Source organism: Pseudodesulfovibrio halophilus DSM 5663, assembly GCF_059568665.1.
The window spans coordinates 5001-61214 of record NZ_JCANTV010000008.1 but is presented as its reverse complement, the minus strand read 5'-3'; the positions used below and the strand labels follow the sequence as shown (position 1 = coordinate 61214).

The window sequence follows — 56214 nt, the reverse complement described above, 5'->3', positions numbered from 1 at the left end:
GCACTCCTGGAAGGTGTCGAGGATGATCTCCCTGTTTTCGGCGGAGAGGCTATCCAGGAACTTCTTGGACATCATGACAAGGTGCGGGCTGTAAAGGCTGTTGACGATGGTCAGGTTGTTGTTCACTTCAGGGAAGTTGTTGTGCCATGCGAGGTTCAGGTCGATGTCGATGCCGTCGACGGTCTTCTGCTGCAGGGCGGTGTAGACCTCTCCCCAGGAGATGGGGGTCGGGTTCATGCCAAGGGCCTTGAGAGTGGCGATGTGCGCCTTGGAGGGGGTGGAGCGGATCTTCAGCCCTTCGGCATCTTCCAGAGTCTTGACGGTGCGCTGGTTGTTCCAGAGGTTGCGGAAGCCGATCTCGATGTAGCCGAGTCCCACGATGCCGGTCTTTTCCAGAGCCTTGGCAGCGTGCATGCCGATGGGACCGTCGGTGATCTTGTCGGTGGACTTGTAATCCGGGAACAGGAAGGGGAGGTCGAAAATCAGAAATTCGTCGGAGAACGGAGCCAGATTCGGGGTGGAAGCGGAGCCCATCTGCAGCATGTTGAACTGCAGGCCCTGAACAACTGCGTCAAAGTTGCCGAACTTGGAGCTGTCGTAGATATCGACACGGAATTCGCCGTCGGTACGCTCTTCAACCAGCTCCTTGAACTTTTCAAAGGCCTGACCCATGGGGTGCTGGGGAACGTTGGGGTGTGCCAGCTTGATGACAGTGGGGCCTGCAATCGCGGAGGTGCTCATGGCAAGGAAGGCCACAAGAGCGATGAACAAGATTTTCATGCGGGACATACTCTCACTCCTCAGATTTTTCTAATCATCCCGTGTTGGAATGGTTTAACGTTGCCGTATACCGGATTCAACAGCCATTATTGATAGGCCCGCGCAATGCGCGGGCCTAAATGAATTAATCACGAAAGGTGTCAAGGTAGGCATAGAGCGCCGGGGAGCCGCCGGTGTGCAGGAACAGCACGTTGGAGCCCTCGGGGAAGTGCCCTTTGCGGACGAGGTCGATCAGTCCCGCCATGGCCTTGCCGGAGTAGACCGGGTCAAGGAGAATGCCTTCGGTGGAAGCCAGGAGCTTGACGGCCTCAACCATGCTCTCGGTCGGCAGGGAATAACCGGGGCCGACGTATGCGTCAAAGCACTCCACGGCTTCGGCCGGGATGCCGCCCTTGACGCCCACGCGCTCGGCGGTCTCTTCGGCGAGCTTGTGGACGATGCCTTCCTGAACATCCTTGGGACGGCTGACGTTGACGCCACTGACCGGGATGTTGGCGTTGCAGCCGACCATGCCGACGACCACGCCTGCGTGAGTGCCCGCGGAGCCACTGGGGACAACCATGTGGTCCATATTCAGCCCCGCCTCGAAAAGCTGCTCAAGGGTTTCCTGAGCGCAGGCGACATACCCGGTGGCACCGATGGTGTTGGACGCTCCGCCGGGAACGATGTAGGGCTTCCTGCCTTCATCGGAGAGCTTGCCTGCCAGCTTCTCCATTTCTCCCATCATGTCGGATCCGCCGGGGACCACCGTGATGCTCTTCACGCCCATCAGCTGGAACAGGAAGTTGTTGCCGGAAGCCTCGGGGGAGTAGCTTCCCGCCACGCGCTCTTCGAGGATCAGGTGGCAGTCGAGACCTTCCTTGACCGCCCAGGAGAGAGTCAGGCGGCAGTGGTTGGACTGAACCGCACCACAAGTAATGATGGTGTCGGCGCCCTTGTCGAGAGCGTCGGCAATGCAGAAGTCGAGCTTGCGGGTCTTGTTGCCGCCGGCACAACCGGGCAGCAGGTCGTCGCGCTTGATGAAAATGTTGACCTTTCCGCCGAGCGCCTCGGAAAAGGCCGGAGCCGCTTCGATCGGGGTCGGGGTGGTCACATAGCCGCGTCTTGAGAATTGGGCGAGGTTCATTGAACTCTCCTCAGTAAGTTGGGATTATTTGAGGTTAAAAATGGCTTCCACTTCCACATCTGCACCAAGAGGCAGAGCAGCGACCTGAAATGCACTTCTGGCCGGAAACGGAGCCTTGAAATATTCGCCGTACACGGCGTTGACAGCCTGAAAGTCCGCGATGTCAGCCAGGTAAACCGTCGTTTTCACGGCATTGTCCAGCGTGGTTCCCGCCTCTTCGGCAATGGCCCTCAAGTTCTTGAAGACTTGGTGGGCACGCGCCTCGATGCTCCCCTCGGGCATTTTTCCCGTGGCGGGATCAAGGGGCAGCTGTCCCGAAGTAAACAGCAGATCGCCGGCCACCACGGCCTGAGAATAGGGGCCGATAGCAGCCGGGGCATTGGAGGTCTCAATCGTCTTGTTCGCGCTCATTTTGATCATTCCTTCAATCGGTGTATCCGGTTTTGTTGAAATGGCGAATGTCAATTGTCGACATTTTTATCGTCTGAGAGAGGTCTATCTTTGAACGGAGGCCGTGTCAACAAAGTTGTGCCTGATTTCACAAGCCAGCGCCACGCTTGACGCTCAACACATTGTTATCAAATGAAAAATTTACCGACTTCGAACCCCGTTCTTCCCCATATCGGAACCCTCAAATCCGGGTAACAAAGGATGCCGCACCCCAGAAACATGGCGTGCCGAACGAAAGAATGATGACGAGCTTTGGCAATTCCACGCGCATCGAAACGGAAATACCTGCTTGCAACCGATCCATAACACGGCAGCCTGAATCCGCCTGCCTTTCCGGCTCATTGCCCAGGTCGCAGCGCACGCTGTTGCTGCACATGCTCCCTTTTAACCCCCTCTTCGATTTGTTTTGTCGAGTTTCCCCTCGAGCTTCCAAGCAAGCCGAACCGATTACTCTCTCCAACGGAAGAGGTTGTGTCGGGTTTCACAGAATCCCCTCTTTTCATCGAGTGTTCATCCATGCCTCCGACTCGGGCGGACCAAAGGGACGGGCTCCCATTGGAAGTTCCAGCCTTTCGCGGGGGGGCGCAACGGCTGAACTCATGCGATCGCCCCCGCGTCCTGACTGCAACACTGCTGACGAAGATCTGCGCTTGCATTTCTTGAATGGCCCCCGGCACGACTTAGGCGTTTCCTGTTCCCCAACACCAAGAACCGCCACCAGTCCACCCGCCAAGCCGCCCACGCTCTTTGGCTTTCGGAAAGCCTCTAAGCGGCTTGGCAAGCCAATTGTTTTTGGGAGATCCTTAAGAACCCTTTTGCAAAAGGGTTCTTAAGCCCCCGGAGGGCCCTCGGTGAGCCGCCGGAGGCCCTTTCCGGCGACCAATCCCGACCTTGCCAGCATGGAAAACCTCGGGTAAGGGTCCGCGCATGACGAAACGATATGACGGACTGGCTCTGCTTTCCGGCGGGCTGGACTCGCTTCTGGCGATCAAGGTGCTTCAGGATCAGGGGCTCGACATTCTCGGGCTTCATTTTACGACGCCGTTCTTCGGCAAACCGTGGTTGCAGGACGAGTGGCTCTCGGAGTACGGCATTGAGTCGATCAACATTGATATATCCAAGGATTATGTGCGCATGATGGTCGACGGTCCGGCGCACGGGTTCGGCAAGTGGCTGAATCCTTGTGTGGACTGCAAGATCATGATGCTGCGCAAGGCCGCGGCGCTGCTGGACGAGCACGGTGCGAGTTTCCTTGTTTCGGGTGAGGTGATCGGGCAGCGCCCCATGTCGCAGCGTCGCGACGCGCTTTCGACGATCCTCAAGGACGCCGGTGTTCAGGACCGGCTGCTGCGTCCGCTTTGTGCCAAAAGCATGAAGGAGACGGTGGTCGAGAAGGAGGGGCTTGTGGACCGCGAGCGGCTGCTCGGGTTCAAGGGACGCTCGCGCAAGCCTCAGCTGGAGTTGGCGGAGCATTACGGCTTCACGAAGATTCCTTCGCCCGCGGGCGGCTGCGTGCTGGCGGAGTCCGAGTCTTCTGCGCGCTTCATCCGGCTCATGCAGGCCAAGGCGTTGCCGACTCCCGGCGATTTCCGGCTGTCGCAGACGGGCCGTCAGTGTTGGGCCGGTCCGCTGTGGCTGGCAATGGGACGCAAGAAGGCGGACAACAACCGGCTGGAGAAGCTGGCGGGCGACGGGGACATCCTGTTGCGCACGGTGGGCTTTCCGGGGCCGGTGGCCATCATGCGGCCCACCGACGAGGGCCACCCCTCCGCGGAAGACGTGCGGGACGCCGCGGCGTTCACTGCGTCGTATTCCACCAAGGCCCGCAGACACTTCGAGGAGACCGGCGAGCCGGTGACCGTGAGCGCCGCTACCGGGGACCACGTGGAGGAACTGCGGGTGATTCCGTCCCGCGTGACGCCGCTGGGCTGGGCCGAGCCCGCGCCGGACGAGGTCAAGCCGTGGAAGGACGAGCGCAAGCAGGCCGGGGACGCCCAATAACGGCCGAATCCGGTTGCCACAGGCGGTCGGTCATGGCATTTTCACAACGATGACATTATACATTCTTGAATTCCTTCTGGCCGCCGCCATGCTCTGGTTCGGCGCCAACTGGATTGTGACTTCGGCATCGCTCATCGCCCGCAAATGGGGCATCTCCGAGCTCGTGATCGGACTGACCGTGGTCGCCTTCGGCACTTCGGCGCCGGAGTTTCTGGTGACGCTGAACGCGGCCTTCAAGGGCGAGGAAGCCATTTCCCTGTCCAACGTGGTCGGGTCCAACATTTTCAACCTCGGCTTCATCCTCGGCATCATGGCCATGATCAAGCCGCTGACCTCCAACAGGCGCATCGTCTACCGCGACGGCATGCTCCTGTTCCTGACCACCGCGGCCATCTACGCCGTATCCTTCACCGGGATGATGAGCCGCACCTTCGGCGCCGCGCTGGTGGCACTGTTGGTGGGCTATCTCGTGTATCTTGGCGTGCGCAAGGAGTCTCCGGGCGAGGACGAGCTTGACGAACTGCCCGAGCGCGCGGCCCAGTGGTATGACTACCCCCTGCTGCTGGGGGGCTTTCTCTCCATTGCCGTTGGCGGACACTTCATGGTCGAGGCGGCCACGGGCATCGCGCTGGCTCTGGGTGTCTCCACGTGGGTCGTCGGTGTCACCGTGGTGGCTGCCGGGACGTCGCTCCCCGAGATGGTCACCTGCCTCGCGGCCTCGGTGAAGGGCAAGAGCAGCATGATGCTCGGCAACCTCATCGGCAGCGACTTCTTCAATTTTGCCGGGGTGCTGGGCCTCACCGCCCTGCTTCGCCCGCTGGCGGTTTCCAGTGAGGCGCAATCCTCGCTGATGGTGCTTGTGGGCATGGTGGCGCTAGTATTGGTTATGCTTCGCACCGGCTGGCGCATCAATCGACGGGAAGGGGCGCTTCTGGTGCTCATCAGTCTCGTGCGCTGGTATCAGGATTTTACTGCTTGATCAGACGCGACCAACCACACCTCTCGCAATCAAGCGGGTCCGGGGAGTCTACTCCGGGCCCGTTTTTTCATGGTGGCGGTGGATGCGCAACAGCACGTTCTGGATCTCCACGAAATAGTAGACGGCAAAGAGCGTGCACGGCACCGAGACCAGGTCGCGGTTCAGGTGAAGGGATGCGAGGTACAGGAGAAAGAAGACATACTTCAGGCGCAGGAAAACCCGCAGCGGAACCCCGGTGCGGTTGGCGTAGACCACCAGCGCGATGAAGACGAGGTAGAAGCTGGCGAACAGGACCATTCCCGGACCCCACGCACCGAAATGATGGACCGCCGCGGCCGGTAGCAGGGCCACCCCGAGCTGATCCGCCACGATGTCCATGAGCGCACCGCCGGGATGGACTCGGCCCGTGCGCCGGGCAAGCGGACCGTCCATGCCGTCGCACAGAACGTAAAGGGCCATGAGAGCCGTTGCCGTCCACGCGTGTTCCGGCGAAAAGATGCAGGCTCCGAGCAGCGACACCACGCCGGCCAGCGTCACCTGATTCGGCTTCACGCCGTTTCTTGCCAGCAATGACACCAACGGCCCGAAGACCCGGTCGCGCAGGCTTTCGAAAGTGTGCCGCCAGGATTGCTCCTGCGGATTGAAGTAGTCCATTTTCTGCCCTTACTAAATATACGGGCCGAGCGCAAAATCAGGGGCGGGAACGTCGGGGGCGAGGTCGTGCAGGCGGCGCAGCCTCTTGAGCGCACCTTCCATGAGGGTGCTCACTCCGGCACGTACGAGGCTGTAATTGTGGGCCATGTTGGTCTGGCCCATGGGCATGAGCGGGGCCTGCTCAAGCTGAAGGCGGCGACTCAGAAAGTCGAAGGCGTCTTCGCCGGAGCGGGGTTTCAGGCGGGTCTTGCCCACCACGTACTGCTCGCCCGGAAAGTGCGCGTCCGAGCCGATGGACCAGCCGAGGTTGCGTCCGCGCTGGTTCATGGGCAGATCCAGCGTCCAGCGCATCTTCTCCAGCGTGCGGGGGAAGAGAGGCTTGGTGCAGCTGCGTTTCAGGCGTCTGTCGAGGTGCAGGGCCGAGCCGTTGTGCACTTCGATGTAGTCCGCGTTGTTGAGCAGCAGCTTGTAGGAACGTCTGGAAAGGTTGCTGCCCGCCGCGGTCTTGCTGATATGGAACGGATGCGGAATGACGCAGAGGCCGCCGGTGTCGCGGCGGATGGACTTCACATCGCGCACGGACCAGCGGAAGCTGGGGGTCTCGCCCAGCGCACGGCGCAGATCGTCCTCGGTGCGGTACAAAAAGATCACGTCGATGCCTTCCGACGACACGGACTCCACGCCGGGAATGATGTTCACCGGCAGTTGCGCGGCGCTGTCGGCGAGGCGCTGGTAGGCTTCGAGGGGATTCTTGTAGGAGTGCTCGGTGGAGGCCAGATGATCCAGCGGGTGCGACTTCAGAAATTCCACGTGCCTGAGCATGCGGCGGGCCTTGGAGCTGCGCTTCAGGCCGTGCACGTTGGCGTGGAAATGAAGATCGAACGTGGTCATTGTCTGTCCTCCCTCTCCGAGCGGGTCGGAGATGCGCCGATTCGGCTGCGGGGCGTCCCCCGCGAGGCCGCTCTGCAACAGCATAAAACGGAAGTCAAGCCCTTTCGGGTCAGGGCATGAGCGGCGCCGTGGGCAGCCCCTGGGAAATGTCCAGCCCGCACATGAGGTTGGCGTTCGCCAACGCCTGACCGGACGCTCCGCGGCAAAGATTGTCGATGGCGGAGAGAATCACCAGACGGCCGGTGCGAGGGTCGGTAACCAGCCCGATGTCGCAGAACATGGTGCCGCGCACGAAACGGGTCTCCGGGAACTTGCCTTCGGGCAGCACTCGCACGTACGGCGTGTCCGCATAAAAGCCCGCGTAGGCTTCACGCACGGTTTCCGGAGTCACGCCTTCCCTCAAGGAGGTATAGATGGTGGCGAGGATGCCGCGATCGATGGGCAGCAGGTGCGTGTTGAAGGAGAGCACCATGTCCTCGCCCGCCAGCAGCCCGGCCTCCTGTTCGATTTCCGGCGTATGGCGGTGCTTCGGCAGTCCATAGGCGCGGAAGGAGTCGTGCACCTCGCAGAAAAGGTTCGGCACCTTGGCGCCGCGGCCCGCGCCGGATGCGCCGGATTTGGCGTCGATGACCACGCCTTCGGTGTCCACGAGCCCGTTCTTCAGAGCGGGCGCGAGCCCGAGGATGGATGCCGTGGGGTAGCAGCCGGGGTTGGCCACGAGGTTCACCTTGGCGATGCGGTCCGCGTAGAGCTCCGGGAGTCCGTAAACCGCCTGCGCCAGCAGCTCGGGACGGGTGTGGGAGACTTCGTACCACTGCTCGTAGGTGCAGCGGTCGCGCAACCGGAAATCGGCCGAGAGGTCCACGACCTTGACGCCCTCCTCAAGCAGCGTCGCGGCAATTTCCATGGCCGCCTTGTGCGGCACCGCCAGAAATACCACATCGCAGGACGTGGCGAGGTCGCGCGGGTCCGGCTCCGTGACTTCTAGCTCGCCGGGGCCGAGCCCCTGAAGAAACGGGTAGAGATCGGAGAGTTTCTTTCCGGCCTCGCCGCGGGAGGTGACGCGCACCAGCTCCATGGAGGGGTGCGAGGTCATGAGCCGCGCCAGCTCCATGCCGGCGTAACCGGTCACTCCTACGAGTCCGGCCGCGATGGTTCCCTTCATGCTATTCGCCCGCCTTGTTCACGTAGCTCATGCGCAGGTTGTAGAGCAGGTCGCAGAGCAGCTTGCGCTCGGTTTCGTCCAGACCGTTGTCGAATTTGTCCTGCAGCATGGCCAGAACGTCGATGGTGTGGCGGGCCAGATGCGGCTGGAACTCGGTTTTTCCGGTTCCGGGATCCGGAGCCTCGCCGAGCGCGACCATGGCTGAGGAACTCAGCGAATATATGAAAGTGGTAAAGCTCATCTCGGGCAGATTCATGCCCTTCATGGGGTTTTCCCTGCAGGTGTCGGCCATTCCCTTAACTCCTTGAGACGGTTCGTTAACGCGTTCAACAGCACAGAGGTAAGGCCTGACGCCGCGCGAGTCAACTCCGGCCTGTCCCCGCGAGCAGATAGTTTACCGTTTCCGCTATGATGCGACAGCCCTTGGGGTTGGGGTGGCCGTCGCGGGAATCCTGCGGGAAGATGCGGCTCCCCAGACGGCGCGCCAGGGGCGCGGACAGATCGTGCATCCGCAGCCCCGCATCCTCGCAGGCCAGCCGGATTCCGGACAGCATCCGGTTTTCGGCCTCCCCGAGAGAACGCAGCGACTCCGGCGAACGGACTTCCGCCTCGTGCATGCGCAGAAAAGCGAGATACTCCCGGCTCGGGATCAGCAACACGTCAACCTCGACGCCACGATCCGCCGCGACTTCGGCGACATGCCGCACGCTGCTGCCGAGCAGCTCAAGCCCGGCCGAAGTGGCAGGAGACTCCGGCGCCACGACGGCCCGAGCGAGGCCGTCACTCAGGTAGAACCGGGAAGCCCTGAGTTCGAAACGATTGAACTCCGGCACGTTGCGGTCGGACAGGGTCTCGAGAAGCTCGGCAGACGTAGCCTCCGGGCGGCTCTTCTTTTCCAGCGTGTAGGCTCGTGCGGCCATCTCCTTGGAAAGCAGGGCTGAGGGGGCTATCCCTTCATATTCGGGCTGCCAGAACCGTCTCGCCAGCGGATGGGCCGAGCGCAGGGCGCACAGAAACGCGCGGCGGGCATCGCCGCTGTTGAGCGTCAGAACGACACGGGAGGGCTGCCGCTCCAGCTGGCGCTCGAGCACCATGGCGGCCTGCATCGGCCCCCAGCCCGGCAGGGCGGCGTTGTAGACCTTCCTGGAGGTCATCCAGCCGAGCAGAGCGGGCCAGCACTGTTCGGCCCCGACTCCGGCGCCGTAGGCGAGCGCACCGCCGAGCACGCAGACGTCGGCGCGCTCCATGACGGAGCTGTTGCGAAACCCGCACTCGTCGTGTCCCGAATGGCCGGGGTTGCCCCGCACGATCAGCTCGGGGTCCGCCAGAGTTCGCGGAGCGGCCTGATATCGTCTCCCTCCGTCGGGGTCGGCCACTCCGGGAGCCACCATCCCTCCGATCCTTCGGAAGACACCGAGCAAAGAATTATTGAGCATTCCTTGATATCCTTGCGATGATTTGAAGACCCCTTTCCACCAATTCCGGACAATCGTCAACCTGTATTCGATTGCCGCAGGTTCATTCACAGCCGGACATTCCCCACCCATGCTCAAGCAAGCTATATGCCTTTCACACCCCCCTGCGCCTCTCGGAAAAACCTCCCGCCACAGGGGGCAAACCGCTCAGCCCCGACAGGCTCGGAGCTCCCCGGTCTCGGGCTCCTCCGACGGGAATTTCCCCTATCTTCCCCTGTGGATTTTGATCGAAAAAGTGTTTTCAGCCAAAGGCCCCTGTGCTAGAAGGTTTTCTGTCGACGCGCTCGCGTTGCGACCCTCCCCGGCCCCCTTCGTCCTGTCGAAAGACAGCCCCCACGACTCCTCTCGAAAAAAGTTTCTAAAGTTACTCTAAAAAAAGGCAAGGAATTCCGCGCCACTTGACCTCATGAGCTTGTGGAAAAGTTTTCACCAGTTCTCACATTCTTTCCAGAAAGCCCAAAACAGGGCCTGAGGGAGCATGTGGATGAGTTTTTCAGCCAAGCCCCCTGTACAAAAATCGCATCCTGAAGTATATCATTCGACGTTGGGCGCAGCCACCCGTGACCCTTGATTTTTCCTGCTGCGCCCTCTGTCGTCTCCCTCCGAGCGAGACCCGAAATCCAAGCTCAAGCCTCATTCAAGGACGAAAACGATGTCTCAGCAGCAAAGCGTATGGAACCACGTCAGAGGGTTCGAGAATTACAGCCTCTGCGACTGGCCCGGACGCCCCTGCTCCGTCATATTTCTGGGCGGCTGCAACCTGCGTTGCCCCACCTGCCACAACGGCACGCTTGCATGGGACATGCGCTCGCTTCCCGTCATGCCCGAGACGGACCTCAAGAGCTACCTGCGCCACCGCGCGGCGTGGCTCGACGGCATCACCATCACCGGCGGTGAGCCTACCTGCGTTCCCGGACTCGGTGAGCTTCTTTACGAGATCCGCAAGTTCAAGCTGCCCATCAAGATGGACTCCAACGGCATGCGTCCGGAAATCATCGAGGACATTCTGTCCTTCGGTCTCGCCGACGTTTTCGCCGTGGACGTCAAAGGCCCTTATCACAAATACCCCGAACTGACCGGCAACGCGGTGTCCGAAGTGGCCGCACGCGCCAATATGGATAAAGTTTTCGCCATGGCGGAAGCCAACCCCGGTGCCTTCTACTTCCGGCTCACGAAGGTTCCGGGACTCACCGTCGAGGATATCGAGACCGCCCGAAGCTATCTGCCTTCGGGCTTTTCTCTGAAACTGCAGGATTACGTCGAACCGAGGAGGGAGAATGCCCAGCCAGATCATGAAACGAGACGGCCGGTTGGAAACGTGGTCTAACGACCGCATCGCCGAAGCCATCTTCAAGGCCCTGAAGGCCAGCGGCGTCAAGGACCCGCTGCTGGCAAAGCGTCTGGCCGGAAAGGTCGAGCAGAAACTCGCCGACCGCGACATTCCCGAGCAGGAGCACGTTCAGAACATCGTCGAGCAAGTGCTCATGGAGTCCCGCCAGTACGATGTGGCGCGCAAGTACATCCTGTACCGCGAAAAACGCCGCGGCATCCGCTCCCAGAAGGCAGCCTTCCTCGACATCAAGGACGTCATCGACGACTACCTCGGAAAGGCCGACTGGCGCGTCTCCGAAAACGCCAACATGACCCACTCCTTTCAGGGCCTCATGCTGCACCTGTCCGGAACCGTTCAGGCGCGCTACGCTCTCGAGAAGTATCCCGAGGAGATCAGGCAGGCCCACGAGCACGCCTATTTCCATATTCACGATCTTTCCTTCGGCCTGGCCGGCTACTGCGCCGGTTGGAGCCTGCGCGACCTGCTGCTCGAAGGGTTCTCCCTCGAAGGCCGCGCCTCTGCCGGTCCTGCCCGCCATTTCGACACGGCGCTGGGCCAGATGAACAACTTCCTCGGCACGCTCCAGAACGAGTGGGCCGGCGCACAGGCGTTCAACAACGTGGACACCTACCTCGCGCCCTTCATCCGCCGCGACGGCCTGAGCTACGATCAGGTGCGTCAGGCCATGCAGAAGTTCGTGTTCAACCTGAACACCACCTCGCGCTGGGGCGGCCAGAGCCCGTTCACTAACCTGACCTTCGACCTGGTGCCGCCCAAGCACATCGCCAAGGAGGCCGTCATCATCGGCGGCGAGTTGCAGGACACCGTCTACGACGACTACCGGGAAGAAATGCTGATGATCAACAAGGCGTTTCTGGAGGTCATGTTCGACGGCGACTATCATGGTCGCATCTTCTCCTTCCCGATCCCGACCTACAACATCACCGAAGATTTCCCGTGGGATTCCGAGATCGGCGAGCTGCTGCTCAAGCTTACCGCCAAATACGGCGTTCCGTATTTCCAGAACTTCATCAACTCCGATCTTTCGCCGGAAGATGTGCGCTCCATGTGCTGCCGCCTCCAGATGGACCTGCGGGAGCTGCGCAAGAAGACGGGCGGCCTGTTTGGCGCCGGTGATCTCACCGGCTCCATCGGCGTGGTCACCCTGAACCTGCCCAAGCTCGCCTACCTCGCCAATTCCGAGGACGACTTCCTCGACCTCATCACCGAGTACGCGGGCATGGCCAAGGAGTCGCTCGAGTACAAGCGCAAGCTCATCACGGACAACCTGCAAAACGGCATGTTCCCGTGGTCTCAGCGCTACCTCAAGAACGGCTACAAGGGGCACTTCTCCACCATCGGCGTCATCGGCGGCCACGAAGCCTGCCTGAACCTGCTCGGCAAGGGCATCGACACCGAGTCCGGGATACGGCTCATGCGCCGCGCCCTGAACCACCTTCGCCGCCTGACCTCCGACTATCAGGAAGAGACCGGCAACCTGTACAACCTCGAGGCGACCCCGGGCGAGGGCACCAGCTACCGTTTGGCCAAGATCGACAAGTCGCTCTACGCCGACATCCAGACACAGGGCAACGGCACGCCGTATTACACCAACTCCACGGCGCTTCCCGTCGGCATCTCCGACGATGTCCTCTTCGCACTGGAGCATCAGGACCAGCTGCAGCCGCTGTACACCGGCGGGACAGTGTTCCACACCTACCTCGGCGAAGCCGTGGCAGACGTGGAATCGCTCAAGAAGTTCATCGTCACCGCCTTTTCCAAGACCAAGATGCCGTACATCTCCATCACGCCGACCTTCTCGGTCTGCAAGGAGCACGGCTATCTGCACGGCGAACACTTCGAATGCCCGCACTGCGGCGCCGAAGCGGAAGTCTACACGCGCATCGTTGGCTACTACCGACCGGTTTCGCGCTGGAACAAGGGCAAACAGGCCGAGTACACCGACCGCATAGTTTTCTCTGAATGCGACTGCGCGTAGGTTCACCTCGGGAATGAGGATATGGGAAAGCCTCCGTTTCGGGCAGAAACGGGGGCTTTCTCTCGTTATGCCCCCCCATTGCCTCCCTCTTCATAACCGAGTCGCAAAACGACTCTGTTTTTTCCGTAAGCGGCCGTTGCCTTATGTTCGTGACAAGCAAGACCCTATCCATCTCGGTTTCCGACCGTCGGCCCTGTTTCGCTGTCCCATCGGTTGCAACCTCAAGACATGGCTCCAAATCTGCTTTTCCATAACAGTACCGCTGTCCCCTTTGGTCATGAGACTGCCTCCAGCCCAGCACAAGCCAAAGAATTCATGAGTGAATCCAAGTCAATGAAACGACAAACGCACCCGGCGGGGCAGCGCCGGATGCGTTTACACGAGGGGGAGGAAGGACCGCGACGGAACATATGCGTTCTCGTGCGGCGATGGGAGGGTCTGCGCGCCATGTCATGCCGCGCACTCGCCACGAGTCGGGCGATAAAGCGCGCCTAGCGCAGTTCGTTGATATTGAGCGTCCTGCGGCAGTGAGGACAGGTTGCGGTGGTCGCCCCGCCTTCACGGGCGAAAGCCCAGAAGAGGAGCCGACGCCGTGCGCCTCGATTGATGTACTGAACGTGAACCGGGTTGCCGCAGGTGCAATATCTCTTCTGCATGACGTGCTCCTCGCTTGATGCCTCGTTGACGACCTGTTGACTCTTTGTTTAACCAAAGCCGCACAAAACGTCAACCTAAAATCAACACCGAATCATACAAAACTCATACACCATATTTTCTCAACATTTCAATATGTAGCCAATCCGTCTGCCTGCCTCTGCACCTCGAGGCCAGGCCAAGCCCGTATTTTTTGGGCACCAGACCCAAACCCCACTCGCCGCTTGCCAGTGAATACCCGGCGGCACCGCAACAGCCGACACCTCCGACGAGCGACCAGCTTCAACATCGCGACACAAAAAAGAATCCCCCGGGACAATTCCCGAGGGACCTTCAAAGCCTGTTCGGACCGTGCCCGCTGAAAGAACCAGCCGCACAGCGCCCGCAAGAGTTACATGTATTCCCGGGCCACCCACAGCACGCGCCCTATGACGCGGACATTATCCAGCTCTTCGCCGGTGAGCTTGACCGGAGAGTAATCCTTGTTGTCACTGTGAAGAACCAGCGTGCGTGGCAGGCGCTCCACCCGCTTGACCATCACCGTATCCTCAACGCCCACGGCATACATGCCGCCCGCGAGGATATCGGTTTTGTCCTGATCCAGCAGCACGAGATCGCCTTCTTTGAGTTCCGGCTCCATGGAGTTGCCCACGACCTCCATGAGCACCATCTTGCGCGGGTCGCCACGGGAGTGCAGCCAGTCGGCGCGGAAGGAATAATACCCCTCCACCTGCCCTTCGGTCTCGAAGGAGCCGCCACCGGCCGAAAGCCGGGCGCGAACCTTGGGGATGCGCTCGAACGCCTCTTCATCCTCGCCCGTATCGCTGCCGTCGCCGGTCTCGAGCCAGCGCGCGTCCACGTCATACCGTATGGACAACGCCAACACCCAGCGCGAGGGCACCTGATCCTTTTTCTTGGCCAGCGAGACCGCGGCACGCCCCACGTCGAGGGCGCGCGCGAGATCCGACTGGTTACGGATATCCGTGGCCTGCTTCAGCCGCTCGAAAAACGCTTCAAACTGTTTGCTCATCGCTTCGCCTTGTCAATGTGTTGCTAAAAACAGTCAACCACAAATTGACAAACACGTCAATGCGTTTCTAGAGCAACTCCTTATAGTCTTTGGCGTCGTTTTCCGCGTCCGCAAGCGACAGGCTCAGTTCCAGCCTGCCAAGGCTTACGTCATCGAGGCTGACCTGCACGGACTGGCCGATGTGGAAGGCGCGTCCGGTGCGTTCGCCCACAAGGCATTCCCGGTTTTTCCAGTAGGTGTAGTAATCGTCTTCCAGCGAGGAGAGGCGCACCATGCCGTCCGCCATGACCTCCGGGAGTTCCACGCGGAATCCGTAATCGGTGATGCCCGAGATGAGGCCCTTGAAAGACTGCCCCACCTTGTCCATGAGGAACAGGATGGAGGCCCGGCGGTCGATTTCGCGTTCAGCGTTCATGGCCGTGCGTTCGCACCCGTTGATGAGCCCGGCGATGCGGTCCAGCTTCTTGCGGCCCGGCAGTGCGTATTCCGGCGCGGCCCCGAGCCTGTGCTTCACGATGCGGTGCACCATGAGGTCGGCGTAGCGCCGGATGGGCGAGGTGAAGTGGCAGTAACATTCACTGGCGAGGCCGAAATGGCCGTCGTCGTCAGGAGAGTACCCGGCCTGCATCATGGAACGCAGCAGCAGGCGGCTCACGAGAAACTCGCGCTCGGTCCCGCGCACGTGCTGCAACAGCCCGGCGATGGCCTGCGGCGTCATTTCCTTGGGCTGCTGCACCTCCGGGTCGGTCTGGCCGATGAGCCGGAACAGGGCGCGCAGCTTGTCCTCGTCCGCCGGGGGATGCACCCGGTACATGCACGGCTGTTCAGCGTCTCGCAGGGTCCGGGCCACGGCCTCGTTGGCCGCGATCATGAACTCCTCGATGAGCATGTGCGCGAACTGCCGCTCGGAGGGGCGAATGGATGTGATTCGCCCGTTCTTGCCGAAGCGAATCTCCGGCTCCGGGATATCCATGTCGATGCTGCCGCGATCCATCCGCCGCTTGCGCATCCTGCGCGCCAGCTGTTCAGCCTGCTCCAGCATGGGCCAAATATCGCCGAGGCCGAGCCGTTCGCCCTCGTTACCGTCCAGCGCGCGCTGCACGCGACCATAGGTCAAACGGGCGCGGCTCTTCATGACCGCGTTGAACAGCTCGCCGTTACCGCGCACCTGCCCGTCCGGGCCGGCCTCCATGCGCACTGCCATGCACAGGCGGTCCTCGTCGGGCCGCAGGCTGCAGAGCCCGTTGGAAAGTCGCTCCGGCAGCATCGGCTCCACGGACTGCGGGAAATAATAGGAGTTGCCGCGCTCGAGCGCCTCGCGATCCAGCGCGGATCCCGGACGAACGTAATGGCTCACGTCGGCGATGGCCACCCAGAGCACCCAGCCGTCGCCCTTGCGCTCAACCGCCACGGCGTCGTCGAAGTCCTTGGCGTCCTCGCCGTCGATGGTCACCAGCGGCAGGTGGCGCAGGTCGGTCCGGTCCGAGAAATGGTCCTCGGCCGGGGCCTGCGGCAGCTCTTCAGCCTCGTCGCGAACATCCGAGGGGAAGCGGGTGCGGATGGTGTGGTTGGACTTGACCAGCGCCTCCTGCACCTTGAAATCCGTCTCCTGTCCGAGCTTTGAGATGAACGTGCCTTCCCAGAGCGTGGGGTCGATCTGCTTGCCGGGGTCGCAGATGGCCACGTCCCCTTCCTGCAGTTCGAGGTCCTTCTCGTTGCGGCACCAGATGCCGAAGTTCAGCAACGGGTCGGTGGGACGCACGAGCCACTCGTTGTCGCGCATGTGCTTGAAGACGCGCACCGGCAGGGTCTGGCGGCCGCGTTCGATGACGCGCACCACGCGTCCTTCATGGTTCTTGCGGGTACGCTCGCGGATGATGTTCACGGCCACCTTGTCGCCGTGCCACGCTCCGTTGAGCTTCCTGCTGCCGATGAAAATGTCCTTGCGCCGCACATCGTCCGGAATGACGAAGCCGAAACCGCCGCGCTGCATCTGCAGCGTGCCGGTGATGATGTTCATGGGGCCGGGGAGACCGTAGGAACGGCGGATGCGGATGAGCTTCCCCTGCCGCACCAGCGACTTGAGAATATCCTTGACGCGCGTCTTGTCTTTCTTCTTGAGATTCAGAGCCTTGACGACCTCGGCTCTGGGCAGCGGCTTCTTGGCCTGCTTGAAGACCTTGAGGACGCTCTCCTCATTCAGTTCCGGGGTGGCTTTCCTCTTCTGTCCGGGGCGACGTTTCGCCATCGGGCTGCTCCCTTCCGCTTCTGCGGATGCTTTGCCATTGTTCATCCCACCACACCGGGAACGTGGCCCCGTGTTCGGTGAGCGACGGGCCGAAGCCGATGCGGAGGTCGAAGGTGTAAAATTCCTCGGTGCACATGGGGCCGAGCTTCACCGCGTCCTTGGGCGTGCACAGCACCCCCTTGGCCCCCTTGCGGCGCATGACCGCCAGTATCTCCACCACGTCAGCCTTGGTGAAGGCGTGATGGTCCGCAAAGGCGAGATGATCCACCGCGCGGTACCCGAGATACCGTTTCGCGGTGCGGTGCACCTGCTTGGGCTCGCCCACGCCCGACACCAGCAGATACGGCTCGCCTCCGAAATCCGGCGTCGACTCGTCCGTAAGCACCTGCCGGAACCCGACGGGCTCGATGCCGAACAGGAACACGGGACGGCCAAAGGCCTCCAGACGGTACTTTGCCAGAGCAGAGACCTTATTGAAACTGCCGGGTTCGGTTTTTATCAGAAATGCCGACGCGCGGGAGAGCGCGCTCACGGGCTCGCGCCACGGCCCCTCCGGGATGACCTTGTTCCAGTGCCGGACCAGATCGGAAGGCTTGATGAGCACCAGATCGAAATCCCGGTGTACGGCCATGTGCTGAAAGCCGTCGTCGAGAACCACGAGGTCGGGCCTGTAGTGGTCGAACACCCACTTGCCGCCGCGGGTTCGGTTCGGGTCCACCACGATGTGCGCTTCGGGATGCTGCCGCGCGAGCATGAGCGGTTCGTCGCCGGACTCTTCCACGAGGCTGCCCGGACCCACCTGAAACGGGTAGGACGCCGGACGGCCACGATAGCCCCGCGTGAGCACCGCCGGTTGCAGGCTCTGCTTTTCGGCCCAGCGCAGCAGCCAGTCCACCACCGGGGTCTTGCCGGAGCCGCCCCAGCCGATGTTGCCCACCGAGACCGTGGGGGACGGTGGAAGCCACTGCCTGATAAGGCCACGCCGGTAGAGATTCTCGCGCGTTTCCATGACCCGGGCGTTGCACCATGCCAGCGGCTTGAGCAGCGGCCCGAATCGGTATTGCAGTTCTTCCACGAATGTTGACATAGAAAAAAAGGGGGCCCGAAGGCCCCCCGCAGGATCGGGTTACTCGCGCTGTCCGAAGAACTGGAGCAGCATGAGGAAGAGGTTGATGAAGTCGAGGTACAGCCTCAGGGCGCCCATGATGGACCCCCGGCGCACGGCGGCTTCGTCGTTGGGCATGGTTTCGCCCATGGTCTTCAGGGACTGCGTGTCATAAGCGGTGAGGCCGAGGAACAGGATGACCCCGACACCGGAGATGACGAAGCTCATGGCCGAGCTCTGCAGGAACATGTTGACCACCATGGCCAGCACCAGCCCGATGAGGCCCATGAACAGGAAGCTGCCCCAGCTGGTCAGGTCCTTCTTGGTCACCAGCCCGTAGACGCTCATGGAGCCGAACATGCCCGCGCAGACGAGGAATGTCTGCGCCACGGACGCGCCGGTGTACACCAGCAGAATCGGCGTGATGGTGATGCCGTTGAGTCCCGCATAGAGCAGGAACAGGCCGGTGGCGGTTCCCGGAGCCATCTTGGCCACGCGGGCGGACAGGTAGAACACGATGCCCAGTTCCGCCACGATCATGGCGATGTACGGGACGGAGAGTCCCGCCACGTTGCCGGTGGCCGGGTCAACAGTGAAGAAAAGGGACAGAAGGGCCTGATTCTGCGTCAGCAGGAAGGCGATTCCGGCGGTGAGCGCCAGTCCGGCGCACATCCAGCCGTAAACGCCCCGCATGAAGGTGTTGACGAACTCACCCTGCGCGGCGCGGGTCTGCTGGACGTAGTTGTTGGGAGTCATTGTACTTCCTCCGTATACGTAAAATGCATGGTTTCCGGATTTCCCGTGGGCCCGAAGGGGCCGCAATGTGGACACAATCTAAACACGAAAACATCCCGAGGCAAGGGAAACCGTACGAAAAGTCCCCGCCCTCCGCCGCTATCGCCTCGACGAATCCACGAAGCGTTCGGCCTTGCGACGGTTGACCTCTTCAGCCACATGCACATCCACCACGCTCTTGCCGATGGGGGCCAGCGAGATTGCCGCCAGCTTGAGATGCTGCCAGCCGAAGGGGATGCCGATGATGGTCACGAAGCAGGCCAGCGCCGAGGCCACGTGCCCCACCGCCAGCCAGATCCCCGCGACGATGAACCAGATCACGTTGCCCACGAAGCCCGCCGGGCTCGTGCCGAGATCCTCGCGCCCGGTGAGGTCGCGGCGATTCACGATGGTCTTGCCGAAGGGAAAGAACGAGAAGCCCGCGATGGTAAAGCAGGCGCGGCCCCAGGGGATGCCTATTATGGAAATGAACATCAGCAGCCCGGCCAGCACCCAGCCGATGCCCATGACGATGCCGCCGAGCACGAACCAGATAAGATTCAGAATGAGACTCATGTGACTATCCTTCTTTTTGCTTTTTCTCTTCTCTTCCAGCCTTCAGCCTTACCCGAAGAACCGCCGGGGCAACAAGAAAAAAGGCCGGAACCACGGTTCCGGCCCTGTGTGTTCTTTCAGGCTACGCCCGGGACACGGCATCGAGCGAGTCGATGTTGCGGCCCTCCCACGGCTCGTCGCGGTCCTTGAAGTTGGGCTTGAGCAGCTTGAACAGCACGCCCTTGGGCCCGACCTCCGCAAACTCGCGCAGCCCGTCGCCCCACATGGCGTCGAGGGTCTGAATCCAGAGGACGGAGGAGGTCATCTGCTTCTTCATGATCTCCCGGATGGCCTCCGGGTCGCTCTCGGTCGAGGCGGTGGCGTTGTGGTAAACGGGGAATGCGGGGGCGTTCCATTGCAGGGTGTCCAGAAAACGCGCGAACTCGTCGGCGGCTTCCTGAATGAGCGGGCTGTGGAACGCGCCGGACACCGGCAGGGGCACTGCGCGGCCCTTGATCTCCTTGATCATACCCTGTGCGACTTCAAGGGCCTCGGCCTCGCCGGAGATGACGAACTGAGCCGGAGAGTTGTAGTTGGCGATGCGAAGCTCTGCGCCGGTCTGCTCCACCGTGCGCTTCACGATGTCCTCGACGTCTTCCATGCGGGTCTTGAGCACGGCAGCCATGCCGTGCCCTGCGCCGCCGGACTCCGCCATGAGCCTGCCGCGCCGGGTCACGGCGCGCACGGCGTCTTCCGGGCTAAGCACGCCCGCCGCCGCGAGGGAGGCATATTCGCCGAGACTGTGTCCCGCGGTGCAGGCGGGGGCGAGCTTGTCCTTGAGCGCAAGCCACAGGGAGATGTTGACCACGGTCAGCGCGGGCTGCAGGGCGCGGGTGTCGGACATGTCCGCGTCTTCGTCCTCCCAGTAGATGGTGCGCAGGGGCAGGCCGGATTCCGCTTCGGCAAGCTCCCACAGGGCCATGGCTTCGGGGGCGGCTTCCGCCGCGTCGCGGCCCATGCCTTTTTCCTGCGAGCCCTGACCGGGGAACAATATGGCGAGTGAACTCATTACTGTCTCCTTTGATAAAGAAATAGGCGCGGCGGCGGTGCTGCCTGCTCCGTCCGCCGGCGTCCATCCGCTTCATACACAAATATCCGGCTCATGCAATCGGTCAAACGATCGTTTGCCGCCAAGGAGCACTCCGCCCTTGCGATATACCGGCAGTGTGATACAGCTTTGCTTACGGGACAAGCCTCACGAACGGGGACCATCATGAACTTCACAGAACCATCGGGCGCCGGGAAAAAATGGGTCCGGCGGCATGAGGCCTTGAGCTACTGCCGCCTCGCCGACGGCGACGCCGCCCGAATCCTCCTGATTCAGGCACGGGCCGGTCAGGGGAAGACAACCCTCGCCGAACAACTCTCACAGGAATTCGACGGCCGCACCTGCTGGTGCGACTGCTCCCCCTCCGACGCCGACCATGTCGGGCTTCTGGAAAAACTCTGCAGCTCCTTTTCCGCCCTGCCCGGCTTCGACGCCTCGTCGGTGCTGGCCGCGGCCCGATCCAGCCAGACGCCGGTCGAGTGCGTGCTCTCCGTCAGCAAGGGGCTGGCCGGGGCGTTCCCCCTGAGCGGCTCTCCCGTTCTCGCCGTCATCGACGACGTGCATATCCTTCAGCACCATCCCGCCAGCCTCGCCCTGCTGCGCGCCTTCATCGACGCATCCCCCGGAAACGTGATCTTCGCCGTGCTCACGCGCGTCCGGCTGCTGCTCGACGACAGCCCCCTGTTCAGCTTTCACGAGACCATCAGCATCGACGACGACGTGCTGGCGCTCACTGGAGCCGAAATCGCCCAGATTCAGGAACGGGTGCTCGGCAGAAAACCCAGCAGCGAGGAATGCGCCTCCATTCTGGTGGCCACCGGCGGATGGACCGCCGGGGTGCTGCTCCTCGGTTCCGGCAGCGCTCTTCGCGGCGACCGCATGGAGCCGACCCCGGACGCCCTGCGGGGATACTTCGAAAAGACCTGCCTCGAAGATGCCGACCGTCAGGCGTGGCGGGAGCTGATGTTCATGTCGCTCCCGGACGAATTCCCGGCGGGCTTCGCCGAAGCCCTGAACCTCGGGCGCGGCGCGGCGTTGGCAGAAAGGCTGGCGCGCCGAAACCTCTTCGTGCGGCTGACGGAGCGCTGCGGATGGTTCGTATACCGCTTTCATCACCTCTTTCGCGACACCCTGCGGGCCATGGCGCGCGAGAGCCTCACCGACGACGAACGCAACACGTTTCTCAGTGACGCGGCCTGGCTTTTCGCCACACGCGGCCTCCCCGAACGCGCGGCGGTCTGCCTTGCCGCCGCAGAGGACTGGCAGGGGCTTGCCGACCTGTTCCGCCTGCACGGGCTCGAACTGGTCAACGCCAACCATCTCGCCACCATCGCGCAGGTCTGCGCCGACTGTCCGGAAGAGTTCCTGCGCGGCCACGGCTGGCTCAGGCTGTTGAAGGCCCGCACCGAAATGATCACCTCCCCGCACCAGACCAGGAGCCACATGACCGAGGCCCGTCATCGGTTCCGGGATACGGGAGACCATCTGGGCGAGCTGGTGGCCATCGCCATGACCATCCAGTGCGACACTTTCTTCACGGGCGAACTGCGGCACTGCGCCAAGCTGCTGCCTCGGGCCTGCGAGCTATACGAACGGCTGGACGGGAGGATCTCGGCGTCGGACGCCCTCTTCTGCGACTGCGCCCTGCTGCTTGGGTTCAACTACTGCGCCGCAGACCACGACACGTGGGCCCTCTTTAACGAACGCGCCCTGACACACGCCCGCGAGCTCGGGATGGACACGCCGCCGCCGGAGATCAAGAACGCTCAGGTCCTCTACCACACGCTCATCGGCGACATCGACCGCTCGCTGGACCACCTCGAACCGCTCTTTCCGAACCTCGAATCCCCGGCCATGACGGATTCCGCCAAGATGACCATGCACATAATGCATATGAACAGCCTGCTCATGAAGGGAGACTTTCGCGCCTATGAAAGCTGCAAGCGCGAGAGCACGTCCCTGTATGCGGGCATGTTCGAGCAGTCGCACCTTGGGGGCTTTCTGGAGATATGGGATGCAGACGTCCTGTTCGCTGTCGGCGATCTGGCGGGTGTACTGGCCAAGGCGACGCACCTGCTGGAGCATCCCGTCTACAGCAACATTCCGCACATCGCCTCGCAGGGTCACCAGTACCTCGCACTGGTTCACGCCCTGTCCGACAGGAGGGAAAAGGCTCTCGACCACGCCCGCAAGGCGTGTTCCATCCGCGCTTCATGCGGCGGCTGGTTTTTCCTGCGGCTGGCGCACACCATTCTGGGCTCCACCCTCGTCCTCTGCGGAGAGCACCGCCGCGGCAGACGCGTTCTGGAAAAATGCCTGCACAGCTTCACCCGGGTCGGGCAATGCTATCTGGGGCCGCAGGTGCTGGCGTACAAGGCTTGGTCGCACCTCCAGCAGGGCGAGCGCGAGGCTGCCGCGAGAGACATCGACGCCATGCTCGCGCAAATGGAGCGGCAGAAGAACAGTCATTTCTTCTACCAGCCCAGAGCAATCATGGACGAACTGCTGCGCACCGCCGCGGAGAGCGGCCCGTTCCGGCGCACAGCGATGCAGCTCGAAGAGCGCCGGCGTATCGCGTTTTCCACTCCGACGGTCCATGACCTGCCGAGTCTGGCGGGCACGGCGCGCTCGCTTCTCGAAAACGACAGGCCGTGGCATGCCCATGCCGTGTTTTCGACCATGTCGGAGACCGCCCGGAAGAATCCGGCCACGCTGCCGATTCAGGCCCGCCAGGCCCTGTACGAAGGGTACTCCCTCTGGATAGACATGCTGATGGACAACGGCCGGAGCCATGCGGCGCTGGATGCGGTACAGATCGCCAAACGGATATTCCCGAGCGAAGGACTGTTCATGCAGCGCGAATACCAGCTGCGGCGCAACGGGGCGTCGCCGGCCGCGCCGACCGCAACCGGCCCGCTGAACTAATCCCGGCCCGCGGTCTTTCCGAGGCTCTCCAGTTTGCTGCGCATTCCGTTTTCGCGCCCCTTGCGCCAGTCCACCTTCATGGTGGCGTAGACCCGGTCGCTGTCCTGCTCGAGAACCGCGAAGCAGCGCGTGCAAAGAGACATCAACTCCGGGACCTCCCCTTCGATGCACGTCCCCATGGAGTTGGTCTCGTAGGCGAGGCCGGACTGCTTGACGACCTCCAGCACGCGGCCGACATAGGCGCTGACGCTGCCGGTCTTGTCCATTGGAAATATTGCGAGCTCAAGTATGGCGCTCATGCGCTCCCCCTTTGATCTGTCTTCGGCCCGAACGAATCTCCCGGCCGGATTGCACAGGGCATCATAGCAGGCTCCGGAGTCCTGAAAAAGCCCCGAAATGCCCGCCCGCTCTTTCGCAAGCTCTGGCACTGGCCCCTATTTCGAAGCACATTTCGTATCAGCGCCGTCTATAGCCCCCCATCTGCGCAAATCTTTTTTTAACAGCCTATTGATTTTGTGTTGAAAGGCAGTTACGTAGATCGTTAACTAAAGTTTTCAGATGCTTATGCGCATTTTTTGAAAACGTATGGCTATAATGGCACGGACGAAAAGACAGTGCCACTATGGGTGGATACAGGTTAGAGTTGCGGACGACCACTTTTGTCCGATCCGGACAAATTCGACAGGTCGTAATCTTGAACTCAATAGTACGGAGGTGTTCCATGAAAATTTCCGTAGGTCATGGCAAGAACGGTGCCGTGGAACGGTTGGAAAAGCGCGGCGTGGGGCGTCGCGACTTCATGAAGTTCTGCGGAACCGTGGCTGCTGTCATGGGCATGGGCCCGGCCTTCGCTCCGAAGGTCGCCGAGGCCCTGACCAATGACAAGCGCCCCAATGTCATCTGGCTGCACAACGCGGAGTGCACCGGCTGTTCCGAGTCCATTCTTCGGACGGTCGAACCCTACATTGACACCCTGATTCTGGATGTCATTTCCCTCAACTACCACGAGACCATTATGGCCGCCGCCGGCGAAATGGCCGAGAAATGTCTCGAGGAAACCATGCACGATCCCAAGGGATACGTGGCAGTCGTGGAAGGCGGCATCCCCACCGCCGTCACCGGCTGGGAAGGTGAAGCCGGCGCTCACGGCAAGGTCTCCGGGCACACCATGCTCGCGACCACCAAGAAGGTCGTCAAGGGCGCCCAGGCGACCATCGCCTACGGCACCTGCGCCACCTACGGCGGCGTTCAGGCCGCTGCGCCGAACCCGACCCAGACCAAGGGCGTGGACAAGGTCATCCCCGATGCACCGGTCATCAACGTGCCCGGCTGCCCGCCGAACCCCTACAACCTGGTCGGCACCATCGTGCACTACCTCACCAAGGGAATCCCCGAGCTGGACGACATCGGCCGTCCCTGGGCCTTCTTCGGCGAGTCCGTGCACGAGAACTGTCCCCGCATGGGTCACTTCGACTGGGGCGAATTCGCCGAATCCTTCGGCTCCGAGGAAGCCCGCAAGGGCTGGTGCCTGCGCAAGGTGGGCTGCCGCGGTCCCGAGACCTACAACAACTGCCCGACCATCAAGTTCAACCAGATCAACTGGCCCGTTCAGGCCGGTCACCCCTGCATCGGCTGCTCGCAGCCGGACTTCTGGGACGGCGCCGATTGGGGCGGGATCAAGGATCTCTACGCCGATCTGACCGAATGGTAGTTGGGCACTGTTGCCCGGTTTCGTTAAGAGACAAATCTTCTTTTTAGGAGGTTGAAATATGTCCGGTTGCACTCCGAAAGGCGCCCCGGGTATGGCTCATGGTGAAAAGGTCATCGTTGACCCGGTAACCAGAATCGAGGGCCATCTCCGTGTGGAAGCCGTCGTAGACAATGGTAAAATCGTCGACGTCCGCAGCAGCTCCCAGCTGTTCCGCGGTCTCGAAATAATCCTCAAGGGCCGCGATCCCCGCGACGCCCAGCACTTCACCCAGCGCTCCTGCGGCGTCTGCACCTACGTGCACGCTCTGGGTTCCATCCGCTGCGTGGACAACGCCGTGGGCGTGGACAAGGTCCTGCCCCACAACGCCACCATCATCCGCAATCTCGTGCTGGCCTCCCAGTTCATGCACGACCACATCGTGCACTTCTATCACCTGCACGCTCTGGACTTCGTCAACGTCGCCAACGTCCTGAACGCCGACGTCAACACCGCCGCGGAGATGGCCAACGCCAACTACAAGATGGTGAACAAGGACTCCTCCCGAGTCACCACTCCCGCCGACCTGCAGAAGGTCAAGGACACCATCAAGGGAATCATCGATTCCGGCCGCCTCGGCATCTTCAACAACGCCTACTTCCTGAAGCCCGGCGGACACCCCGCATACAAGCTGACCCCCGAGGTCGACCTGATCGGTACCGCCCACTATCTGGAAGCCCTGCACCTGCAGGTCAAGGCTGCCCGCATGATGGCCGTCTACGGCGCCAAGAACCCGCACACCCAGTTCACCGTCATGGGCGGCGTCACCTGCTACGAAGGTCTGCAGGAAGACACCATCCAGACCTTCCTCGACATCTACGAGGAAGTGAAGAACTTCGTGGTGGAATGCTACATTCCCGACCTGCTCACCGTGGCCTCCTTCTACAAGGACTGGGCCTCCATCGGCGGCACCACGAACTTCATGAGCTTCGGCGAGTTCCCCGCGCAGGGCGGCGAAGCCGACCTCGACTCCCGCTACATCAAGCCGGGCGTCATCTACGATCGCAAGATCGGCAACGTCATGGATTTCGATCCGTCCAAGATCGAGGAGCACGTCAAGCACTCCTGGTACAAGGAAGACACTCCCAAGCATCCGTACGAAGGCGTCACCGATCCCATGTACACCAGCCTGGACGACCCGCAGCGCTACTCCTGGATGAAGGCCCCGCGCTACGAGGACAAGTCCGTCGAAGTTGGCCCGCTGGCCACCGCGCTGGTGAACTACGGCCTCGGCCATCCCGAGTTCGTGAAGTACGTGGACTTCGTGCTCGGCGCCCTCGGCGTCGGCCCCGAAGCCCTGTTCTCCACTCTGGGCCGCACCGCTGCCCGCGGCATCGAATGCCTCATCATCACCCTCAAGACCGCTGAATGGGTCGAGGACCTCAAGGCAAACGTGGCCGCCGGCAAGATGGACATCTGCAAGGACTGGGACATGCCCGCGGAAGCGGAAGGCGTCGGCTTCGTCAACGCCCCGCGCGGCGGCCTCTCCCACTGGATCAAGATCAAGGACAAGAAGATCGACAACTTCCAGCTCGTGGTTCCCTCCACCTGGAACATCGGTCCTCGCTGCGACAATGATCTGCCCGGTCCGCTGGAAGAAGCCCTCATGGACAATACCCCGATCGCCGATCCCGAGCGCCCGGTCGAAATCCTTCGCACCGTGCACTCCTATGACCCCTGCATCGCCTGCGGCGTGCACGTCATCGACAACAAGACCGGCAACGTGGCCAAGTTCCGCGTCCTGTAGGAACAAGGCTCCAAGCGAAAGACACGGGGACTCGAAGGTTGACCTTCGGGTCCCCTTCTTCTAGAGCGTGACAATGACGAATGAACAAAAACGCATCCTGGTTCTTGGCGTGGGCAACATCCTCTATACCGACGAGGGGTTCGGCGTCCGTGTGGCCGAAGAACTGGAGCAGCGATACGAGTTTTCCGGAAACGTGGAGATCATGGACGGCGGCACGCTGGGCAACAAGCTCATGGGCCCCATCATGGAGGCCGACCACCTGATCATCACGGACATCGTGCTCAACGACGGACAGCCGGGCGACCTGCACCGGCTGCTGGGCACCGAACTTTCCAAAAGCGTGGCCTTCAAGAACTCCATGCACCAAACGGACTTGCTCGACGTGCTCGCCCATTGTAAGCTGATAGGGCAGGTGCCGGATGAAGTGGTCCTTCTCGGTGTGGAACCGAACGACTATGAGACCATGTCCACCGAGATTTCCGGCACGCTGGCCGCGAGACTGCCCGAGGTGGTCGAAGCGGTTCTCAAGGAAATCACCGCCGCGGGAGGCACCTACGCACCCCGCGCAGCGGACAACCCCTCATCGGAGAAGGTCTATGTGCCTCGCAGTCCCAGCTGAGATCCTGTCCATCGAAGATCAGGTGGCCACCTGCCGCGTCGGCGAAGGTGACGCCACCATTCAGGCCTCCATCATGCTCCTCGACGAAGAAGTGGAGCTTGGCGACTATATCATCGTCCATGCGGGCTTCGCCCTGCGCCGTCTCGACTATGAAGAGGCGCAGGAAACCCTGCGCATCCTCAGGGACATGCTCAAGCTCGCCGATGAGCACGGCGTCGAGCAGGACATGCTCTAGCCCGCCATCAATACGAAAACCAAAAGGCCGCCTCCCAAAAGGGAAGCGGCCTTTTTTGCGTGAGGCGTGTTTCGCTGCCACGGGACTACCCCCGTCCACCGTACACCGCATCGATTTCGTTGAAAATCGCCTCCACCCTTTCCTGCTGTCCGATGCTCATGTTGCCGCCCGCACGTGCCGCGAACAGCTCGTCCAGTTCGGTCTGCAACTTGTGGATCCGGCGTGCCTGACCGCTGGTGATGGGCATTTCCGGAACCGGAGCCGGGACGTGCGCTTCCGGCTCGAAAAGGGTGCATTCATGCTCGATCATACTCCTTCCTCCGTTCCTTGACGTTTCGCCTCCTACTGAGCAACACCCATGCCACAGACGACGACATCAAAACAAAGCACTAGAATCAAAGCACAAAAAAGCGAGGCCGCCGGAAAATCCGACGGCCTCGCGATCATTGGTGACGGAAAACCGTCCCGGCTAGTTCACGTGGCACTGGCCACAGGCAACCGGTCCGGCCTGTTTTTCGGTATGACAGTCGATGCACATCTGATGGTACGCCTCGCGAAGCGGGGTTTCCCCTTCCCCTGCGTCCTCGTAGTGGCAGTCGGCGCAGGCCATCTCCGGGTCGCCCGGGATGAATTCGCCTTCCTCGATGCCTTCGTGGTGGCAGGGGGTGCAGTCGTATATCTCGGCCATCTCGTTATGCTCGTTGTGATTGAACACGGCGGCCGGACGCTTGTTGTCGGTAAACGTCGGGTCGCTCAGTTCCACGATGTCCTCCTGCCCCATGGCGGGCAGAAAGAACACCAGCACGAGCGCGGCTGCAAGCAATGCGGGTACGATCTTTTTCATGGCGCTCCTCCTTATTCCTCGACAGCCTTGGTCTTGACCATGTTGGCGTAGATGATGTCGCCGATGAACTTCAGCTCCATGCCGAGGTCGTATCCGTGAATGATGTCCTCGAGACCGCCGTGGCAGTTATGGCACGGGGCGATGCAGATGTCGGCGCCCTGTTCCTTGGCGCCCTTGAGCTGATCGGCCTTGGCCTTGTTGCCCTTGACGCGGACGTTCTTGAACGGAGGACCGCAGTTGATGACGCCGCCGCCGGCCGCACAACAGAAGTTGTGCTCGAGGTTGGGCGTCATTTCGATGACCTCTTCCGCAATCTCGTGAACCACGTAGCGCAGTTCTTCCATCAGGCCGCGGCCGCGGATGATGTTGCAGGGGTCCTGAATGGTCACGGGACCGGGAATCTTGCGGGCCATCTTGATCTTGCCGGAGCGCAGCAGCTCTGCGTAGAATTCCACGGCGTGAACCACTTCAACCGGGTAGTCGGCCCAGCCGAGCCAGCGGTTGCCCTGGTCGTACACGGAGCGGAAGGCGTGACCGCACTCGCCCATGACGATGCGCTTGACCTTGAGCTTCTGCGCGCACTCGAAGTGATCGCGCTTCAGGCGGCCCATCATTTCGAAGTCGCCGGAGAACATGGCCATGTCCGAGTTGTCCCAGCCGTGCAGGGTGGGCATGGTCCAGTCGACACCGGCCTCGTGCATGATGGCGGCGGCCTGATAGATCAGGTGCGTGCGGAACTTGGGCTCGGGTCCGATGACCGAGTACATGATGTCCGCGCCGTCCTTGTCCAGCGGGATGCGAATATCCGGGAACTCGTCGCGGGCCTCTTCCTCCTGCCAGAGCAGGGAGTCCACCCATTCGTCGTCCTTGACCCACATCTGGTTCATGGTGGCGGAATGGGAGTGCGCGGTGTCCTGAATGTACTGCGGGGTAACGCCGAGCTTGTGGCAGATGCGGCGCACCGTGGACATGATGTACGCGGTGTCGATGCCCAGCGGACAGTAGTGCACGCAGCGGCGGCACAGGTTGCATTCGGTATAGGCGATCTGCGCGGCGCGGTAGATGAAGTCCGCATCGACCTTGCCCTTCTTGTCGATCATCTCGGTCATGGTCTGCACGACCTTGCCCACCGGGGAGTAGGTCGGGTCGCCGTCATGGGAGACGTAGAAGTGGCAGGCCTTGGCGCACAGGCCGCAGCGCACGCAGGTTTCGTGGTAGACCTTCAGCTTGGCGCCGGTCTCGCCTTCGAGCACGGCCTGAATGGTCTTCTGTATCTTCTCGGGCGTGAGCTTACCGGCTCCGGTCTTCAGCCCGATGTCCTCGATTTTTCTGTCGAAAACTGGTTTCTTCATGTCGCTAATTCTCCTTTCCCTCTACCAGTCCTTACAGTGGCGGACGCCCTGGAACTCGGAACCGATGTAGGCGCGGGAGTACCAGGAAACCAGCATGTGGCTCAGGCGGCTGAAGGGGATGAGGGCCAGCCAGGCGATGCCCGTGACCACGTGCAGCACGATCATGACCTCGTAGTTGAAGAGCTGGTGGTAGGCCAGGAAGCCGGTCACGAACGGAGCGACGACCACGCCGAGCACCCACCAGTCCTTGGCCTCGGTGACGAAGGCCACTTCGGGAACGCTCAGACGACGCCATGCGAAGAAGGCGCCGCAGAGGATCACCAGAACGGTCATGATGTCTGCCACCATGTTGGGCAGTGCCGGGATGCTGACGCCGAACCACTCCTCCCAGAGGATGACGTGGGCCGACAGGAAGATGGGAACCAGCACCAGACAGATGTGGAATACGAAGGTCACCACGGTGACGGCGGGGTTCTCGCGCCAACCGAGGGTGCCGAACGGAGTCAGCCAGTGCGCGATGGAGCGCAGGGCGAACTTCGGTTTCACGTAATGAATGGAGGTCTGGTCCTTCTTGCGGGCAAGGCTCCAGAGGCTTGTCAGCTTCCATATGGAGCCGAGGATGAACACGCCCCAGCCGAACCAGGCGAAGGGACCGGTCACGAATTCGTATATTTCGTTGAACATGGTGGCTATGCCTCCTTGCGGAAGTCGCTCACGGTCGCGACGATGCGCTCGTAAGCTCCGTTTCGGATGCCCTTGACCAGAACCTTGTCGCCCTCGGGGCTGAACACGGGTTCGAAGACCATGTCGAAGTCTTCGCTGTAGGGCTTGCCGTCAAGCACGATGTTGTAGCGCCCGTCCTTCTTGACCTTGGCGGCCACGGAGGACCCGTCGGGGCTGAACACCGGCTTCCATGCCATGTCGTAGTCACCGGACCAGGTGGTTCCGTCCACGATAACGCTGTAGCCGCTGTCGCGGTTGTGACCCAGAGCCGCTGCGCGGCGCCCGTCATTGCTCACGGAGAGATCGACCACCGCACCAAAGGTGCAGTCCCAGGGCTTTGCGTCGCGACATACGGTGAACTTGCCGAAGTCGGTGGCGCAGATGGCCCACAGGGTGGATCCGTCCGGGCTGAACTGCTGCTGCCAGAGCTGGGAGAAACGCGGCTCCCAGATGAGTTCGGCGTTGCGGGCCATGCCCCAGCGTCCGCTGACGCGCACGGGCGCCACGACGCTCTTGTCCGCCGGGTTGAAGCAGGGTTCCCAGACGCAGGCAAAGTCCTTGCTCCAGAACTTGCCGTCCACCGCGATGGTGTAGTCGTAAAGGGACTTGCGGGTCTGACAGGCCACGCTCGAGGCGTCCGCGCTGAACACCGGAGTGTAGACGTTCATGGCGCGAAGGTCCCAGAGCTTTCCGTCCACGGCCAGGGAGAAGATGCCCTCCTGAAAGCCGAAGATGTCGGCCGGCCCCATGGATTCCGCCTGAACCGCAGCGGCCGAACGCGTTCCGCACGGACTCAGGTTGTACTGGTTCGCGTTTTCAAAAAGTTGATCCCACGGTTTTCCGTCGACGATCATGCCGTACTTCATGTCCTGCTGCACGGCCACGGCGAGCTTGCCGCCACCGAACTGCATGTCCCACAAGAACCCGTAGGTCTCCTCCCACGGTTTTCCGTCGACGGCTACGGTCCACTCCATATCCAGAGAGACCAGCGCGGCCAGGCTGCCGTCGGGGGTGAACTTGGGACAGATCGCCTTTTCAAACCTGTCTTCCAGCACTTCGCCGTTGACGACGAAGCTGAACTCGGCATCGTCCGTACAGGCCACGCACGCAACGGTCTCGCCGTCGGGGCTGGCGTGCCACTCTTCAGTCCAGCGAACGTCTTCGCTGATCTCCGAGAGGTTCTGCACGGTTTTCCTGCCGGGTTCCCAATTCCAGCCGTTAGTATCAGTCATATGCTCCTCCAGGCCCGGCTGCCGGGCCGATTTTCCTCACCTCATCGAATCGGCCGGGACAGCCGACTCGAACAGCCCGTGAATCTCTTATAAAAAGAGCAATTTTCACAAGCTCTCACCTCATCTTGAAAACTTACGGCCAAATACCACGCCCCGTCCATCGTGGCAAACCACTTTGTGAACATCTGCCCGTAATACTCGAATCAGAAATTAATCAATTATTTCAATCAACAAATAGATTTGGACCAAAATGCGGTCAATTCACCTATGAGTAACCCCGAAAAATTTGTTGATTGATCAATCAGCCTTCGCATTTTGTCAAGGGCGCATAGTGCAGTCCCTGTTTTCAGAAAGCGGTTTTGTGACGGACGGAAGAGCAAACATGGTTCCATGGTGGTATGGTTTTTCGTATGGTGACCATTATTATATGAAATACCTTTGCCCCTTCTCATGACGAGAACCACCTACAGTGCAAAAGGCAGGCTTCCATGCCCTATGTGAACATCCGCATCACGCGCGAGGGCGCCACGGCGCAGCAGAAGGAAAAACTCATCCACGGCGTCACGGAACTGCTCAGGGACGTACTGGGCAAAAACCCGGAAACCACCTTCGTAATCATCGATGAAGTGGAGACCGACAGCTGGGGGATTGCCGGGGAGTCCGTCGCCTCCCGCCGCGAGCAGGGCCGCTGAGCGGTCACCAAAAAAAAGACGGCGGCCCTTGAAGGACGCCGTCTTTCGCGGACGCATATGACACTCCCGGCTAGTCCACTACGCCTCGCTCCTGCAAAAACTGCATGAGCCGCGTAGCCTCTGCCGCGCCCATTGTGCCGCCCAGAGCAGTGGCGACGGCAATGGTCTCGAGGAACTCGTCCAGCGTGGCGCCCTGCTCGATGGCATTGTCGGCCTGATACAGAATGCAGGCACGGCATCCCTTTATCAGCGCCGCGCACAGCGCCATGAGCCGCTTGTTCTTTGCGCTGATGCTGCCTCCGGCGTACGCTTCGGCGGCGATCGCGTCATACGCCTGCGCAAATTCGGGCATCCTCTCGCGATACCGCGCCCAACTCGCTCCGATGGTTTCCTTCAGCTCCACCTGACTCTCGCTCATATTCTGTCTCCTTGTTTTCCCCACCATGCCCACGCGCAAAACATTAGACAAACGAATTGATTTTATGCGAAGCATAAGCATGCTTGATACCTCTCACGCCACCAGCCTACCCATCGACCTGCTCAGGACATTTGTCGCCGCCGTGGACTGCGGCAGCTTCACCCGCGCCGCTCAAACAGTGCACCGCACGCAGGCTGCGGTGAGCATGCAGATGGCTCGCCTTGAGGATGAGGTGGGGGCTCTGCTGTTCCGACGCGCCGGCCGGGGCGTCACCCTGACCCTCGAGGGCGAGACGCTCTTCAGATATGCACACAGGCTGCTCTCGCTGCATGACGAGGCGCTTTCAGCCCTGACCGCCCCGGAGATGGAAGGCCGGGTGCGCCTCGGGGCACCGGAGGATTATGCCTCGTGGTTCCTGCCGCAGATGCTGGCGGCCTTCCACGAGACGCATCCGCTTGTTCGCGTGGAGGTCTTCTGCGGCACAAGCCAGTCGCTGCGCGTTCGCTTTCAGAGGGGGGAACTGGATCTGGCCATACTCGGCCACGCCGCCGACCCGCTCGACGACGACACCGCCGAGGTCATCCACCGCGAACCCATCGTGTGGGTCACCGGCCGCACCGGCAACGCGCACGAGCGCGAGCCGCTCCCGCTTGCGGTGTTTCACGACGGCTGCACCTACCGCCGCTGGGCGATTGAGGGTTGCGAGCGCCTTGCCCGCGATTACCGGATAGCGTTTGTCAGCCCCAGCCTGACCGGCGTGCTCTCTGCCGTGAAGGCGGGGCTCGGCGTGGCCCCGGTGGGCCGCAGCACGGTGGACGACGGCCTGCGACTGCTCGGAGAATCCGACGGCTTCCCCGCCCTGCCAAGCTCGACGGTCTGCCTGCACCGGCACCCCGGCGCACGCAGCGAAATCATCGAGGGGCTGGCGCGGTTCATTCGCCGCAAGCTGGTCTAGTCGCTCCCGGCCTTCGGGTCGAGGGTGATCCGCACATCCGCCACCACGGCCCGCTCGGGTCCCACCAACACGGGGTTGAACTCCGCCTCCAGCACTTCCGGCAGGTCCACGGCAAGGCGCGACATGGCGAGGATCACCTCTTCCAGCCGGTCGAAATTGGCATACGGACCGCCGTCGATGCCCTTGAGCAGCAGGTAGGAGCGGATCTCCCGCACGATCTCGAACGCGTCCTGCTTCGACAGCGGAGCCAGCCGAAGGGCCACGTCCTTGACGATCTCCACATACACCCCCCCGAGCCCGAACATGAGCAGCGGCCCGAACTGATCGTCGCGCTTGAAGCCCACGATGACCTCGCGCGATCCGGCCGGGGCCATCTCCTGAACCAGACACCCGGCGATGTAGGCGTCCGGGCGCATGCGCGTGGCCCGAGAGGTGATGGCGGAAAACGCCTCGGCCACGGCCTTGGCATCCTTCAGCCCCACGGCCACGCCGTCCACGTCGGTCTTGTGCGAAATCTGCGGTGAGGCGATCTTGAGCGCAACGGGATAGCCGATGGCGTCCGCGCCGCGCACGGCCTCTTCCGACGAGCGCGCCAGAAGGGTTCCCGGAACGTCCAGCCCGTATGCCGAGGCCACCTCCTGCGCTCGGAACTCCACCACCTCGCGCTCGCCGCGCTCCGCTGACTCGCGCAACACTTTCTGCGCACGGCCGACGTCACGGTGGGCATCCTGATATTCCGGCTGCGGCCTGTGACGACGCACGGCGTGGGAATGCATGGCGTAAATGCTCTCCACGGCGGCAGCAGGAAAATCGTAGCAGGGGATGCCCGCCTCGCGCAGAATCTTTCGCCCGGCTCCGACGCGTCTGCCGCCGATGAAGCTGGCAAAGACCGGCTTGCCGCACCGCTCGGCTGTCCGGGCCACGGCTCTTGCGGTATCCTCGATGCCCACTGCGGCGGTGGGCGTCAGCATCACCAGCAGGCTGTGCACCGTCGGGTCCTCGGCGACCACCTCCATGGTCGCGGCGTAGCGCTCGGCGTCCGCGTCCCCGATGATGTCCACGGGGTTGTTGAAGGCAGCGTATCCCGGCAGAAATTCCTGCAACCGCATGACGGTGCGCGGCGTGAGGGACGGTACGGACAGCCCGTGCAATACCGCGTCATCCGCCGCGAGGATGCCGGGCCCGCCCGAGTTGGTCACGATGCCCACGTTGGGCCCCTTGGGCAGCGGCTGTTCGGAAAAGGCGAGCGCGAGATTGAACAGCGACTCCACGTCGCGCACGCGGATGACCCCGGCCTTGCGGAAGGCGGTCCCGTAAGCGCTGTCCGACCCGGCGATGGCCCCGGTATGTGAACTGGCGGCCTTGGCCCCGGCAGCGGTGGAGCCGGACTTGATCATGATCACCGGCTTGTTGCGCGTGACCGCCTCGGCCTGAAGCAGGAACTCCTTTCCGTTCTCCACGTTCTCCACATAGCCCAGAATAACGTCGGTATCCGGGTCCGAGTCGAGGTAGCCGAGCATGTCCGCCTCGTCCATGAGCGCCTTGTTGCCGAGGCTCACGAACTTGGAGAACCCGATGCCCGCGCCGCGCGCCCAGTCGAGGATCGCCACGCACAGGGCGCCGGACTGCGAAAAGAAAGCGATGTTCCCCGGCAGCGGCTGGCCCGCGGCAAAGGACGCGTTGACGCCCGCAGGCGAGTTGATCATGCCGAGGCAGTTCGGACCGAGCAGGGCCATATCCGCGTCCCTGCAGATGCCCGCCAGCTCCTGTTCGAGGTCGTATCCCTTGTGGCCGACCTCCTTGAACCCCGCGGTGATGACGATAACCGACCGGCAACCGATCGACGCCAGCTCGCGGGCCGTGTCGATCACGAAGCGGCGCGGCACGGCGATCACGGCGAGGTCCACCCCGCGCGGCAGCTGCCCCACGCCGGTGACGGCCTCGACGCCCATGATCTCCCCGCCCTTCGGGTTGACGGGAAGCAGTTTTCCGCGGAACCCTGCGGCGAGCATGTTTTCCATGACCGTGTGGCCGACCTTGCCGGGCGTGGAGGAAGCGCCGACCACGGCGACCGTCTCGGGATTGAAGAAAGGTTCCAGACTGGGTTTTGCCATCAACGTCCCCCGCTTGTGCCGGACCCGGCGTTGTTTTCCTCGTCGGCGATCTGCTGCGCAGCCGCCGCGCCTGCGCGAGAGGCGGCGTCCGCGTCCGCAGACTCGTCCTGCGCCACGTGCACGGTGACCTTGCGGTGGGCGAAATGCAGGCCCGCGTCCTCGAACTTCTTGCGCAGCTTGGCCAGCACGGCCTTTCGCACCGAGAACTGACCGCCGGGCTTGGTGGTGAACTTGATGCGCATGAGCATGCCCACCTCGTCGATGCGCTTGACGCCCTGCGACTTGATCTTGCTCAGAAGCACGCTGTCGAACTCGGGTATCTCACGGATCTCCTTGTCGATCTTCTTCACGATCTTCTTGACCTGTCCGATATCCGTGTCGAACGGAACGTGGTATTCCAGCTTCATTATGGAATAGTCGCGGGTCATGTTCTTGACCTGCGAGATGTTGCCGAACGGGATGGTGTAGACCATGCCGAGGTGGTGGCGCAGCTGCATGGAGCGGATCGAGATGCGCTCCACCGTGCCCTTGGCGTTGCCCACCTCAAGATAGTCGCCCACGCGGATGGCGTCGTCCAGCAGGAAGAAGATACCGGAGACGATGTCCTTGACCAGCGTCTGGGAGCCGAAGCCGATGGCGATGCCGAAGATGCTCGCCCCGGCCAGCAGCGGGCCGATGTCCACGCCGATGGAAGAAAGCACGATCAGCGCGACCACGACCACCAGCGCGGCGAAGATGAACCGCTTGAGCAGGTGCAGCAGAGTGGAGAGCCGGTCGCCTCCGTGACCGCCCTCGCCTTCCGCCTCTTCCTCCTCTTCGTCGTCGGGACGGATGCGGCGCTCGATGGCCGCGCTCACGAAAATCCAGAAGATGTAGGCCAGCACCAGCGTGACCATGACATTGAGCAGCGCGCGAGCCGTGGCCTCGCCCAGAGGAAGGTTCACATCGTAAAGCGAGAGCAGCCAGAAGAACAGCGCGGCCCCTATGCCGATGCGGAAGCCGCCGGACAGGACCGTCCTGATCCTTGCGATACGCCCCGGGTCGTCATGCTCTCCGGCCATGTCGGTGGCGTAGCCCACCAGCCGCTGGGCCATCCAGTTGAGGATCAGGTACAGCGGCACGCACAGCATGGCGGCCAGCCCGTTCCACGCCTGCCCGGCGCCGAAAAGGATAAGCCCCAGCACCCAGACCACCCAGAAAAGCAGCAGGTAGCTCACCGCCGCCAGATGCCAGATGCCCGCGAACACGTCTCGCAGGACGCCGCTGCCGCGACTGCGCATGAACTCGGCCACGGGCTGGCGGTTTCTTATGATCAGCCCGCAGAGGAGCAGCGTGAGCAACAGCCCCACCCCGGCCAGCGTGAGCAGGTGCAGCGCCTCGGAGTCGCTGTCGAGCCGCAGCAGGCCGCAGGCGAGCAGGCTCGCGGCCACCAGCAGGCCGAACCTTTCGGCCCATTTGTACATGTACTGCGCCGCATGGTCCGGGATGGGCAGAAACCGCAGCACCGGAGCGCGCGGGGCGAGAACGAAGCGCGCCGCGGCATTGGACAGCCCCCAGAGAATCATGGCGGCCAGCCATGTGACGACCACCGGCTTTGCCCCTGAATATTCTCCCACGAAAAGCAAATAGAGTATGAACACCGTCGCGGAGAGCAGCGTGATGCACATGACGTCGAGCAGAGCTCTGAGGGACAGCCGGCCCAGCTTGGTCAGCGCGGTGGGATTCTCCGGCACCGAGGCCAGCCGGGCGCGCAGGGTTCCGGTGCGCCGTCGCAACATCCATCCGGCCAATGCATACATGACGGTCAGGAGCCCGACCCCGGCGAGTGAGGCCTCCGGGGGCACGCTCCTGTCCAGCCCGAAAACCCTCTGATACGCCTCGGGCATGGCTCTCGGCGCGGTCCCGGCCCCTTCGAACAGGTAGATGAACCGGTTCCGGACGAACTCGCCCGCGCGGTGCAGGCTCTCGATGAAGCTCGCGATCCTGTTGCCGCCGCGCGAACGGGCGGCGCCGGCTGCCTGCTCTGCCTCGCGACGCTCCAGTTCGGCCACGAGCAGCTTGCGCACCTGATCGTCGGTCATGCTCGCCAGCATTGCCTTGAGCTCCGCGGGCGAGGCGTCCTCGGCGACCTGAACCGTGTCGTCGCCGGCCTTTTTTTCGCCCTGCTGCCACAGAGACGCGGCAGGAGACGCCACGGCCGGTCCCGCAAGAGCCGCCACCAGACAGAGAGAAACAAGAAAGCGAAGGAACATGGATGCCTACCGGGTTGAACAGTACGGATTTCCAATAATTGGTAGCATGCGGCGCACGACGGGGCAAGGCAACCGCGCCGAAGCGAAAAAGAACCTTCCGCCCCGGGCGAGGGCTTGCCTTTCCCGTCTGGACGGGTCATTTTCCGGAGCATGAATCCCAAGAACATGTCCCTGGTCATACTCGCGGGCGGGCTCGGGTCCCGGATGGGCGGCGTGAGAAAAGCCTTTCTGGAAGTCGGCGGCAGGCCCATCATCGAAAGACTCCTGGACGAGCTGGCCCCGGCCTTCGGCGAAACCGTGATTTCATGCCGCGCCCCGGAGGACTTCGCGAGCTACCCGGTCCGCACCGCACCGGACCGCTTCGAGGCGCGAAGCTCGCTGACCGGCATCCACGCGGGCCTCAGCGTCTGCTCCTTCGAGCACGCCTTTGTCTGCGCCTGCGATGCGCCTTTCGTGAGACGGGGGCTGGCGGTCGGGCTTGCCGAGCAGGGCGAGGACCGCGACGACGTGGTCATCCCGCTGAAGGACGACGGCTACCGCGAGCCCTTGTGCGCCGTCTATTCCCGCCGCTGCGTCCGGCCCGTGGCCGAGCAGCTCGAACGCGGGGAATACAAGATCATAGGTTTCTTCGACCGGGTGCGGGTGCGCGAAGTGCCCGTGCAGCTGTTGCGCTCCGGCGACCCCGACCTGCTCTCCTTCGTGAACGTCAACACGCCCGAGGAGCTACGGCGCTGGCGGGCAACCGCCGAAACGCTCTGAATCACAGGCCGAACCAGTCGGCGATGAATGCGGCCAGCGCCTCCGCATCGTCGAGGCCGAACACCGGCACGCCGGGGTCCACCTCGGTATCGGTGACAAAAGCCAGCAGGCGGCGGTTCCATGCCGTGTCCGGATCGCAAAGGGGCTGGGCATGGGCCTCGGCCCGGAACACCTCGATCTTGGGCATGTCGGAGTTGAAGAATCCTTCGGTCACCACTATGTCCCGGTCCGCGAAGAAGTTCTCGGACAACTGCTCCAGCGACATCTCCGACGCCGTCTCCTTGATCACGGCCAGCCGGTCGGGCGACGAGATCACCACGGTCTCTGCCCCGGCCTCACGGTGACGCCACGTATCCTTTCCCTCGCGGTCGATGTCGAAACCGTGGGTGTCGTGCTTGACGGTCCCCACGCTGAGGCCGCGCGCCTTCAGGGCCGGTATCAGCTTTTCCAGCAGTGTGGTCTTGCCGGATTTCTTCTTGCCCACCACGCAGACGACGGGAGTGCTCATCAGGACTTTCCTCCGGTGCAAGAGTTCGGTGAATAGGTCGCCCCTTTTGCGGGACGGTGCTGATCACGTATACGTGAAAGCGTCGAAGAAAATCAACGGGAGCGCGACACATGCCCGATTCCTACCATTACGACATCACGGAATACAGCGCAGGCGGATTCGGGGTCAGGCCCATTCGCTCCATACGCGAAGTTCCCCTGACCATACGCATCAACGGCCGCGAGGCGGTGACCCTGCTGTGCACGGCAAAATATCCCGAGGAGCTCGCAGTGGGCTTCCTCAAGTCCGACGCCTTCCTGCAAAGCCCGGAACAGATCACGGGGCTGGAAGTGGAGGAGGACGACGAACGCATCGTGGTTCACGTGGAGGTCTGCCACGACCCGTGGAAAAACCGCACGGTGGAGCGGTCCATCACCTCCGGCTGCGGCAAGGGAACCAACTTCGGCCGCAACGTGTCCACCATCTCCAGACGGCGCATCGGCGGGGACGTGCGGGTGACCCCGCAGCAAATCCTGAGCCTCGTGGACGAGCTGCACCGCCGCTCCACGCTGTACGGCGCGACGCGGGGCTGCCACAACTCATCCCTGTGCACGCCGGAGGAAATGCTGCTGTTCCGCGAGGACATCGGCAGGCACAACGCCATTGACATGATCTGCGGGCAATGCTTTCTGAAGGATGTAAGCGTTGACGACAAGATGGTCGTCAGCACGGGCCGGGTCGCCTCGGAAATCCTGCTCAAGGTGCTCCGGATGGGCGTGCCCGTACTGGTCTCCACCGCCGTGGCCACCCGCTTTTCCGTGGAGCTGGCCCGCAAGACCGGCATCACCCTCATCGGCAACGTCAAGGACGATTCCTTCTGGGTCTACAATGACACCGGACGACTCATCAGGGAGTGAACATGCTCAAGAACGCGACGCGCACGCAGGCGCTTGAAGCCTTGCTGGGACGGACTGTCCCCGCGCCGCCGGAGCTTGTGCCGCCGCATCGGGCCGTGGGCCGCGTCCTTGCCGGGGACACCCGCGCCGCGCGCCCGGTACCCGACTCCCCCCGCTCCTCCCGGGACGGCTACGCCCTGTGCTCGGCGGAGACTCTCGGGGCCGCCCCGGAATGCCCTGCCGAGTTTCGCATCTCCGGCGTCTCCGCGCCCGACGCTCCCGAGGCCGTGCTCCAGGAGGGCCACGCCATGCGCATCCTCACGGGCGGACCGCTCCCTTCCGGCGCCGACGCCGTGCTCATGGACGAGGATGCGCGTGTGGACGAAGACACGCTCGCCGTCTGCGCCGAGACCGAGGCCGGGCAGTATGTTTTTCCCGCCGGACACGACCTGCCGCAGGGCCACCCCGTCGCCTTCCGCGGCGAAACCGTGACCCCGGCCATGGCTGCGGTCATGACGCGCTCCTTCGTGCCGACGGTCAGCGTGCACCCGAAACCTCGCGTGGCGATCTACGCGCTGGGGGACGAGCTGGTGCGCGCGGATCAGACACCGACGGCGGGAGCCTTCCGATCCGACAACCTCATCCTCGCCTCGGAGCTGCTGCGACGCGCCGGGGCCGAGATTCGCACCGCCGACACCGTCCGCGACACCCCCCGCGACATGCGCAGGACGCACGCCGGATTCCATGACGCCCAGCTGGTAATCACCATGGGCGGGACAGGACGCGGCGACCGCGACCTCGCGCGGAAATCCGCCAGAGAGGCGGGCTTCGAGATCGTCGTTGACCGGCTCGACCTGAGGCCCGGCCGGACCATGTTCGCGGCGGCCCGGGCCGACTGCCTGCTGCTTGGCTTTCCCGGCCCGCCTCACGCGGTCTCCCCCCTGCTGCACGCCTTTGCGCTTCCGCTGGTGCGCGCCCTTTCCGGGCGCCCGAAGCCCGATGAGCGCAAGGTCAAACTGTTGCAGCCCCTGCATGTCCGCAAGGGATCGGAGTGGCTGGCACCCTGCACCCTTGAGATGCATGGCAGCCACCTCTGCGCGCGCCCGCTCCCCGAAGGCGTCCCGGCACTGGCGGAAATCGCCCGGCTCGACGCCTACCTCGCCGTTCCCGGCGGCACGGAACTGAAGAAAAACGATATTATAACGGCTCTCCCCAGCCCTGAATCCTGCTGAACCAGCCCCTCCAACCCGTTGGAACGGCAGGGGTTCCCCCTCTTATTATGCCCTGTTGGACATAATATTATACAATTTTGGGAACAGATAAATAACTGCACTAACATGACTTTCGTTATGTTTTGTGTCAGACCATGAGCAAGACAAAAGTCATTGGCAAGCGCCATTGCCGCCCCTAGTGTTTTACCGAATGATAAAAATGCTGGAGCATGGAGAAAAATGATGAGCGACATACAGAAGCAGTTCGACGCCTCCTTTGCCGACAGAGCGGCCACCATACGCAATCGCGACCACATCCCCGCGGTGCTCGTGGACATGCTCGAAGCCGTCACCGAACTTCAGGCTGAAGCGGCGAAAAGCGTCAGCGTCGCTCTTCCCGACCCGGCGACGCTGCCCACCGAGGAACAGAACGTCATGGGCAAGCCGCTGCTGCCGCGCGAGGAGTTTCCCTGCGACGCTGCCAACGCCGCGGAGCTTTTCAGCAGATTGCTGCCCGTCCTGAGTCGCGACGAGAGTCCCATGGCCGAAGCCGCCGGGGTGCTCGCTCAGGCGCTCGAACAGGGCGAGCTCGACCTTGATGAGGCCTTCCGCGCCTTCCAGCGCGATGACGAAGACTATTTCATGCAATGGGCCGAACGCACCGGCGACGCCCCCCGGGCCCTGCCGTTTCTCGTCAAGGCCGCCCTTGAGCCGAGCCTGCGGGCCGTGGCCGAAGGGCTGTCCGCAAACACCGGCACCAGAAGCTCCGCGCGCATGCACGGCACCTGCCCCATCTGCGGCAGCCTGCCCCTGATTTCCCGGCTCAAGGGGAAGGAAGGATTCCGCTTCGCCACCTGCTCCCACTGTCTGCACGAATACCGGGTCCGCCGCATAGCCTGCCTGCTGTGCGACGAGGACGCCCACGACAAGCTCTCGTTCTTCACCGCCAAGGAGGAGCCGGGATACCGCGTGGAAGTCTGCAAGACCTGCGGCAACTACTCCAAGACGATCGATTTTCGCGAGCTGGACCGCAAGTCCCTGCCCGTGCTCGATGACCTCGACTCCCTGACGCTGGATTTCGTGGCCCGCGAAAACGGGTATCAGCGCGCAACCCTTTCGGCGTGGGGATTCTAGGATGCAGAGCAGCGCGGCAAAGGAATCGGTGCAGCTCACGGGGTCGGCGCACGGCGCGCGTCCCCTGACCAGCGTGGACAGGCTGCTCTCCACCGAGGAGGTTGCACGCGAATATCTGCTGTCCTTCTGCTGGCCCGACGGCGACCCCTACTGTCCGCGCTGCGGCCACCGCAAGGTCTACTCTCTTTCGGCGGGGAAGCGCATGCGCTGCGCCGCCTGCAAGTACACCTTTCAGCACTTCAGCGGCCGCTGGATCAACAACGGCGCCCTGAGCTGCTCGGACTGGCTGGCCCTGATCCGCCTGTTCGAGCGCGAGGCAACGGTACATGAAATCACCGAGGCCCTCGGCCTGAGCTACAATACCGTATACAAGGCGCTCACCGCGCTGCGTTTCTCCGTCTTGGCCCACGCCATCGACGCCAACCAGCTCCTCGGCCCCGAGACCGGGCTGGACGGCTACCTCAAGGGCAACCGCCTCACCGGCGGCCCCAAGGACATGCGTATGGACACGATCCCGGTCTACGGGATCATCCAGCGCGGCAGCATGGCCTTCATCGATCTGGTGCCGGGCTTTCAGGCGGAAACCGTGTTCCATTTCCACATGAACTTCCACCTGAGCATGGTCCGCTCCGGGAACCTCGTGTACACCGACCGCTACAAGGACTACGACGGACTCATCTTCTGCGGCAACGACACCCTGCCATATCACGTGCTGCGCAAGCAGAAGAAACGGCCCATGCTGGACGAATCCGACAGTGAATTCTGGAAATTCGCGCGCAAGAGGCTGCGCCGCTTCCGGGGGATATCCTGCCAGCGCTTCCCGCTGTATCTCAAGGAGCTGGAGTTCCGCTTCAACAACCGCGGACGCCCGCTTTTCGAAACACTGGCGAGTTACCTCTGCGCCGTTGTGCAGGAGCGTGGTCAAGAAGCCTCCCTTTGATTCCCTTCTTCCCCTGTTCCATTATGCGTATCAAGGAAAACCGTAGAGGTACGCATCATGAACAACCGACCCAACCGCAAGCGTGGCATTCGCCGTGAAACCGCCTCCCCGTTCGGGGGGCTCGGCTTCGATCTGGCGTGCGTCCGCGAGGCGGCCCGGAGCATGACCGTTCGCGTCACTCCACTCCCGAAAGGGAGCGCGACGATCCGCCCGGACGCTTCACGGCCCGTCGTCAGACCGCACGGTTTCGCCCTGCTCACGGTCCTCGGCCGCGAGATCAGGGGCCGGTGAACAACCACCAAGTCAAGGAGGAAGGATGAACGTCAATCGAAGAAGGTTCCTCAAGCTCTCCGCTACGGCGGCGGCAATGACCGCCTTCGGAGGCCTGGGCTGCCGCCACACCGCTCCCGCGGTGGACCGCGCGACCATGCTCAAGCCCGAGTGGACCAAGCAAACCACCACCATCTGCTGTTACTGTGCCGTCGGATGCGGCCTGGTCGTCAACACGTCCCTGAAAACCAAAAAGGCGGTCAACGTCGAGGGCGACCCCGACCACCCCGTCAACCAGGGAGCGCTCTGCTCCAAGGGCGCGTCCATCTACCAGCTCAACGACAACCCCCGTCGTCCCGAAGGGCCGCTGTACCGCGCTCCCTTCTCCAAGGAATTCAAGCAGGTCTCCTGGGAGTGGGCACTTGAGAAGATCGCCCACAGGATCAAGGACACCCGCGACAAGACCTTCGCCTTCAAAAACGACAAGGGCGAAACCGTCAACCGCACCGAAGGCATCGCGTCCCTCGGCTCCGCGGCGCTCGACAACGAGGAGTGCTGGGCCTTCCAGACCATGCTCCGCAGCCTCGGCCTGGTGTACATAGAGCACCAGGCGCGTATCTGACACAGCGCGACTGTTGCGGCTCTGGCAGAGTCGTTCGGACGCGGCGCGATGACCAATCACTGGGTAGACATCAAGAACAGTGATTGCATTCTGATCATGGGCAGCAACGCTGCCGAAAACCACCCCATTTCCTTCAAGTGGGTCACCAAGGCCCAGAAAAAGGGTGCCAAGCTCATCCATGTGGACCCCCGCTTCACCAGGACCTCGGCCAAGGCCGACCTTTGGGCGGGAATCCGTTCCGGCTCCGACATCGCCGTGCTCGGCGGCATGATCAAGTACATCCTCGACAACGAGCTGTACTTCAAGGAGTACGTGTCCAACTACACCAACGCGAGCTTCATCGTCGGCGAGGACTACTCCTTCGAGGACGGCATCTTTGCAGGGTACGATCCCGAAACCAACAGCTACGACAAGTCCAAGTGGGGCTTTGAGCTGGACGCCAACGGCGTGCCCAAGCAGGACCACACCCTGAAGCATCCCCGCTGCGTACTCCAGCTCATGAAGAAGCACTACGAGCGGTACAACATCGAGAACGCCTCCAGCATGTCCGGTCTCTCCAAGGCCGAACTCGAAGAGCTCTACTCGGCGTTTGCCGCCACCGGCGCCAAGGACAAGGCCGGAACCATCATGTACGCCATGGGCTGGACCCAGCACACCGTCGGCGTGCAGAACATCCGCGCCATGGCCATGGTCCAGCTGCTGCTCGGCAACATCGGCGTGGCCGGCGGTGGCGTGAACGCACTGCGCGGCGAATCCAACGTGCAGGGTTCCACCGACCACTGTCTGCTCTACCACATCCTGCCGGGCTACCTGAAGACGCCCAAGTCCTTCCAGCCCACGCTGGCGGACTACGACAAGGCGTACACCCCGGTCTCCAACGACCCGAAATCCGCCAACTGGTGGAACAACTATCCCAAGTACTCGGCCAGCCTGCTCAAGTCCATGTGGATGGACGACACCCCGGCCAAGGCCTACGAGTACCTGCCCAAGCTCGATACGGGCGCCGCCAGCGAATACGCATGGCTGACCCTGTTCGACAAGATGTCCACCGGCAAGTTCAAGGGCCTGTTCGCGTGGGGCATGAACCCCGCCTGTTCCGGCGCCAACGCCAACAAGAACCGCGAAGCCCTCGCCAATCTTGACTGGCTGGTCAACGTGAACATCTTCCCCAACGAAACCGGTTGGTTCTGGGAAGGCCCGGACATGAATCCCGAGACCATCAAGACCGAAGTCTTCTTCCTGCCCTGCGCAGTCTCCATCGAGAAGGAAGGCTCCGTCACCAACTCGGGACGCTGGATGCAGTGGCGCTACAAGGGCCCGGAACCCAGAAAGGGAACCAAGCCCGACGGCGACATCATGTACGAACTGATGAAGGAAGTGCAGCACCTGTACGAAAAGGACGGCGGCGTCTACTCCGACCCCATCACCAAGCTGAGCTGGGACGGCATCGCCACCGACGGCGTGTTCGACCCGCACAAGACCGCCAAGCTCATCAACGGCCACTTCACCCGCGACGTGACCGTGAAGGGCAAGAGCTTCCGCAAGGGTCAGCAGGTGCCGAGCTTCGCCTATCTGCAGGACGACGGCTCCACCTGCTCCGGTAACTGGCTGTACTGCAACTCCTACACGGACGACGGCAACATGGCCGCCCGCCGCGACACCACCCAGACCGACATGCAGGCCAACATCGGCCTGTTCCCGAACTGGAGCTGGTGCTGGCCGGTCAACCGCCGCATCCTCTACAACCGCGCCTCCGTGGACCTTCAGGGCAAGCCCTACGCCACCGAAAAGCCGGTCATCAAGTGGACCGGAGCCAAGTGGGTCGGCGACGTGCCCGACGGCGGCTGGAAGCCCGGCAGCAAGCATGCGTTCATCATGCGCAAGCACGGTCACGGCCAGCTCTACGGCCCCGGCCGCGCCGACGGTCCGCTGCCCGAATACTACGAACCGCTGGAATGCCCGGTCAAGGAACACCCGTTCTCCGGCCAGCTGCACAACCCCACGGCCATCTCCTTCGCCAAGGAGCAAAAGGCCGTGTGCGACCCGCGCTACCCGCTGGTCTGCTCCACGTACCGCGTGACCGAGCACTGGCAGACGGGCGTCATGACCAGAAACGTCCCGTGGCTGCTCGAGACCGAACCGCAGGTCTTCTGCGAAATGAGTCCGCAGCTCGCCAAGCTCAAGGGAATCGAAAACGGGGAAAAGGTCGTCATGGACAGCCTGCGCGGCTCCATCTGGGCCATCGCAATCGTCACCCCGCGCCTCAAGCCCTTCACCATCGACGGCAACACCGTCCATCAGGTGGGGCTGCCCTGGCACTACGGCTGGACATGGCCCAAGGACGGCGGCGACTCCGCCAACATCCTGACCCCGTCGGTGGGCGACCCGAACACCGGCATTCCCGAAACCAAGGCCTTTATGGTCAACGTCCGCAAGGCCTAAGGAGGACGACATGAACGGAAAAAGCTTCTTAGTCGACCTGACCAAGTGTACGGCCTGCAGGGGTTGCCAGATTGCCTGCAAGCAGTGGAAAAAGCTGCCCGCCGAACAGACGAAGCAGCTCGGCACTCACCAGAATCCGCCGGACCTGTCCTTTGACACCATCAGGCTGGTCCGCTTCCGCGAGGAAATGGTGGACGGCAAACTGCGCTGGAACTTCTTCCCCGAGCAGTGCCGCCACTGTGTGTACCCGCCCTGCGTGGGATACTCCGAAGTGGAAGGCTCCATGTACACCGACCCCGACACCGGGGCCGTGATCTACACCGAGCTGACCAAGCAGGAGATCTTCGAGGACATCCACATGGCATGTCCCTACAATATCCCCCGCGCCAGCGAGGAGACCGGCGAGATCACCAAGTGCGACATGTGCAACGACCGCATCGCCATCGGACTGCGGCCCGCCTGCGTCACGGCCTGCCCCACCGGCACCATGAACTTCGGCGACCGCGATGAAATTCTGGACCTTGCCTATGAGCGCCTGGAAGAGGTACAGAAGAAGTTCCCCGAAGCGGAACTGGTCGATCCGGACGATACGCGCGTCATCTACCTCACGGCCTATCCGGCCGACCAGTACTACGAGTACCTGATGGCCGACGCATCGCCCGCTACGAACAAGGGACTTACCCGCAAGCAGCTGCTGGCCCGCCTGCGCAGGCCCGCCGCCTCCATGCGGGGTTAGGACGCCTCCACCCATAGTCAGCCGCCGGGGGAGAGACGTCCTCTCCCGGCGGCTTCTTCATGAACTGAAAAGGAGTGCCCCCACATGCCGAAACATGCCACTGAAAAAATCACACGCGTCACTCTGTCCGCGCTGCTCATGTTGCTCGTCCTTTCTGTCGCAGCTCACGCCGCCCAGAAAATGCCCGACCTGCACCTGACCGCAGGCCCCGGGCAAGCCGAGGAACTCGGCCTTGAAAAAGGAACCGAGTCCTTCCGCCTCTCGGACATTCCGGCCGAGGCAATCTTCATTGAGGTCTTCAGCATGTACTGCCCCATCTGCCAGCGTGATGCCCCGCGAGTTGAGGAACTGTACGACCTCGCCAAGAAAAAGGCGCCCGGTCTGCTCATGTTCGGCATAGGCGCGGGCAACTCCCAATACGAGACCGACGTCTACTCCGAAAAATACAACGTCCGCATGCCCATGCTGCCCGATGCGGACTATAAGGCCCACAAGGCCCTCGGCAACGTCGGCACGCCCTTCTACATCCTGCTTGAAAAGAACAAGGATGGCTCCTTCAAGGTCCTCTTCACGCAGGAAGGCGAGATTCTCGATAAACCCAAATTCTTCGACACCGTCATCACCAAGGCGCAGAAGGCACTTAAATGAGAAAAATTCTTTTTGCACTCCTGCTGATCCTTATTGCGATGCCGGCCCGGGCGCTGGAAGCGTATCCGGTGGAGCAGCTCAAGCCCGTGGACAGCGAAATCAAAGTCCACCCGGGCGATCCGGCACCGGACTTCAAACTCCACTCCACTGACGGCGACGACGTACGGCTGTCCGATTACCGGGGCAAAAAGAACGTCCTGCTGACCTTCATACCCGCGGCATGGACCCCGGTCTGCTCGGACCAGTGGCCGGGCTACAACATAGCCCTTGACCTGTTCGCCGAACACGACACGGTGCTCGTCGGCATCTCGACCGACAACACCCCGAGCCAGTGGGCATGGGAACAGGCCATGAATGGCATCGACTTTCCGGTCCTGTCCGACTTCTGGCCCCACGGCGCCACCGCGGACAGCTACGGCATCCTGCGAAGCGACGGCATGTCCGAACGAGCGCTCATCCTGGTGGACAAGGAAGGCATCGTCCGCTGGACCCACGTCAACGACGTCAACGGGCGGCCCGATCTGAAAATCGTCATGGAAGCCGTCAAGAACAACACCAAATAAAAAAGCCCCCGACCCGAAGGCCGAGGGCTCTGAAACTCGTACAGCAAAGGGCTATACGCCCATGATGTTGTAACCGGAATCCACGAAAATGACCTCGCCCGTGGTCCCGGAAGAGAGGTCCGAAGCCAGATACAACGCGCTCTTGCCTACATCATCAATGGTAATGTTACGCTTGAGCGGCGCCTTCTCCTCAATACGCTCCAGAATCGTGCTGAAGCCGGAAATGGCAGAAGCGGCCATGGTCTTCACAGGTCCGGCGCTGATGGCGTTGATGCGAACGCCCGACTCGCCCAGGTCCACGGAAAGATACCGCACACAGGCCTCAAGAGCAGCCTTGGCCACACCCATGGCGTTATAGTTGGCAACCACCTTGCCCGCACCATAATAGCTCATGGTCAGCACGGAACTGCCCGGGCTGAAAAGCTTCTCATACTCGCGACACAACGCCACCAACGAATACGAAGAAACGTCCAGAGCAACCTTGTATCCCTCACGACTCGTATCGATGAAGCGCCCCTTCAAATCATCACGGTTGGCATAGGCGATGGAATGGACCAGCGTATCCACGCCACCCCACTTCTCCTCCACCAAAGCCGCACCGGCCGCCAGGTCCTCCTCGGAAGTCACGTCACACTTGAACATGAACTCGCCGCCGAGCTCCTCGCAAATCGGCTCCAGCCGACGCTTGATAGGATCAGCCGCGTAACTGAAAGCCAGCCGCGCACCCTGCTCCTTGAACTGCTTGGCAATGCCATAAGCAATGCTGCGTTCGTTCACCACACCAAAAATAAGAGCTTTCTTTCCTTCCAAAAGCATTGTCATCTCCTTTGTTAACCCCGCAATTATACCCATGCCGTGACGTTTGGCAATCGTTTAAACACCCGCGCACGAAGGGCCTCCGGCGGCTTAAGAACCCTTTTGCAAAAGGGTTCTTAAGAATCTCCCAAAAACCATTGGCTTGCCAAGCCGCATTGCGGCTGTCGGAAAGCTGAGGCTCGTAGGCGGCTTGGCGTGTGAGTTGACGGCGGTTGTTAGGTCGGCGGAATTGGGAAAGATGGTGAGTTCCAGTGGCAACCCCTTAAATTAAGAAAGCTCCCCTTGACTCCCCCTATACAGCAGTTCGCCCCCCACCAGCCACCCAAATCCCCGTCAGCGGGGTTGCAAGCTAGGACGCGGGTTGTGCGATCGCATACACTCGGCAGCTGCAACCCCGCTGACAACTCAGGGATTGCAAAGAGGGCCCGCCCCTTTGCCGGGGTGCAGGGGCAGAGCCCCGCCCGCCGGAGGCCCCCTGTCCACACTTATGCTCCTTTTCGTGCTTAATCCTTGCCATGCCTTGCGATTTATCGTGCAATGCGCAAAAGTCGGATGCGGAGGTTGCATGAAGGTCAAGTATGCCATCATAGGTGCCGGCCCTACGGGACTTGGTGCTGCTCATCGTTTGGGTGAGTTGGGCGAGGGTGATGTTCTGGTTTTGGAGCGTCATGATCATGCTGGTGGTCTTGCGGCCAGTTTCCGTGACGATGCCGGGTTTACTTGGGACATCGGCGGTCATGTGGTATTTTCGCATTATGAGTATTTCGACCGGCTGATGGAGTCGCTTCTGGGTGACGAGCGGCTGGAGCATCAGCGCGAGTCGTGGGTTCGTTCCTGTGGGACGTGGGTACCGTATCCGTTTCAGAACAATATTCGACATCTGCCTCGCGAGGCTCGTTGGGAGTGTGTTCGGGGACTGCTGCCGGGGAAACGGCCGGAGGACGCGCCGGGGAACTTCCGGGAATGGATCGAGCGGATTTTCGGGGACGGCATCGCCAAATATTTCATGCTGCCGTATAATTTCAAGGTCTGGGCCACACCGCCTGAGCTGATGCAGTTCGGCTGGATCGGAGAGCGGGTGAGCGTGGTGGATCTTCAGGGCGTGCTGAAGAATGTGATTCTTGAGCAGGATGATGTGGCGTGGGGGCCGAACAATACATTTTTCTTCCCGTTGCACGGTGGAACGGGCGAGATATTCCGGCGCATGGCGGAACGGCTTGGCGACAAGGTGCGTTACGGGCAGGAGGTTGTTTCCGTGGACGCGAACGCGCGCAAGCTGCGGACCGCTGATGGGCTGGAGGTGGAGTACGAGCATCTTCTGAACACGGCGCCTTTGGACATTCTGGCGGGGAAATGGCTCAGACAGCGAGATGCAGCCATGGTCAATGCTGCCGGCGACCTTGCCCGAAACGGGGTGTACGTCGGCGGCGTCGGGCTTGATGTGGCGAGCGAGGCGGAGCGCAACAGCCGGTGCTGGATGTATTTTCCGGACAGCGACAGTCCGTTCTACCGCGTGACGAACTTTCACAATTATTCGCCCAACAATACGGCCAGGCCCGGCAAGCAGCTCGCGTTCATGTGCGAGACATCGTACTCGGAGCACAAGCCGGAGAACATCTCGGAACTCATGGACCGCACCGTTGACGGGCTGGTCAATTCCGCCCTTCTGGACCGGGAGCGGGTGCCGGAGATACTTTCGCGCTGGGAGATCAGCGTGGACTACGGGTATCCGGTGCCGACGCTCGGACGAGACGGCGCCCTCGCCCACATCCAGCCGAGGCTGGAGAGCATGGGAATCCAGTCGCGCGGCCGTTTCGGCGGCTGGCAATACGAAGTGGCCAACATGGACCACAGCGTGATGCAGGGCGTGGAATGGGCCGACCTCATGGTCAGCGGAACACCTGAAAAAACATACACATGGAAGTAGAAATGGACCTGAACATCTTTGCGAATCGACGTGACAAGCTCAAGCGACTGCTCAAGGACCGCAAACTCCCGGCGCTCATCGTTTCCCACGCCGCCAACCGCTATTACCTGAGTGGCTTCGAGCTGCATGACTCCCAGTGCAACGAGTCGAGCGGGTGGCTGCTCATAACCGCTGACGGGCCTGACTTTCTTTTCACTGACCCGCGTTTTCATGACGCGGCCAAGCGGCTCTGGAACGAGGACGCCATCTGCATTTACTCCGCGCGCAGGCTGCAGACCATTGCGGAATTCATCAAGGGCAAGGGGTATGACACTGTCTGCTTCGAGCCGCAGGCCATGAGCCTGTTCGACTATGAAGGACTCAGGGAGACCCTCACGCTTCAGGCAGCCAAGGAGCTTGTGGAAGAGTTGCGCGTAAAGAAGGACGAGGACGAGATCCGCAGGTTGCGCAGTTCCATTGATCTGAACCACCGCCTTTTCGTTTACATTGAAGACCGGCTCATCCCTGGCCGTACTGAAAAGGAAATCGCGTGGGACATCGAAAAGTTCTTCCGTGAAAACGGGGCGCAGGAGCTGGCCTTCTCCACCATCGTCGGTGTCGGCCCCAACGCCGCGCTTCCGCATTGCGTGCCCTCGGACGAACCGCTGCGCGACGGTGAGCTGGTGCTCATAGACACCGGATGCAGATTGAATGATTACAACTCCGACCAGACCCGTACTTTCTGGGTGGGTGACAAGCCCTCCGATCGCTTCAGGGAGGTGCTGGAGATGGTGCAGGGAGCGCAAAAGGCGGCCATAGACGTACTTCGTCCCGGGCTTTCGCTGCACGACGGCTGGAAGGCCGCCTGGGATTACCTTGATCAGCGCGGAGTGGCCGACCACTTCACTCACGGACTCGGGCACGGCGTGGGACTGGAAACCCATGAACCGCCACGCCTGAGCAAGATCGCACAGGGAACGCTTGAGCCCGGCATGCTCGTCACCGTCGAACCCGGCCTGTACTGGGGCGACTGGGGCGGCATCCGGTGGGAACATGAGGTGCTGATCACCGACAACGGCTGTCAGGTCCTCTAGACAGCCGAGACACCAAGAACAAAAAAAGGGAGCCGTCAGGCTCCCTTTTTCATGCGGGGACACTTGATCCGCCGCCTTCACGCATCGGAGCGGAGAGCCCCGTTGCGATACTTACTGAATCTTCTTGCTCAGGACGCTCTGTCTGAACTTTTCGAGCATGGCCTGAATTTCCTTGAGTTGAGCGCGCTGATCCGCGTCATTGATCTGACCTTCGAGGTACTTGGCCTCCATGGCCATCTCGTTGGTCAGGCCGTAGACGACGGTACGGGTCATTTGGCCATTGACGTCTTCAAGGTTGATAAGGCGCTCATCGAGGGTCTGCACCTGTCCGCGCAGTTCGCCAAGGCTCTTCACCTCGGCGCTGAGGCCGGCTATGTTCTGATTGAGGCCAAAGAAGAAGATGACCAGAAGCACAACGGACAGAAGCGAGACGATGACGGCGACCTTGCCCATATCGCGATTGGCCGCTTCCCTGCCTGCGGCGGGACTTTGCGCCTCTTCGCTCTTTATCTCTTCCGTTGCTGCAACCTCTTCATCTTTTTCGGCTTCCTTGTTTTCCTTCAAAAGATGGATATTGTTCTTTTCCGTGGACATTGATTTTCCTCCTGCTCCCGGCGAATTGTTTCTGAAAAGCATTTATTACTTGATGCGCACTCAAGAATCAACTATGCCCCGGTTTTCCATGTTTGCAATGCACTGGAAGAATCCGATCATGTTATTATTCGTAAACGACATGCACATATTTGCAGTGACAGTCTGGACGTAATGCATCTCATCTGCTAGGGCTTCAATAAATTAGCTCGTTGTGCACAAAACACTATTTTACTCAGGGGGAACAAATGGAAGAGTACCTCAAGCAAGCACTTGAAATCGTCAAGGCACAGGCCAGCGTGCGCACCATGACCGAAGAGGAAATAACCTCCATGGTTCAAAAGATCGCCAACGGCATTCAAGGTATAGCCGAAGGAAGCGCACCTGAAGAGGAGGAGGCACCGGCCTGCGACCCCCAGAAGGCTCTGCGTGAAAAATCCGTTATCTGCTGTGTCTGCGGTAAATCCTTCAAGATTCTCACCAAGAAGCACCTTGCCACTCACGGCCTGACTCCCGCCGAATACCGCGAAAAGTACGGCTACAAGAAAAACGCCCCTCTGGTGTGCAAGTCCCTGCAGCGCGAGCGTCGCAAGAAGATGAAGGAAATGCAGCTCTGGAAAAAGAGAGGCTCCGCCAAGAAAAAGGACTAGCCTTTCCTGCTAGTGATGTTCAAGGGGTGTCGATGGTATCGGCACCTTTTTTCATGCACGATGACCCGCTCCTGCCCCTTCCCCTCCTGTCTTCATTACGAAGTGACGACTGCCATCCTTCCATTCTCTGGTCATGAGTGGAATCCCGTACCTAAATTTCTGCTTAAACAGATAAACCGTGAGCGCACCGTCGATTCAGCGCCTTCCGGCAATATGGCTGATCCGTTTACCCATTGCTAATGGAAACGGAGGTCATAAACAGAAATTCGATCACCTCCATCTCTTCGCACAATCAACCCACTCCCCGGAAAAAAGCGTGGAACTGCGTGTTGTAACTGCCGTCAGACGTCGTTCCGGTAGATGCTTCCCATGAATGGTCGATAGGTGATACGTTCTTCGCAAACTCCGGAGGCATGTCATGGAAACGCGTCAATTCATCGAGATTGAAGATCGGCTCGGGGCTTTCAACTACAAACCGCTGGACGTAGTCATCAGCAAGGGGTCGGGCATCTGGTTGGAGGATGTGGCCGGCAACCGCTACATGGACTTTCTCGCTGCCTATTCCGCCGTTAATCAGGGGCACTGTCACCCTCGGATTTTGAAAGCCCTGACTGAACAGGCCAAGCGGCTTACCCTCACCTCCCGCGCCTTTCGAAACGACCAGCTCGGACGGTTCTACGAGGAGATATGCACTCTTACCAGTTCTCACAAAGTTCTACCGATGAATTCCGGCACTGAAGCCGTCGAGACAGCCATCAAGGCCGTCAGAAAGTGGGGCTATGAGAGCAAGGGGGTGGATCGCGACCGTGCGGAGATCATTGTATGCGACAACAATTTTCACGGACGAACCATCGCCATAATCGGTTTCAGCACCGAGGAGCAGTATCGGGACGGATTCGGTCCTTTCACCTCAGGATTTATCAGTGTTCCGTTCGGTGATGCGAAGGCTCTGGAGGCGGCAATTACAAAGAATACGGTGGGCTTTCTTGTGGAACCCATTCAGGGGGAAGGCGGGGTAATAGTTCCTCCGGAGGGCTATCTTGCGCAATGCCGGGAGATCTGCGACCGCCATGGCATTATGATGATCCTGGACGAAATCCAGACCGGGCTGGGAAGAACGGGAAAGCTGTTTGCAGAAGAACACGACGGCATCGAAGCTGACGCGACCCTGGTAGGCAAGGCGCTGTCAGGTGGCTTCTATCCCATCTCGGCTGTACTCTCCAACAATGAGCTGCTCGGCGTGTTCATGCCAGGCGATCACGGAAGCACATTCGGCGGAAACCCGCTAGCCTGCGCCGTAGCACGAGAGTCCCTGAAGGTCCTTATGGAAGAGAATCTTATCGAAAGATCCCGTGAACTCAGCGACTATTTCCTTTCACGACTTAACGAAATCAACACGCCACTGGTAAAGGAAGTTCGCGGCAAGGGCCTGCTTGTCGGTGTTGAACTGAAGAAGGAAGTAGGCTCTGCGCGCCCATACTGTGAAGCGCTCATGAGCGAAGGCCTCCTTTGCAAAGAGACCCATGACAGTGTGCTTCGCTTTTCGCCTCCACTCGTCATCACCAGACAGGAGCTGGATCTCGCATTGGAGAAGATAGAGAAGGTACTACGAGCATAGTAGGCTGAGTCTGCCCAAAAGACTTGATGTAGCTTTCACGACAAGTGTGATTGCTCTCCGAAGGAACGTGCCGGAAGAAGCTGCCCGCGATGGAGATGTCCGGGTTTAAGAGATGACAGATTTGCGATTGAGTTTAGACACCTTGGCGCAACCGCCCGAGTCCCGTTTTTTGCCGTGTTATTTGCTAGCTGGAGTTTTGCATTTGTTCAGCGTGTATTCCACGCAAAAAGGCCCGGTCATTTTGACCGGGCCTTTCAGGAAGAATATCCTGGCAGCGACCTACTTTCCCACGACTAAGACCGCAGTATCATCGGCGATGGAGGGCTTGACTTCCGAGTTCGGAATGGGATCGGGTATAACCCCTCCTCCCTGGCCACCAGGAAAATATATAGTTCAATAGGGGGAGAGAGGATATTAAGTAAGTTAGATAAGCCGCACGATCTATTAGTACCGGTCTGCTGAACACATCGCTGCGCTTACACATCCGGCCTATCAACCTCGTAGTCTACAAGGGATCTTCAGGGACCGAAGTCCAGGGAGAACTAATCTTGAGGATGGCTTCCCGCTTAGATGCCTTCAGCGGTTATCCGTGCCGAACATAGCTACCCTGCAGTGCCACTGGCGTGACAACAGGAACACCAGAGGTTCG

The 56214-nt window shown here is 61.5% G+C and carries 52 protein-coding genes, 2 rRNA genes and 1 pseudogene (2 of these 55 running past the window's edge); 25 read left to right on the top strand and 30 right to left on the bottom strand.

All coding sequences use genetic code 11. The features are described 5' to 3' along the window. From BR24_RS02385 to BR24_RS02370, 4 genes are all read right to left on the bottom strand, one after another. Nucleotides 1-789, bottom strand: partial view of a TRAP transporter substrate-binding protein gene (locus BR24_RS02385; protein ID WP_496539910.1) — the 5' portion only. Its footprint begins 204 nt before the window's first position; 789 of the gene's 993 nt are visible here — the first part of the coding sequence; its start codon is at nt 787-789; the stop codon falls past the left edge of the window. Between the two features lie 115 nt (nt 790-904). After that, nucleotides 905-1906 (bottom strand): D-cysteate sulfo-lyase, encoded by a 1002-nt coding sequence (gene cuyA / locus BR24_RS02380; protein WP_496539909.1) that lies wholly within the window; start codon nt 1904-1906, stop codon nt 905-907. A 24-nt stretch (nt 1907-1930) separates the two neighbouring features. Then, a complete protein-coding gene (locus BR24_RS02375; protein WP_496540350.1) occupies nt 1931-2317 on the bottom strand; it encodes a RidA family protein in 387 nt (128 codons plus the stop codon). 220 nt (nt 2318-2537) lie between these two features. Further along, nucleotides 2538-2732, bottom strand: a complete 195-nt coding sequence (locus BR24_RS02370) for a hypothetical protein (protein WP_496539908.1) — start codon at nt 2730-2732, stop codon at nt 2538-2540. Between the two features lie 551 nt (nt 2733-3283). On the opposite strand from BR24_RS02370, the gene BR24_RS02365 reads away from it, so the two are divergent. Together BR24_RS02365 and BR24_RS02360 are read left to right on the top strand one after the other, a co-directional pair. Then, nucleotides 3284-4357 (top strand): tRNA(5-methylaminomethyl-2-thiouridylate) methyltransferase, encoded by a 1074-nt coding sequence (locus tag BR24_RS02365; RefSeq protein ID WP_496539907.1) that lies wholly within the window; start codon nt 3284-3286, stop codon nt 4355-4357. A gap of 49 nt (nt 4358-4406) precedes the next feature. Continuing rightward, on the top strand, nt 4407-5336 hold the full coding sequence (locus tag BR24_RS02360) for a calcium/sodium antiporter (protein ID WP_496539906.1): 930 nt from the start codon (nt 4407-4409) through the stop codon (nt 5334-5336). A 48-nt stretch (nt 5337-5384) separates the two neighbouring features. Here BR24_RS02360 and BR24_RS02355 read toward each other — a convergent pair whose 3' ends face one another. From BR24_RS02355 to BR24_RS02335, 5 genes are all read right to left on the bottom strand, one after another. Beyond that, complete coding sequence (locus tag BR24_RS02355; protein WP_496539905.1) at nt 5385-5990, bottom strand: CDP-alcohol phosphatidyltransferase family protein; 606 nt, start codon at nt 5988-5990, stop codon at nt 5385-5387. Between the two features lie 12 nt (nt 5991-6002). Further along, nucleotides 6003-6881: a PHP domain-containing protein gene (locus tag BR24_RS02350; RefSeq protein ID WP_496539904.1), complete on the bottom strand. Its 879-nt coding sequence runs from the start codon at nt 6879-6881 to the stop codon at nt 6003-6005. 109 nt (nt 6882-6990) lie between these two features. Beyond that, entirely contained in the window at nt 6991-8046 is a 1056-nt protein-coding gene (gene argC / locus BR24_RS02345) for an N-acetyl-gamma-glutamyl-phosphate reductase (protein WP_496539903.1), read from the bottom strand. 1 nt (nt 8047) lies between these two features. Beyond that, entirely contained in the window at nt 8048-8338 is a 291-nt protein-coding gene (locus BR24_RS02340; protein ID WP_496539902.1) for a DUF1844 domain-containing protein, read from the bottom strand. Nucleotides 8339-8408: 70 nt separating this feature from the next. Then, entirely contained in the window at nt 8409-9437 is a 1029-nt protein-coding gene (locus tag BR24_RS02335; protein ID WP_496539901.1) for a hypothetical protein, read from the bottom strand. Between the two features lie 736 nt (nt 9438-10173). Between BR24_RS02335 and BR24_RS02330 the strand changes: the two genes are divergently transcribed. Both BR24_RS02330 and BR24_RS02325 read left to right on the top strand, forming a co-directional pair. Further along, a complete protein-coding gene (locus BR24_RS02330; RefSeq protein WP_496539900.1) occupies nt 10174-10848 on the top strand; it encodes an anaerobic ribonucleoside-triphosphate reductase activating protein in 675 nt (224 codons plus the stop codon). Next, on the top strand, nt 10799-12853 hold the full coding sequence (locus tag BR24_RS02325; RefSeq protein ID WP_496539899.1) for a ribonucleoside triphosphate reductase: 2055 nt from the start codon (nt 10799-10801) through the stop codon (nt 12851-12853). Before BR24_RS02330 ends, BR24_RS02325 begins: the two co-directional genes overlap by 50 nt. A 491-nt stretch (nt 12854-13344) precedes the next feature. On the opposite strand, the gene BR24_RS02320 is transcribed toward BR24_RS02325, so the two are convergent. The 7 genes from BR24_RS02320 to BR24_RS02290 form a co-directional block, all read right to left on the bottom strand. Then, complete coding sequence (locus tag BR24_RS02320; protein ID WP_018125992.1) at nt 13345-13509, bottom strand: hypothetical protein; 165 nt, start codon at nt 13507-13509, stop codon at nt 13345-13347. A 389-nt stretch (nt 13510-13898) separates the two neighbouring features. After that, nucleotides 13899-14537: a LexA family transcriptional regulator gene (locus tag BR24_RS02315; protein ID WP_496539898.1), complete on the bottom strand. Its 639-nt coding sequence runs from the start codon at nt 14535-14537 to the stop codon at nt 13899-13901. Between the two features lie 67 nt (nt 14538-14604). Then, a complete protein-coding gene (gene rnr, locus BR24_RS02310) occupies nt 14605-16785 on the bottom strand; it encodes a ribonuclease R (protein ID WP_496539897.1) in 2181 nt (726 codons plus the stop codon). After that, nucleotides 16733-17860 carry a tetraacyldisaccharide 4'-kinase gene (gene lpxK / locus BR24_RS02305; protein WP_496539896.1) on the bottom strand — a complete coding sequence of 376 codons (1128 nt, stop codon included), beginning with the start codon at nt 17858-17860 and terminating at the stop codon, nt 16733-16735. Before lpxK ends, rnr begins: the two co-directional genes overlap by 53 nt. Before the next feature lie 51 nt (nt 17861-17911). Beyond that, complete coding sequence (locus BR24_RS02300) at nt 17912-18646, bottom strand: Bax inhibitor-1/YccA family protein (RefSeq protein WP_496539895.1); 735 nt, start codon at nt 18644-18646, stop codon at nt 17912-17914. A gap of 138 nt (nt 18647-18784) precedes the next feature. Continuing rightward, nucleotides 18785-19240 (bottom strand): YccF domain-containing protein, encoded by a 456-nt coding sequence (locus BR24_RS02295; RefSeq protein ID WP_496539894.1) that lies wholly within the window; start codon nt 19238-19240, stop codon nt 18785-18787. Nucleotides 19241-19361: 121 nt separating this feature from the next. After that, the gene (locus BR24_RS02290; RefSeq protein WP_496539893.1) at nt 19362-20288 is read right to left on the bottom strand and encodes an ACP S-malonyltransferase; all 927 of its coding nucleotides are present in this window, start codon (nt 20286-20288) and stop codon (nt 19362-19364) included. 204 nt (nt 20289-20492) lie between these two features. Between BR24_RS02290 and BR24_RS02285 the strand changes: the two genes are divergently transcribed. Continuing rightward, nucleotides 20493-23252: a winged helix-turn-helix domain-containing protein gene (locus tag BR24_RS02285; RefSeq protein ID WP_496539892.1), complete on the top strand. Its 2760-nt coding sequence runs from the start codon at nt 20493-20495 to the stop codon at nt 23250-23252. Here BR24_RS02285 and BR24_RS02280 read toward each other — a convergent pair. Then, entirely contained in the window at nt 23249-23551 is a 303-nt protein-coding gene (locus tag BR24_RS02280; protein WP_496539891.1) for an MTH1187 family thiamine-binding protein, read from the bottom strand. The two genes, BR24_RS02285 and BR24_RS02280, sit on opposite strands and share 4 nt — an antisense overlap. 422 nt (nt 23552-23973) lie before the next feature. On the opposite strand from BR24_RS02280, the gene BR24_RS02275 reads away from it, so the two are divergent. The 4 genes from BR24_RS02275 (at nt 23974) to BR24_RS02260 (ending at nt 27600) form a co-directional block, all read left to right on the top strand. Then, a complete protein-coding gene (locus tag BR24_RS02275) occupies nt 23974-24963 on the top strand; it encodes a hydrogenase small subunit (RefSeq protein ID WP_496539890.1) in 990 nt (329 codons plus the stop codon). Between the two features lie 58 nt (nt 24964-25021). Further along, nucleotides 25022-26746, top strand: a complete 1725-nt coding sequence (locus BR24_RS02270) for a nickel-dependent hydrogenase large subunit (protein ID WP_496539889.1) — start codon at nt 25022-25024, stop codon at nt 26744-26746. 73 nt (nt 26747-26819) lie between these two features. Continuing rightward, complete coding sequence (locus tag BR24_RS02265) at nt 26820-27365, top strand: HyaD/HybD family hydrogenase maturation endopeptidase (RefSeq protein WP_496539888.1); 546 nt, start codon at nt 26820-26822, stop codon at nt 27363-27365. Beyond that, a complete protein-coding gene (locus BR24_RS02260) occupies nt 27343-27600 on the top strand; it encodes a HypC/HybG/HupF family hydrogenase formation chaperone (protein WP_462966869.1) in 258 nt (85 codons plus the stop codon). The genes BR24_RS02265 and BR24_RS02260 overlap by 23 nt, the downstream gene beginning before the upstream one ends. An 85-nt stretch (nt 27601-27685) precedes the next feature. Here the strand turns inward: BR24_RS02260 and BR24_RS02255 are convergent, their stop codons facing one another. The 5 genes from BR24_RS02255 to tmcD form a co-directional block, all read right to left on the bottom strand. Then, complete coding sequence (locus tag BR24_RS02255) at nt 27686-27910, bottom strand: hypothetical protein (protein WP_496539887.1); 225 nt, start codon at nt 27908-27910, stop codon at nt 27686-27688. 159 nt (nt 27911-28069) lie between these two features. Then, nucleotides 28070-28444 (bottom strand): acidic tetraheme cytochrome c3 TmcA, encoded by a 375-nt coding sequence (gene tmcA, locus BR24_RS02250; RefSeq protein ID WP_496539886.1) that lies wholly within the window; start codon nt 28442-28444, stop codon nt 28070-28072. A gap of 11 nt (nt 28445-28455) precedes the next feature. Next, nucleotides 28456-29796: an electron transfer complex ferredoxin TmcB gene (tmcB, locus tag BR24_RS02245; protein ID WP_496539885.1), complete on the bottom strand. Its 1341-nt coding sequence runs from the start codon at nt 29794-29796 to the stop codon at nt 28456-28458. A 21-nt stretch (nt 29797-29817) separates the two neighbouring features. Beyond that, nucleotides 29818-30480 (bottom strand): TmcC family electron transfer complex membrane anchor subunit, encoded by a 663-nt coding sequence (gene tmcC / locus BR24_RS02240; RefSeq protein ID WP_496539884.1) that lies wholly within the window; start codon nt 30478-30480, stop codon nt 29818-29820. A 5-nt stretch (nt 30481-30485) separates the two neighbouring features. Continuing rightward, nucleotides 30486-31751 carry an electron transfer complex subunit TmcD gene (gene tmcD / locus BR24_RS02235; RefSeq protein WP_496539883.1) on the bottom strand — a complete coding sequence of 422 codons (1266 nt, stop codon included), beginning with the start codon at nt 31749-31751 and terminating at the stop codon, nt 30486-30488. 461 nt (nt 31752-32212) lie between these two features. On the opposite strand from tmcD, the pseudogene BR24_RS02230 reads away from it, so the two are divergent. Continuing rightward, a pseudogene (locus BR24_RS02230) lies at nt 32213-32443 on the top strand (2-hydroxymuconate tautomerase family protein); the annotation flags it as partial. Nucleotides 32444-32513: 70 nt separating this feature from the next. Here BR24_RS02230 and BR24_RS02225 read toward each other — a convergent pair. Continuing rightward, nucleotides 32514-32861, bottom strand: a complete 348-nt coding sequence (locus BR24_RS02225; RefSeq protein WP_496539882.1) for a carboxymuconolactone decarboxylase family protein — start codon at nt 32859-32861, stop codon at nt 32514-32516. Between the two features lie 79 nt (nt 32862-32940). Here BR24_RS02225 and BR24_RS02220 point away from each other — a divergent pair, with 79 nt between their 5' ends. Beyond that, the gene (locus BR24_RS02220; RefSeq protein ID WP_496539881.1) at nt 32941-33816 is read left to right on the top strand and encodes a LysR substrate-binding domain-containing protein; all 876 of its coding nucleotides are present in this window, start codon (nt 32941-32943) and stop codon (nt 33814-33816) included. On the opposite strand, the gene BR24_RS02215 is transcribed toward BR24_RS02220, so the two are convergent. Beyond that, the gene (locus BR24_RS02215; protein WP_496539880.1) at nt 33813-35930 is read right to left on the bottom strand and encodes an acetate--CoA ligase family protein; all 2118 of its coding nucleotides are present in this window, start codon (nt 35928-35930) and stop codon (nt 33813-33815) included. The genes BR24_RS02220 and BR24_RS02215 overlap by 4 nt on opposite strands. Next, nucleotides 35930-38182: a mechanosensitive ion channel family protein gene (locus tag BR24_RS02210; RefSeq protein ID WP_496539879.1), complete on the bottom strand. Its 2253-nt coding sequence runs from the start codon at nt 38180-38182 to the stop codon at nt 35930-35932. The genes BR24_RS02215 and BR24_RS02210 overlap by 1 nt, the downstream gene beginning before the upstream one ends. 150 nt (nt 38183-38332) lie before the next feature. On the opposite strand from BR24_RS02210, the gene mobA reads away from it, so the two are divergent. Continuing rightward, nucleotides 38333-38941 (top strand): molybdenum cofactor guanylyltransferase, encoded by a 609-nt coding sequence (mobA, locus tag BR24_RS02205; protein WP_496539878.1) that lies wholly within the window; start codon nt 38333-38335, stop codon nt 38939-38941. 1 nt (nt 38942) lies between these two features. Here the strand turns inward: mobA and mobB are convergent, their stop codons facing one another. Beyond that, on the bottom strand, nt 38943-39449 hold the full coding sequence (gene mobB / locus BR24_RS02200; RefSeq protein WP_496539877.1) for a molybdopterin-guanine dinucleotide biosynthesis protein B: 507 nt from the start codon (nt 39447-39449) through the stop codon (nt 38943-38945). Nucleotides 39450-39559: 110 nt separating this feature from the next. On the opposite strand from mobB, the gene fdhD reads away from it, so the two are divergent. The 9 genes from fdhD (at nt 39560) to BR24_RS02155 (ending at nt 48890) form a co-directional block, all read left to right on the top strand. Continuing rightward, nucleotides 39560-40345, top strand: a complete 786-nt coding sequence (fdhD, locus tag BR24_RS02195) for a formate dehydrogenase accessory sulfurtransferase FdhD (RefSeq protein ID WP_496539876.1) — start codon at nt 39560-39562, stop codon at nt 40343-40345. A 2-nt stretch (nt 40346-40347) separates the two neighbouring features. After that, a complete protein-coding gene (locus BR24_RS02190) occupies nt 40348-41556 on the top strand; it encodes a molybdopterin molybdotransferase MoeA (protein WP_496539875.1) in 1209 nt (402 codons plus the stop codon). Between the two features lie 222 nt (nt 41557-41778). Then, nucleotides 41779-42669, top strand: coding sequence for a formate dehydrogenase accessory protein FdhE (locus BR24_RS02185; RefSeq protein WP_496539874.1), 891 nt, complete (start codon nt 41779-41781; stop codon nt 42667-42669). A gap of 1 nt (nt 42670) precedes the next feature. Beyond that, nucleotides 42671-43609, top strand: coding sequence for a transposase (locus BR24_RS02180; RefSeq protein ID WP_496539873.1), 939 nt, complete (start codon nt 42671-42673; stop codon nt 43607-43609). A 57-nt stretch (nt 43610-43666) separates the two neighbouring features. Beyond that, nucleotides 43667-43900, top strand: a complete 234-nt coding sequence (locus tag BR24_RS02175; RefSeq protein ID WP_496539872.1) for a hypothetical protein — start codon at nt 43667-43669, stop codon at nt 43898-43900. 25 nt (nt 43901-43925) lie between these two features. Beyond that, nucleotides 43926-46943 (top strand): formate dehydrogenase-N subunit alpha, encoded by a 3018-nt coding sequence (gene fdnG / locus BR24_RS02170; protein WP_496539871.1) that lies wholly within the window; start codon nt 43926-43928, stop codon nt 46941-46943. 10 nt (nt 46944-46953) lie between these two features. Next, entirely contained in the window at nt 46954-47679 is a 726-nt protein-coding gene (locus tag BR24_RS02165; protein ID WP_496539870.1) for a 4Fe-4S dicluster domain-containing protein, read from the top strand. An 84-nt stretch (nt 47680-47763) separates the two neighbouring features. Beyond that, on the top strand, nt 47764-48327 hold the full coding sequence (locus tag BR24_RS02160) for a peroxiredoxin family protein (protein WP_496539869.1): 564 nt from the start codon (nt 47764-47766) through the stop codon (nt 48325-48327). After that, nucleotides 48324-48890, top strand: a complete 567-nt coding sequence (locus tag BR24_RS02155) for a peroxiredoxin (protein WP_496539868.1) — start codon at nt 48324-48326, stop codon at nt 48888-48890. Before BR24_RS02160 ends, BR24_RS02155 begins: the two co-directional genes overlap by 4 nt. Before the next feature lie 51 nt (nt 48891-48941). Here the strand turns inward: BR24_RS02155 and BR24_RS02150 are convergent, their stop codons facing one another. Next, a complete protein-coding gene (locus tag BR24_RS02150; protein ID WP_018126027.1) occupies nt 48942-49706 on the bottom strand; it encodes an enoyl-ACP reductase FabI in 765 nt (254 codons plus the stop codon). Between the two features lie 565 nt (nt 49707-50271). Between BR24_RS02150 and BR24_RS02145 the strand changes: the two genes are divergently transcribed. Together BR24_RS02145 and BR24_RS02140 are read left to right on the top strand one after the other, a co-directional pair. Continuing rightward, complete coding sequence (locus tag BR24_RS02145; protein ID WP_496539867.1) at nt 50272-51633, top strand: protoporphyrinogen/coproporphyrinogen oxidase; 1362 nt, start codon at nt 50272-50274, stop codon at nt 51631-51633. A gap of 2 nt (nt 51634-51635) precedes the next feature. Beyond that, nucleotides 51636-52706 (top strand): M24 family metallopeptidase, encoded by a 1071-nt coding sequence (locus tag BR24_RS02140; RefSeq protein WP_496539866.1) that lies wholly within the window; start codon nt 51636-51638, stop codon nt 52704-52706. A gap of 111 nt (nt 52707-52817) precedes the next feature. On the opposite strand, the gene BR24_RS02135 is transcribed toward BR24_RS02140, so the two are convergent. Next, nucleotides 52818-53300, bottom strand: coding sequence for a hypothetical protein (locus BR24_RS02135; protein WP_496539865.1), 483 nt, complete (start codon nt 53298-53300; stop codon nt 52818-52820). Nucleotides 53301-53545: 245 nt separating this feature from the next. On the opposite strand from BR24_RS02135, the gene BR24_RS02130 reads away from it, so the two are divergent. Next, nucleotides 53546-53947 carry a Ros/MucR family transcriptional regulator gene (locus tag BR24_RS02130; RefSeq protein WP_496539864.1) on the top strand — a complete coding sequence of 134 codons (402 nt, stop codon included), beginning with the start codon at nt 53546-53548 and terminating at the stop codon, nt 53945-53947. A gap of 418 nt (nt 53948-54365) precedes the next feature. Beyond that, nucleotides 54366-55565 (top strand): ornithine--oxo-acid transaminase, encoded by a 1200-nt coding sequence (rocD, locus tag BR24_RS02125; protein ID WP_496539863.1) that lies wholly within the window; start codon nt 54366-54368, stop codon nt 55563-55565. Between the two features lie 266 nt (nt 55566-55831). Here rocD and rrf read toward each other — a convergent pair. Then, nucleotides 55832-55946 (bottom strand): 5S ribosomal RNA (gene rrf / locus BR24_RS02120). Nucleotides 55947-55988: 42 nt separating this feature from the next. Beyond that, a 23S ribosomal RNA gene (locus tag BR24_RS02115) occupies nt 55989-56214 on the bottom strand; it runs 2713 nt beyond the window's last position.

What these genes read in the sequence shown, in the direction of transcription:
- BR24_RS02360 (WP_496539906.1), top strand. Translation starts at nt 4,407, where the DNA reads ATGACATTATACATTCTTGAATTCCTTCTGGCCGCCGCCATGCTCTGG.
- BR24_RS02150 (WP_018126027.1), bottom strand. Translation starts at nt 49,706, where the DNA reads ATGCTTTTGGAAGGAAAGAAAGCTCTTATTTTTGGTGTGGTGAACGAA.
- BR24_RS02135 (WP_496539865.1), bottom strand. Translation starts at nt 53,300, where the DNA reads ATGTCCACGGAAAAGAACAATATCCATCTTTTGAAGGAAAACAAGGAA.
- mobB (WP_496539877.1), bottom strand. Translation starts at nt 39,449, where the DNA reads ATGAGCACTCCCGTCGTCTGCGTGGTGGGCAAGAAGAAATCCGGCAAG.
- rnr (WP_496539897.1), bottom strand. Translation starts at nt 16,785, where the DNA reads ATGGCGAAACGTCGCCCCGGACAGAAGAGGAAAGCCACCCCGGAACTG.
- BR24_RS02300 (WP_496539895.1), bottom strand. Translation starts at nt 18,646, where the DNA reads ATGACTCCCAACAACTACGTCCAGCAGACCCGCGCCGCGCAGGGTGAG.
- BR24_RS02375 (WP_496540350.1), bottom strand. Translation starts at nt 2,317, where the DNA reads ATGAGCGCGAACAAGACGATTGAGACCTCCAATGCCCCGGCTGCTATC.
- BR24_RS02255 (WP_496539887.1), bottom strand. Translation starts at nt 27,910, where the DNA reads ATGATCGAGCATGAATGCACCCTTTTCGAGCCGGAAGCGCACGTCCCG.
- BR24_RS02130 (WP_496539864.1), top strand. Translation starts at nt 53,546, where the DNA reads ATGGAAGAGTACCTCAAGCAAGCACTTGAAATCGTCAAGGCACAGGCC.
- BR24_RS02265 (WP_496539888.1), top strand. Translation starts at nt 26,820, where the DNA reads ATGACGAATGAACAAAAACGCATCCTGGTTCTTGGCGTGGGCAACATC.
- BR24_RS02275 (WP_496539890.1), top strand. Translation starts at nt 23,974, where the DNA reads ATGAAAATTTCCGTAGGTCATGGCAAGAACGGTGCCGTGGAACGGTTG.
- BR24_RS02365 (WP_496539907.1), top strand. Translation starts at nt 3,284, where the DNA reads ATGACGAAACGATATGACGGACTGGCTCTGCTTTCCGGCGGGCTGGAC.
- tmcB (WP_496539885.1), bottom strand. Translation starts at nt 29,796, where the DNA reads ATGAAGAAACCAGTTTTCGACAGAAAAATCGAGGACATCGGGCTGAAG.
- mobA (WP_496539878.1), top strand. Translation starts at nt 38,333, where the DNA reads ATGAATCCCAAGAACATGTCCCTGGTCATACTCGCGGGCGGGCTCGGG.
- BR24_RS02175 (WP_496539872.1), top strand. Translation starts at nt 43,667, where the DNA reads ATGAACAACCGACCCAACCGCAAGCGTGGCATTCGCCGTGAAACCGCC.
- BR24_RS02315 (WP_496539898.1), bottom strand. Translation starts at nt 14,537, where the DNA reads ATGAGCAAACAGTTTGAAGCGTTTTTCGAGCGGCTGAAGCAGGCCACG.
- BR24_RS02330 (WP_496539900.1), top strand. Translation starts at nt 10,174, where the DNA reads ATGTCTCAGCAGCAAAGCGTATGGAACCACGTCAGAGGGTTCGAGAAT.
- BR24_RS02180 (WP_496539873.1), top strand. Translation starts at nt 42,671, where the DNA reads ATGCAGAGCAGCGCGGCAAAGGAATCGGTGCAGCTCACGGGGTCGGCG.
- BR24_RS02185 (WP_496539874.1), top strand. Translation starts at nt 41,779, where the DNA reads ATGAGCGACATACAGAAGCAGTTCGACGCCTCCTTTGCCGACAGAGCG.
- BR24_RS02220 (WP_496539881.1), top strand. Translation starts at nt 32,941, where the DNA reads ATGCTTGATACCTCTCACGCCACCAGCCTACCCATCGACCTGCTCAGG.
- BR24_RS02160 (WP_496539869.1), top strand. Translation starts at nt 47,764, where the DNA reads ATGCCGAAACATGCCACTGAAAAAATCACACGCGTCACTCTGTCCGCG.
- BR24_RS02190 (WP_496539875.1), top strand. Translation starts at nt 40,348, where the DNA reads ATGCTCAAGAACGCGACGCGCACGCAGGCGCTTGAAGCCTTGCTGGGA.
- BR24_RS02285 (WP_496539892.1), top strand. Translation starts at nt 20,493, where the DNA reads ATGAACTTCACAGAACCATCGGGCGCCGGGAAAAAATGGGTCCGGCGG.
- BR24_RS02290 (WP_496539893.1), bottom strand. Translation starts at nt 20,288, where the DNA reads ATGAGTTCACTCGCCATATTGTTCCCCGGTCAGGGCTCGCAGGAAAAA.
- BR24_RS02340 (WP_496539902.1), bottom strand. Translation starts at nt 8,338, where the DNA reads ATGGCCGACACCTGCAGGGAAAACCCCATGAAGGGCATGAATCTGCCC.
- argC (WP_496539903.1), bottom strand. Translation starts at nt 8,046, where the DNA reads ATGAAGGGAACCATCGCGGCCGGACTCGTAGGAGTGACCGGTTACGCC.
- tmcD (WP_496539883.1), bottom strand. Translation starts at nt 31,751, where the DNA reads ATGACTGATACTAACGGCTGGAATTGGGAACCCGGCAGGAAAACCGTG.
- BR24_RS02350 (WP_496539904.1), bottom strand. Translation starts at nt 6,881, where the DNA reads ATGACCACGTTCGATCTTCATTTCCACGCCAACGTGCACGGCCTGAAG.
- BR24_RS02325 (WP_496539899.1), top strand. Translation starts at nt 10,799, where the DNA reads ATGCCCAGCCAGATCATGAAACGAGACGGCCGGTTGGAAACGTGGTCT.
- BR24_RS02355 (WP_496539905.1), bottom strand. Translation starts at nt 5,990, where the DNA reads ATGGACTACTTCAATCCGCAGGAGCAATCCTGGCGGCACACTTTCGAA.
- BR24_RS02295 (WP_496539894.1), bottom strand. Translation starts at nt 19,240, where the DNA reads ATGAGTCTCATTCTGAATCTTATCTGGTTCGTGCTCGGCGGCATCGTC.
- BR24_RS02280 (WP_496539891.1), bottom strand. Translation starts at nt 23,551, where the DNA reads ATGAGCGCCATACTTGAGCTCGCAATATTTCCAATGGACAAGACCGGC.
- cuyA (WP_496539909.1), bottom strand. Translation starts at nt 1,906, where the DNA reads ATGAACCTCGCCCAATTCTCAAGACGCGGCTATGTGACCACCCCGACC.
- BR24_RS02225 (WP_496539882.1), bottom strand. Translation starts at nt 32,861, where the DNA reads ATGAGCGAGAGTCAGGTGGAGCTGAAGGAAACCATCGGAGCGAGTTGG.
- BR24_RS02260 (WP_462966869.1), top strand. Translation starts at nt 27,343, where the DNA reads ATGTGCCTCGCAGTCCCAGCTGAGATCCTGTCCATCGAAGATCAGGTG.
- BR24_RS02320 (WP_018125992.1), bottom strand. Translation starts at nt 13,509, where the DNA reads ATGCAGAAGAGATATTGCACCTGCGGCAACCCGGTTCACGTTCAGTAC.
- BR24_RS02140 (WP_496539866.1), top strand. Translation starts at nt 51,636, where the DNA reads ATGGACCTGAACATCTTTGCGAATCGACGTGACAAGCTCAAGCGACTG.
- tmcC (WP_496539884.1), bottom strand. Translation starts at nt 30,480, where the DNA reads ATGTTCAACGAAATATACGAATTCGTGACCGGTCCCTTCGCCTGGTTC.
- BR24_RS02165 (WP_496539870.1), top strand. Translation starts at nt 46,954, where the DNA reads ATGAACGGAAAAAGCTTCTTAGTCGACCTGACCAAGTGTACGGCCTGC.
- fdhD (WP_496539876.1), top strand. Translation starts at nt 39,560, where the DNA reads ATGCCCGATTCCTACCATTACGACATCACGGAATACAGCGCAGGCGGA.
- BR24_RS02270 (WP_496539889.1), top strand. Translation starts at nt 25,022, where the DNA reads ATGTCCGGTTGCACTCCGAAAGGCGCCCCGGGTATGGCTCATGGTGAA.
- tmcA (WP_496539886.1), bottom strand. Translation starts at nt 28,444, where the DNA reads ATGAAAAAGATCGTACCCGCATTGCTTGCAGCCGCGCTCGTGCTGGTG.
- BR24_RS02370 (WP_496539908.1), bottom strand. Translation starts at nt 2,732, where the DNA reads ATGTGCAGCAACAGCGTGCGCTGCGACCTGGGCAATGAGCCGGAAAGG.
- BR24_RS02335 (WP_496539901.1), bottom strand. Translation starts at nt 9,437, where the DNA reads ATGGTGGCTCCCGGAGTGGCCGACCCCGACGGAGGGAGACGATATCAG.
- BR24_RS02155 (WP_496539868.1), top strand. Translation starts at nt 48,324, where the DNA reads ATGAGAAAAATTCTTTTTGCACTCCTGCTGATCCTTATTGCGATGCCG.
- BR24_RS02215 (WP_496539880.1), bottom strand. Translation starts at nt 35,930, where the DNA reads ATGGCAAAACCCAGTCTGGAACCTTTCTTCAATCCCGAGACGGTCGCC.
- BR24_RS02210 (WP_496539879.1), bottom strand. Translation starts at nt 38,182, where the DNA reads ATGTTCCTTCGCTTTCTTGTTTCTCTCTGTCTGGTGGCGGCTCTTGCG.
- rocD (WP_496539863.1), top strand. Translation starts at nt 54,366, where the DNA reads ATGGAAACGCGTCAATTCATCGAGATTGAAGATCGGCTCGGGGCTTTC.
- BR24_RS02145 (WP_496539867.1), top strand. Translation starts at nt 50,272, where the DNA reads ATGAAGGTCAAGTATGCCATCATAGGTGCCGGCCCTACGGGACTTGGT.